The organism is Bacteroides gallinarum DSM 18171 = JCM 13658 (assembly GCF_000374365.1).
Classification (GTDB): Bacteria; Bacteroidota; Bacteroidia; order Bacteroidales; family Bacteroidaceae; genus Bacteroides; species Bacteroides gallinarum.
This window is the reverse complement of sequence record NZ_KB894130.1, coordinates 1-54,754: the sequence shown is the minus strand read 5'-3', so window position 1 is coordinate 54,754 and position 54,754 is coordinate 1. Positions and strand designations below refer to the sequence as shown.

The 54,754-nt window shown below is 43.2% G+C and carries 71 protein-coding genes, 2 tRNA genes and 1 pseudogene (1 of these 74 cut by a window edge); 41 read left to right on the top strand and 33 right to left on the bottom strand.

The genetic code is table 11. The annotated features are described in order from the left end of the window. The 5 genes from C233_RS0110655 to ribD form a co-directional block, all read right to left on the bottom strand. A protein-coding gene (locus C233_RS0110655) for an OmpH/Skp family outer membrane protein (protein WP_025069022.1) crosses the window boundary here: on the bottom strand, positions 1-296 show its 5' portion. It extends 220 nt beyond the left edge of the window; the window shows 296 of its 516 coding nt (coding positions 1-296); its start codon is at positions 294-296; its stop codon lies off the left edge, out of view. A gap of 25 nt (positions 297-321) precedes the next feature. Next, a complete protein-coding gene (bamA, locus tag C233_RS0110650; protein WP_018667580.1) occupies positions 322-2,961 on the bottom strand; it encodes an outer membrane protein assembly factor BamA in 2,640 nt (879 codons plus the stop codon). Positions 2,962-3,012: 51 nt separating this feature from the next. Then, positions 3,013-3,747, bottom strand: coding sequence for an isoprenyl transferase (locus C233_RS0110645; protein ID WP_025069023.1), 735 nt, complete (start codon positions 3,745-3,747; stop codon positions 3,013-3,015). A 75-nt stretch (positions 3,748-3,822) separates the two neighbouring features. Further along, positions 3,823-5,214, bottom strand: a complete 1,392-nt coding sequence (locus C233_RS0110640) for a DUF6242 domain-containing protein (RefSeq protein WP_018667578.1) — start codon at positions 5,212-5,214, stop codon at positions 3,823-3,825. A 137-nt stretch (positions 5,215-5,351) separates the two neighbouring features. After that, a complete protein-coding gene (gene ribD / locus C233_RS0110635) occupies positions 5,352-6,395 on the bottom strand; it encodes a bifunctional diaminohydroxyphosphoribosylaminopyrimidine deaminase/5-amino-6-(5-phosphoribosylamino)uracil reductase RibD (protein ID WP_018667577.1) in 1,044 nt (347 codons plus the stop codon). Between the two features lie 53 nt (positions 6,396-6,448). On the opposite strand from ribD, the gene prmC reads away from it, so the two are divergent. From prmC to C233_RS0110430, 40 genes are all read left to right on the top strand, one after another. Continuing rightward, on the top strand, positions 6,449-7,285 hold the full coding sequence (gene prmC / locus C233_RS0110630; protein WP_018667576.1) for a peptide chain release factor N(5)-glutamine methyltransferase: 837 nt from the start codon (positions 6,449-6,451) through the stop codon (positions 7,283-7,285). Continuing rightward, positions 7,282-7,761 carry a regulatory protein RecX gene (locus C233_RS0110625; RefSeq protein ID WP_018667575.1) on the top strand — a complete coding sequence of 160 codons (480 nt, stop codon included), beginning with the start codon at positions 7,282-7,284 and terminating at the stop codon, positions 7,759-7,761. The genes prmC and C233_RS0110625 overlap by 4 nt, the downstream gene beginning before the upstream one ends. Positions 7,762-7,839: 78 nt before the next feature. Continuing rightward, positions 7,840-8,478, top strand: coding sequence for an orotate phosphoribosyltransferase (pyrE, locus tag C233_RS0110620; RefSeq protein ID WP_025069024.1), 639 nt, complete (start codon positions 7,840-7,842; stop codon positions 8,476-8,478). A gap of 92 nt (positions 8,479-8,570) precedes the next feature. Next, positions 8,571-8,981 (top strand): SRPBCC family protein, encoded by a 411-nt coding sequence (locus C233_RS0110615; RefSeq protein WP_018667573.1) that lies wholly within the window; start codon positions 8,571-8,573, stop codon positions 8,979-8,981. A gap of 19 nt (positions 8,982-9,000) precedes the next feature. Next, positions 9,001-10,341, top strand: coding sequence for an argininosuccinate lyase (gene argH, locus C233_RS0110610; RefSeq protein ID WP_018667572.1), 1,341 nt, complete (start codon positions 9,001-9,003; stop codon positions 10,339-10,341). Between the two features lie 175 nt (positions 10,342-10,516). Then, positions 10,517-10,589, top strand: a tRNA-Gly gene (locus tag C233_RS0110605). A gap of 15 nt (positions 10,590-10,604) precedes the next feature. Beyond that, positions 10,605-10,689, top strand: a tRNA-Leu gene (locus C233_RS0110600). Between the two features lie 407 nt (positions 10,690-11,096). Further along, positions 11,097-11,537: a hypothetical protein gene (locus C233_RS0110595; protein ID WP_018667571.1), complete on the top strand. Its 441-nt coding sequence runs from the start codon at positions 11,097-11,099 to the stop codon at positions 11,535-11,537. A 123-nt stretch (positions 11,538-11,660) separates the two neighbouring features. Further along, entirely contained in the window at positions 11,661-12,206 is a 546-nt protein-coding gene (locus tag C233_RS0110590; RefSeq protein ID WP_018667570.1) for a terminase small subunit, read from the top strand. Continuing rightward, positions 12,187-13,368, top strand: a complete 1,182-nt coding sequence (locus tag C233_RS0110585) for a PBSX family phage terminase large subunit (protein WP_018667569.1) — start codon at positions 12,187-12,189, stop codon at positions 13,366-13,368. Before C233_RS0110590 ends, C233_RS0110585 begins: the two co-directional genes overlap by 20 nt. An 11-nt stretch (positions 13,369-13,379) precedes the next feature. Further along, positions 13,380-14,777, top strand: a complete 1,398-nt coding sequence (locus C233_RS0110580) for a phage portal protein (RefSeq protein ID WP_018667568.1) — start codon at positions 13,380-13,382, stop codon at positions 14,775-14,777. A 116-nt stretch (positions 14,778-14,893) separates the two neighbouring features. After that, positions 14,894-15,514 (top strand): hypothetical protein, encoded by a 621-nt coding sequence (locus C233_RS0110575; RefSeq protein WP_018667567.1) that lies wholly within the window; start codon positions 14,894-14,896, stop codon positions 15,512-15,514. A gap of 11 nt (positions 15,515-15,525) precedes the next feature. Next, positions 15,526-16,077, top strand: coding sequence for a hypothetical protein (locus tag C233_RS0110570; protein ID WP_018667566.1), 552 nt, complete (start codon positions 15,526-15,528; stop codon positions 16,075-16,077). Positions 16,078-16,088: 11 nt separating this feature from the next. Then, complete coding sequence (locus C233_RS0110565; RefSeq protein ID WP_018667565.1) at positions 16,089-17,195, top strand: major capsid protein; 1,107 nt, start codon at positions 16,089-16,091, stop codon at positions 17,193-17,195. Further along, positions 17,195-17,533, top strand: coding sequence for a DUF6706 family protein (locus tag C233_RS0110560; protein ID WP_018667564.1), 339 nt, complete (start codon positions 17,195-17,197; stop codon positions 17,531-17,533). The genes C233_RS0110565 and C233_RS0110560 overlap by 1 nt, the downstream gene beginning before the upstream one ends. After that, positions 17,527-17,853 (top strand): hypothetical protein, encoded by a 327-nt coding sequence (locus C233_RS0110555; RefSeq protein ID WP_018667563.1) that lies wholly within the window; start codon positions 17,527-17,529, stop codon positions 17,851-17,853. Before C233_RS0110560 ends, C233_RS0110555 begins: the two co-directional genes overlap by 7 nt. Continuing rightward, on the top strand, positions 17,850-18,239 hold the full coding sequence (locus C233_RS0110550) for a hypothetical protein (protein ID WP_018667562.1): 390 nt from the start codon (positions 17,850-17,852) through the stop codon (positions 18,237-18,239). The genes C233_RS0110555 and C233_RS0110550 overlap by 4 nt, the downstream gene beginning before the upstream one ends. Positions 18,240-18,246: 7 nt before the next feature. Beyond that, positions 18,247-18,825, top strand: a complete 579-nt coding sequence (locus C233_RS0110545) for a hypothetical protein (protein WP_018667561.1) — start codon at positions 18,247-18,249, stop codon at positions 18,823-18,825. Between the two features lie 69 nt (positions 18,826-18,894). Beyond that, positions 18,895-19,272: a hypothetical protein gene (locus tag C233_RS0110540; RefSeq protein ID WP_018667560.1), complete on the top strand. Its 378-nt coding sequence runs from the start codon at positions 18,895-18,897 to the stop codon at positions 19,270-19,272. Between the two features lie 237 nt (positions 19,273-19,509). Continuing rightward, positions 19,510-19,749: a DUF6965 family protein gene (locus tag C233_RS0110530; protein ID WP_018667558.1), complete on the top strand. Its 240-nt coding sequence runs from the start codon at positions 19,510-19,512 to the stop codon at positions 19,747-19,749. A 189-nt stretch (positions 19,750-19,938) separates the two neighbouring features. Then, positions 19,939-20,358 (top strand): hypothetical protein, encoded by a 420-nt coding sequence (locus C233_RS0110525; RefSeq protein ID WP_018667557.1) that lies wholly within the window; start codon positions 19,939-19,941, stop codon positions 20,356-20,358. Between the two features lie 2 nt (positions 20,359-20,360). Then, positions 20,361-24,542 (top strand): coiled-coil domain-containing protein, encoded by a 4,182-nt coding sequence (locus C233_RS0110520; RefSeq protein ID WP_018667556.1) that lies wholly within the window; start codon positions 20,361-20,363, stop codon positions 24,540-24,542. Continuing rightward, positions 24,539-25,495 (top strand): hypothetical protein, encoded by a 957-nt coding sequence (locus tag C233_RS0110515; protein WP_018667555.1) that lies wholly within the window; start codon positions 24,539-24,541, stop codon positions 25,493-25,495. Before C233_RS0110520 ends, C233_RS0110515 begins: the two co-directional genes overlap by 4 nt. A 2-nt stretch (positions 25,496-25,497) precedes the next feature. Continuing rightward, positions 25,498-28,506, top strand: coding sequence for a hypothetical protein (locus tag C233_RS22620; RefSeq protein WP_018667554.1), 3,009 nt, complete (start codon positions 25,498-25,500; stop codon positions 28,504-28,506). Positions 28,507-28,711: 205 nt separating this feature from the next. Continuing rightward, positions 28,712-30,865: a phage upper tail fiber protein gene (locus tag C233_RS23245; protein ID WP_018667553.1), complete on the top strand. Its 2,154-nt coding sequence runs from the start codon at positions 28,712-28,714 to the stop codon at positions 30,863-30,865. A 10-nt stretch (positions 30,866-30,875) separates the two neighbouring features. Next, positions 30,876-31,292, top strand: a complete 417-nt coding sequence (locus C233_RS0110500) for a hypothetical protein (protein WP_018667552.1) — start codon at positions 30,876-30,878, stop codon at positions 31,290-31,292. Further along, entirely contained in the window at positions 31,289-31,732 is a 444-nt protein-coding gene (locus C233_RS0110495; RefSeq protein WP_018667551.1) for a hypothetical protein, read from the top strand. Before C233_RS0110500 ends, C233_RS0110495 begins: the two co-directional genes overlap by 4 nt. 98 nt (positions 31,733-31,830) lie before the next feature. Next, a complete protein-coding gene (locus C233_RS0110490; protein ID WP_026314828.1) occupies positions 31,831-32,466 on the top strand; it encodes a hypothetical protein in 636 nt (211 codons plus the stop codon). Between the two features lie 11 nt (positions 32,467-32,477). After that, positions 32,478-32,657, top strand: coding sequence for a hypothetical protein (locus tag C233_RS0110485; protein ID WP_018667549.1), 180 nt, complete (start codon positions 32,478-32,480; stop codon positions 32,655-32,657). Position 32,658: 1 nt separating this feature from the next. Continuing rightward, positions 32,659-33,075, top strand: coding sequence for a D-Ala-D-Ala carboxypeptidase family metallohydrolase (locus C233_RS0110480; RefSeq protein ID WP_018667548.1), 417 nt, complete (start codon positions 32,659-32,661; stop codon positions 33,073-33,075). A 12-nt stretch (positions 33,076-33,087) separates the two neighbouring features. Then, on the top strand, positions 33,088-33,384 hold the full coding sequence (locus tag C233_RS0110475) for a hypothetical protein (RefSeq protein ID WP_018667547.1): 297 nt from the start codon (positions 33,088-33,090) through the stop codon (positions 33,382-33,384). Then, complete coding sequence (locus C233_RS0110470) at positions 33,384-34,763, top strand: hypothetical protein (RefSeq protein WP_018667546.1); 1,380 nt, start codon at positions 33,384-33,386, stop codon at positions 34,761-34,763. Before C233_RS0110475 ends, C233_RS0110470 begins: the two co-directional genes overlap by 1 nt. Continuing rightward, on the top strand, positions 34,760-35,224 hold the full coding sequence (locus C233_RS0110465) for a hypothetical protein (protein ID WP_018667545.1): 465 nt from the start codon (positions 34,760-34,762) through the stop codon (positions 35,222-35,224). The genes C233_RS0110470 and C233_RS0110465 overlap by 4 nt, the downstream gene beginning before the upstream one ends. Before the next feature lie 212 nt (positions 35,225-35,436). Further along, on the top strand, positions 35,437-35,730 hold the full coding sequence (locus C233_RS0110460) for a hypothetical protein (protein WP_018667544.1): 294 nt from the start codon (positions 35,437-35,439) through the stop codon (positions 35,728-35,730). A gap of 76 nt (positions 35,731-35,806) precedes the next feature. After that, the gene (locus tag C233_RS0110455) at positions 35,807-36,796 is read left to right on the top strand and encodes a hypothetical protein (RefSeq protein ID WP_018667543.1); all 990 of its coding nucleotides are present in this window, start codon (positions 35,807-35,809) and stop codon (positions 36,794-36,796) included. A 23-nt stretch (positions 36,797-36,819) separates the two neighbouring features. Further along, positions 36,820-37,236, top strand: a complete 417-nt coding sequence (locus C233_RS0110450) for a hypothetical protein (protein ID WP_018667542.1) — start codon at positions 36,820-36,822, stop codon at positions 37,234-37,236. Positions 37,237-37,420: 184 nt separating this feature from the next. Beyond that, entirely contained in the window at positions 37,421-37,825 is a 405-nt protein-coding gene (locus C233_RS0110445) for a hypothetical protein (protein WP_018667541.1), read from the top strand. A 1-nt stretch (position 37,826) separates the two neighbouring features. Further along, positions 37,827-38,156, top strand: coding sequence for a hypothetical protein (locus tag C233_RS0110440; protein WP_018667540.1), 330 nt, complete (start codon positions 37,827-37,829; stop codon positions 38,154-38,156). Between the two features lie 52 nt (positions 38,157-38,208). Next, positions 38,209-38,655, top strand: a complete 447-nt coding sequence (locus tag C233_RS0110435; RefSeq protein ID WP_018667539.1) for a DUF7841 family protein — start codon at positions 38,209-38,211, stop codon at positions 38,653-38,655. After that, positions 38,652-39,074, top strand: a complete 423-nt coding sequence (locus C233_RS0110430; protein WP_018667538.1) for a hypothetical protein — start codon at positions 38,652-38,654, stop codon at positions 39,072-39,074. The genes C233_RS0110435 and C233_RS0110430 overlap by 4 nt, the downstream gene beginning before the upstream one ends. 318 nt (positions 39,075-39,392) lie before the next feature. Here C233_RS0110430 and C233_RS0110420 read toward each other — a convergent pair whose 3' ends face one another. The 13 genes from C233_RS0110420 to C233_RS0110355 all read right to left on the bottom strand — a co-directional run bounded on the left by C233_RS0110420 (position 39,393) and on the right by C233_RS0110355 (position 44,978). Further along, a complete protein-coding gene (locus tag C233_RS0110420) occupies positions 39,393-39,794 on the bottom strand; it encodes a hypothetical protein (protein ID WP_018667536.1) in 402 nt (133 codons plus the stop codon). Next, positions 39,791-40,381 carry an HAD domain-containing protein gene (locus tag C233_RS22605; RefSeq protein ID WP_025069031.1) on the bottom strand — a complete coding sequence of 197 codons (591 nt, stop codon included), beginning with the start codon at positions 40,379-40,381 and terminating at the stop codon, positions 39,791-39,793. Before C233_RS22605 ends, C233_RS0110420 begins: the two co-directional genes overlap by 4 nt. Then, complete coding sequence (locus tag C233_RS0110410; RefSeq protein ID WP_018667534.1) at positions 40,374-40,634, bottom strand: hypothetical protein; 261 nt, start codon at positions 40,632-40,634, stop codon at positions 40,374-40,376. Before C233_RS0110410 ends, C233_RS22605 begins: the two co-directional genes overlap by 8 nt. Before the next feature lie 117 nt (positions 40,635-40,751). After that, the gene (locus tag C233_RS22600) at positions 40,752-41,186 is read right to left on the bottom strand and encodes a YopX family protein (protein ID WP_018667533.1); all 435 of its coding nucleotides are present in this window, start codon (positions 41,184-41,186) and stop codon (positions 40,752-40,754) included. A gap of 102 nt (positions 41,187-41,288) precedes the next feature. Beyond that, the gene (locus C233_RS0110395; RefSeq protein WP_025069279.1) at positions 41,289-41,678 is read right to left on the bottom strand and encodes a crAss001_48 related protein; all 390 of its coding nucleotides are present in this window, start codon (positions 41,676-41,678) and stop codon (positions 41,289-41,291) included. Between the two features lie 204 nt (positions 41,679-41,882). Continuing rightward, a complete protein-coding gene (locus C233_RS0110390) occupies positions 41,883-42,272 on the bottom strand; it encodes a hypothetical protein (protein ID WP_018667531.1) in 390 nt (129 codons plus the stop codon). 2 nt (positions 42,273-42,274) lie between these two features. After that, a complete protein-coding gene (locus C233_RS24120) occupies positions 42,275-42,469 on the bottom strand; it encodes a hypothetical protein (protein ID WP_026314827.1) in 195 nt (64 codons plus the stop codon). A gap of 169 nt (positions 42,470-42,638) precedes the next feature. Further along, entirely contained in the window at positions 42,639-42,962 is a 324-nt protein-coding gene (locus tag C233_RS0110380; RefSeq protein WP_018667529.1) for a hypothetical protein, read from the bottom strand. Positions 42,963-42,964: 2 nt separating this feature from the next. Beyond that, a complete protein-coding gene (locus C233_RS22585) occupies positions 42,965-43,246 on the bottom strand; it encodes a hypothetical protein (RefSeq protein ID WP_025069164.1) in 282 nt (93 codons plus the stop codon). A 4-nt stretch (positions 43,247-43,250) separates the two neighbouring features. After that, positions 43,251-43,664 (bottom strand): hypothetical protein, encoded by a 414-nt coding sequence (locus C233_RS0110370; RefSeq protein ID WP_018667527.1) that lies wholly within the window; start codon positions 43,662-43,664, stop codon positions 43,251-43,253. Between the two features lie 2 nt (positions 43,665-43,666). Beyond that, complete coding sequence (locus tag C233_RS0110365; protein ID WP_018667526.1) at positions 43,667-44,155, bottom strand: hypothetical protein; 489 nt, start codon at positions 44,153-44,155, stop codon at positions 43,667-43,669. 17 nt (positions 44,156-44,172) lie between these two features. Then, on the bottom strand, positions 44,173-44,592 hold the full coding sequence (locus C233_RS0110360) for a hypothetical protein (protein ID WP_018667525.1): 420 nt from the start codon (positions 44,590-44,592) through the stop codon (positions 44,173-44,175). Positions 44,593-44,594: 2 nt separating this feature from the next. Next, positions 44,595-44,978 carry a DUF551 domain-containing protein gene (locus tag C233_RS0110355; RefSeq protein WP_025069163.1) on the bottom strand — a complete coding sequence of 128 codons (384 nt, stop codon included), beginning with the start codon at positions 44,976-44,978 and terminating at the stop codon, positions 44,595-44,597. A 129-nt stretch (positions 44,979-45,107) separates the two neighbouring features. On the opposite strand from C233_RS0110355, the gene C233_RS0110350 reads away from it, so the two are divergent. Further along, a complete protein-coding gene (locus tag C233_RS0110350; RefSeq protein ID WP_025069162.1) occupies positions 45,108-45,311 on the top strand; it encodes a hypothetical protein in 204 nt (67 codons plus the stop codon). On the opposite strand, the gene C233_RS0110345 is transcribed toward C233_RS0110350, so the two are convergent. The 15 genes and pseudogenes from C233_RS0110345 to C233_RS24520 form a co-directional block, all read right to left on the bottom strand. Then, positions 45,308-45,493: a hypothetical protein gene (locus tag C233_RS0110345; RefSeq protein ID WP_018667522.1), complete on the bottom strand. Its 186-nt coding sequence runs from the start codon at positions 45,491-45,493 to the stop codon at positions 45,308-45,310. The two genes, C233_RS0110350 and C233_RS0110345, sit on opposite strands and share 4 nt — an antisense overlap. A gap of 137 nt (positions 45,494-45,630) precedes the next feature. Beyond that, positions 45,631-46,293 (bottom strand): DNA methyltransferase, encoded by a 663-nt coding sequence (locus C233_RS0110335; RefSeq protein ID WP_018667520.1) that lies wholly within the window; start codon positions 46,291-46,293, stop codon positions 45,631-45,633. 25 nt (positions 46,294-46,318) lie between these two features. Further along, positions 46,319-47,059 (bottom strand): DNA cytosine methyltransferase, encoded by a 741-nt coding sequence (locus tag C233_RS0110330; protein WP_025069161.1) that lies wholly within the window; start codon positions 47,057-47,059, stop codon positions 46,319-46,321. A 95-nt stretch (positions 47,060-47,154) separates the two neighbouring features. Beyond that, positions 47,155-47,784 (bottom strand): hypothetical protein, encoded by a 630-nt coding sequence (locus tag C233_RS0110325; protein WP_018667518.1) that lies wholly within the window; start codon positions 47,782-47,784, stop codon positions 47,155-47,157. Next, positions 47,774-47,947 carry a hypothetical protein gene (locus C233_RS24115; RefSeq protein ID WP_018667517.1) on the bottom strand — a complete coding sequence of 58 codons (174 nt, stop codon included), beginning with the start codon at positions 47,945-47,947 and terminating at the stop codon, positions 47,774-47,776. Before C233_RS24115 ends, C233_RS0110325 begins: the two co-directional genes overlap by 11 nt. Positions 47,948-48,118: 171 nt before the next feature. Next, entirely contained in the window at positions 48,119-49,474 is a 1,356-nt protein-coding gene (locus C233_RS0110315; protein WP_018667516.1) for a replicative DNA helicase, read from the bottom strand. After that, positions 49,464-49,988: a hypothetical protein gene (locus C233_RS24820; protein ID WP_244149066.1), complete on the bottom strand. Its 525-nt coding sequence runs from the start codon at positions 49,986-49,988 to the stop codon at positions 49,464-49,466. Before C233_RS24820 ends, C233_RS0110315 begins: the two co-directional genes overlap by 11 nt. A 419-nt stretch (positions 49,989-50,407) precedes the next feature. Beyond that, positions 50,408-50,761 (bottom strand): VRR-NUC domain-containing protein, encoded by a 354-nt coding sequence (locus C233_RS0110300; RefSeq protein WP_018667514.1) that lies wholly within the window; start codon positions 50,759-50,761, stop codon positions 50,408-50,410. A 178-nt stretch (positions 50,762-50,939) separates the two neighbouring features. Beyond that, the gene (locus C233_RS24110) at positions 50,940-51,104 is read right to left on the bottom strand and encodes a hypothetical protein (protein ID WP_018667512.1); all 165 of its coding nucleotides are present in this window, start codon (positions 51,102-51,104) and stop codon (positions 50,940-50,942) included. A gap of 313 nt (positions 51,105-51,417) precedes the next feature. Further along, a complete protein-coding gene (locus C233_RS0110285; RefSeq protein ID WP_018667511.1) occupies positions 51,418-51,816 on the bottom strand; it encodes a DUF4494 family protein in 399 nt (132 codons plus the stop codon). 26 nt (positions 51,817-51,842) lie between these two features. Beyond that, positions 51,843-52,277: a single-stranded DNA-binding protein gene (locus C233_RS0110280; protein WP_018667510.1), complete on the bottom strand. Its 435-nt coding sequence runs from the start codon at positions 52,275-52,277 to the stop codon at positions 51,843-51,845. Beyond that, positions 52,270-53,043 carry a hypothetical protein gene (locus C233_RS0110275; protein WP_018667509.1) on the bottom strand — a complete coding sequence of 258 codons (774 nt, stop codon included), beginning with the start codon at positions 53,041-53,043 and terminating at the stop codon, positions 52,270-52,272. Before C233_RS0110275 ends, C233_RS0110280 begins: the two co-directional genes overlap by 8 nt. Beyond that, entirely contained in the window at positions 53,030-53,965 is a 936-nt protein-coding gene (locus C233_RS0110270; protein WP_025069160.1) for an ATP-binding protein, read from the bottom strand. The genes C233_RS0110275 and C233_RS0110270 overlap by 14 nt, the downstream gene beginning before the upstream one ends. Positions 53,966-54,000: 35 nt before the next feature. After that, positions 54,001-54,237 carry a hypothetical protein gene (locus C233_RS0110265; RefSeq protein WP_018667507.1) on the bottom strand — a complete coding sequence of 79 codons (237 nt, stop codon included), beginning with the start codon at positions 54,235-54,237 and terminating at the stop codon, positions 54,001-54,003. A gap of 112 nt (positions 54,238-54,349) precedes the next feature. After that, positions 54,350-54,754 (bottom strand): annotated as a pseudogene (locus C233_RS24520) (hypothetical protein); the annotation flags it as partial.

Genomic DNA, 54,754 nt, shown 5'->3' with positions numbered 1-54,754 from the left:
AACTCGGCGGCGGCTTTCTCTTTGGCTACGATTTCTTCTTCCTTCTTGGACTTTTGTGCATCGGAAAGGGTTTTAGCAGATGCCTGGTAGCTGTCGTACAAGCTTTTGGCTTCCTTGCCCAGCTTCTCTATTTCGCCTTGCCATTGCTTGGAAGCCCGGTTCAGTTCGTCATTCGCACTTTGGTAAGCGGGGATATGCTTTAAGATATATTCCATGTCGATTAGGGCAAACTTCTGTGCGTTGGCTGTAATACCTGCGGCAAACAGCAGAAACATAATTAATAAACTCTTTTTCATAACGTTCTGGTTTTAGTTAAACAATTTAGAACTCTTGTCCTAAGATGAAGTGGAACTGGCTGCCGCCGTAGTCGCTTCTTCCGAACACTTTGTCGAAACCGTAAGCCCAGTCGATACCCATCATACCAATCATCGGAAGGAAGATACGGACACCGACGCCGGCAGAACGTTTCAAGTCGAACGGGTTGAACTTGTTCACATCGTGCCAGGCATTACCGGCTTCGACAAAAGTCAACGCATAAATACTGGTACTTGTTTCCAGCATCAGCGGATATCTTAATTCCAGGCCGAGGCGTGTGTATGCGTAGCCTTCGTATCCGTAAGGGGTAAGAGAGCTGTTTTCGTATCCGCGCAGGGCGATACTTTCGGTTGCATAGCTGGAATAGCCTGTCATACCGTCGCCACCTACGTCGAAGGTTTCGAACGGGGATTTCTTGTATTTATTGTAGTGTCCTAACAAACCGAACTCTACACGTCCCATTAATACCGGAGTACGTTTTACGGATATGGGGTCTAACAGCGGGATGTATATTTTGGATTTGAATTTCCATTTGTGGTATTCTATCCATTTGTGCATCTTGTTCATGTCGTCCTGGTTGCTGGTACTGTACTTGCTGTAGTCCGTACCGTCGAACAGGGAGTAGGGCGGCGTTAACTGTGCCGACAGCGAGAACTCGGAACCTTGGCGCGGGTAGATAGGGTTGTCGATAGAGCTACGCGACAAAGTAAGGTTGATGCTCAGGTTGTTGCACTTGCCGTTGGTTACGGGGAAGTACTGCCAGTCGCTCAGGATATAGCGCTGGTAGGCCAGCTCGGCTGTAAACTGGAAGTAGTCATCAGGCCATTTCAGACGCTTACCGAACATTACTGCAAGTCCCCACATCTGGATAGATTTGTCGGGGTCGTAGTAGTTTTCGTAGCTGTTGTAGTTGCCGTAGTTGTACATGCCGTAACCGTACAAGCCGCTGTAATAGCTGTTGTAATAGCTGTTCATGTATGCCGAGTTGTAGTAACGGCTGCTGATATCGGTCTGGCGGGAGTAGAAGGCGGATACGGAGAATGCGTTCGGACGCTTGCCACCGAACCACGGGTCGTAGAACGATACGCTGTACGACTGGTAGTATTTGGCATTGGTCTGTCCGCTGATTGTCAGTGTCTGCCCGTCGCCTTGCGGCAGGATTCCGCGGTAGTTTTCACCCGGATGCAGCAGGTTGGCTACGGAGAAGTTCGTAAATTTCAGGCTCAGCTTGCCGATGATACCCGTTTGTCCCCAACCGGCGGAGAATTCTACCTGGTCGTTGGCTTTGGAAACGAGGTCGTAACCGATGTCTACCGTTCCGTCTTCCGGTTTGGGCTGGATGTCCGGTGTGATTTGTTCGGGGTCGAAGTGTCCCATTTGCTGGATTTCACGCATGGAACGCATCAGGTCTTCACGGCTGAACAATTGTCCCGGGCGGGTACGCAGCTCGCGGCGGACTACATTTTCGTACAGGCGGTCGTTACCGTTGATGCTAATCTTGTTGATAGTGGCTTGGCGGCCTTCGAAGATACGCATCTCCAGGTCGATAGAGTCGCCTACGATGTTTACTTCTACGGGGTCGAGCGAGTAGAACAGGTAACCGTTGTTGTAGTAGAGGTTGCCGATTGCATCTTCGTCCGTGCTGGTACGTTCTTCCAGCAGTTTCTGGTTGTAGACGTCACCTTTCTTCATGCGCAGCAGGAAGTTCAATTGTTCGGAGGGATAGAGCGTATTACCTACCCAGGTTACGTTGCGCAGGTAGTATTTCTGCCCTTCTTCGATTTCAAGGGAGATATCTACGGTGCGTTCGTCATAGGGCTTGATGCTGTCTTTTACAATCATGGCATCGCGGTAACCCAGCTCGTTGTACTTGTCTATAATGAGTTGCTTGTCGGCCTCGAAGTTCTCCTCTACGAATTTCTTGGTACGGAAAAGGTTGATTAACTTGCCTTTTTCGTTCGTTTTCTTCATTACCCGTTTCAATTTCTTCGTGGTAATGGCTTGGTTGCCGGTAATCGTAATCTTATGTACTTTTACTTTCTCCTTCTTATCGATATTGATGTCTACCAGCACCTGGTTGTCGTTTTTTGGGTCGTCTTTCTGCGTGATGATAATATCTGCGTTCTTGAAGCCTTTGTCGTCAAAGTATCGTTTAATCAGCGTCTTGGCACGGTCTATCAGGTTGGGAGTAATCTGATTACCTTTTATCAGACCTACTCTGGCTTCCAGGTCTTCGCGCTCGGACTTCTTTACGCCGTGGTAGCGGATGTCGGATACGCGGGGACGCATTGTCAAGTGGATTGTAAGCCAGATTTTGTCGCCTTCGATTTTATCCGCGGTAACCTGTACGTCGGAGAACAGTCCGTGACGCCAGTAGCGTTTACAGGCTTGCGTTATTTCATCGCCGGGTACGGTGATTGTCTGGCCTTTCGATAATCCGGATAAGCCGATGATTACATAATCTTCATAATTCTTGGCTCCTACGACCTTTATATCTGCTATTTCATACTTCTTGGGCGTTCCCGAATAGAGGATAACGGGCTTTTCGCCTTCATCGGTATTGCTTGTGTCCTGTGCCATGCTGGACAGTGCACAGCTAAAGAGGCAGATAAACGTTACGAGTATGGAGAAAATACGATAGTGCATTATTTTATGAATTACAAATTATAAGTTATTTCTCAATTTTTATTTCTCAATTTAACTGATTTGTTCACTGGTTTTGCCGAATCTGCGTTCGCGTTTCTGGTAGTCGCGAATGGCTTTGTGAAGTTCCTCTTTATGGAAGTCCGGCCAGTAGGTGTCGCAGAAATAAAGTTCCGAATAGGCGCATTGCCAAAGCAGGTAGTTGCTCAGGCGGATTTCCCCGCCTGTACGTATCAGTAAATCCGGGTCGGGCATAAAGTCGGTGGTGAGATGCCGGGATAGCAGGTCGCTGTCTATTTGTTCGGGGCTCAATTCGCCTTTTTGCACTAAAGCGGCAATCTGGCGTGCGGCTTCCGTTATCTCCCAACGGGATGAGTAGCTGATAGCCAGCACCAAGGTCATCCCCGTATTGGTGGATGTGTGTGTTGCACAGGTTTCAAGACGTTCCCGTACGTTGGCGGGAAGCTTGATCAAGTCTCCGATAATCCGGAATCTGATGTTGTTCTTCATGAATGTCTCTTCTTCGATAGAGTCGAAAAGGAGTGCCATTAATGCGGCGACTTCATTGGAGGGACGGTTCCAGTTCTCGGTGGAGAACGTATATAGTGTCAGGTATTTGATGCCTAAAATAGACGCTTCTTCTGCAATGATATGTACCGTCTCAGCACCGGCCTGGTGTCCGTAGCTGCGTTCTTGCCCGCGCAGCTTTGCCCAGCGTCCGTTGCCGTCCATGATAATTGCCACGTGTTGTGGAATCCGGTTTAAATCGAGTTCTTCTGTATTTAGCATCTTTCTATACTTACATCTCTTGTCTTGGTTACTATTACCTTACTATATAATATTAAGTTAAGGGGAATAATAGGGCTATTGTACGGATTGCACAGGCGGCATCAGTTTGTTGAGATGTCCGCGCCAAACTTCATTCGTACTTCCGTCGCCGCCGAATATCACCCATATATAGGGGCTGTCGGCAACAATGGAATACGGGGCGGCGATATTCATGGCTTTGTCCAATAGGAATTTCTTTTCGGTTTTGCGCCAGGATATGCCATTGACGGAGGAATAGATAGCATCGAGCTTGTTGTTTTCCACACTGCCGAAGATGTAGAAGTTTTCGCCGTAGTACATTAGTGCCGGATAATTCATCTTGGGACAATATATTTCGTAGGAACTTGTATTTTTCAGGGAATACCATTTCCAACCGTCGGAAGAAGCCCACGGTACGGTCTGCTGACTGTCGCTATCGGTGTTTGCCCCTACTATCATTACCTGCGGCTGGTAGTTGTTTTCGAAATAGGTGGAGTATATGTTCGAAATAGGGAAACCGGCTTCCTCGATTACGGTTTCTGTACTTGTTGTCCATTCGCTACCGTTATAGTTGGCTGTGTAGACCTTATTGCCGTCGGCAACGATAGTCAGCGTATTGGTGAAACTTGCAATCAGCGTCTGGATGTTGCTTATACCATTCCACCTGGTTTCTTCATTCCATGCAAGACCGTCTTCGGAAGCGTATACCTTATGGTCTGTTGTTACGAGGTAAAGTGTTTGCTTGACATCATCTCCTTCGTTGTATTTGAAACATACGAGAGATTCCAGTTTGGCGTTGGAGGGAAGTGGTGATTGAAGGTCATAAGGTTCTTCTTCCCAACCGTACGTTTCTCCCGTATTCATCCAGTATGCTCCTCCTCTTGTAGGTGTCCGGTATGCTTTGGAGGAGGTGAATACCCATAAATCCCCATTGAAAAGTATGGCTTTTGCTTGTTTGCCGAGAGCAATCGGGGCGGGAAGCGCTGTTTCCATTTTGTCCCAGACCAAAGAGTCCGGGTCTTGCTTGTGCACGCGGATTGTGAGGGAGTATTCCCGGTATGTAGTCTGGTCGGGGGCGTGTACCTTGAATTTCATACCTTCCCCTTGCGCTTTGTTAATGGCTTCCCTGAGGTCTACGGAATCTGTCTGGACAAATATGGTATCACCGATTCCGGAAGTAATCCAGCCGCTTACGGTGAAGGTGTCGATTAATATACGGTCGAGAATCGTATCTGCTCCCATGGGCAGCGAGTCCTGATTGTAGATTTCCCTGTTTAGCTGGTCTATCGTGAATTTATAGGATTTGCCGTATATCGTGTCGATGCCGAAGGCGTGCACCGTAGCGTCAGAGCTCAATTCTATTGTGTTATCATCGGAGTCGAGGCACGAGCTTATTGCGATTGATACGAAAATGAAACCCGCGATTATTGCTAAAAACTTTATTCTCATTTTGAAAGTTAGTGTTTATTTACAAGTTGCAAAAATAGGAACATTTTTTTCTATAAACAGCTTTATCGGCAAGTTTTATATAAAATTATAGATAATATGGCTGTTTTTCTCGATTAAAATGCCCGTGAATAAGGCTATTAGCCTAATCTCGCGGCGATGTAATGCCGGAAACTTCTCCCGAAATATTGCTCGTGGGCATAAGGTATTTTATTGCTCATTTCAGGTGCTTTAACACCGGAAAGAAGTTTTAGAGGACTTTCTTCGACAAAAGCTTCATCCCACATCCCGGCGTCGATGAAAGATTGCAAAAGGATATTCCCTCCTTCTACCAACAAGGATTGCAGCCCTTGCGCATACAGGTACTCCATGATTTGCGGCAGTATATCCCGTTGGAAGTCGATAGGGATGTATTCCACATTGGCTTGTGCTGTCTTCGGCTTTTCCGTGAACACGAGCGTACGGACATCTCCGTCAAACAGATGCAGGGCGGGCGACAGTCGTTGCCGCCTGTCCAATACGATGCGTACGGGCGACGTTCCTTGCCAGTGACGCACGGTCAGGCTGGGATTGTCCAGCTCGGCTGTGCGTGTACCTACCATAATGGCACTGTGTTCTGCTCGCTTCTTGTGTACAAGCATGGAGGTCAACGGGGTCGACAAGATGACCGGGGTTCCGCTTTCGCGGCGGTAGTCTATGTATTTGTCCGCCGATTCCGCCCATTTCAGGGTGATGTACGGGCGGTGCAAGGTGTGGAAGGTGATAAAACGGCGGATTAGGTTTTTGCATTCTTCCTCCAATACGCCGGTGACGACTTCCCGCCCGGCATCTTTCAGCTTTTGAATTCCTCGCCCCGCCACTTTGGAGAAGGGGTCGCGGCAACCGATTACGATACGGGGGATTTGCTTTTCGATGATAAGGTCGGCGCACGGTGGGGTTTTCCCATAGTGGGAGCAGGGTTCCAGGCTGACGTAGATTGTGGAACATTTCAGCAAAGAGGGGTCTTTTACGGAACGGATTGCGTTGACTTCGGCATGTGCTTCGCCGCAACGTACATGATATCCTTCGCCGATAATTTTTCCGTCGCATACGATTACCGCGCCTACCATTGGGTTGGGAGCCGCATTGCACATTCCGTTCCGCGCCAGTTGGATGCAGCGGCGCATGTATTTTTCTTCTTCCATACTTTGTATTACTCTTAACTTACACTATTTTTGCAACCCGAATGCCGAATGTTATGAATGTTTCCGCCTCTCATATCCGCCGTGCTTTGCAGGAGAGCTATTCTGCACAGGAAGCTGCCAATCTGTCCCGTATCGTCTGTTGCGAGATGCTGGGGCAGAGTGCGATTGATTATTACCTGGGCAAAGATATAATTTTATCCCCAAAAGAGAGGCAGGATTTGGATAGCATTCTTGCCCGTTTGCGCAATTTCGAGCCGATACAGTATATTCAGGGCATTGCCCGTTTCCTGGAACGCTCTTTCCATGTGGCTCCGGGCGTATTGATTCCCAGACCGGAAACGGAGGAGCTGGTAGAGGCGATGTTGCGGGAGGTTCCTTCCGATGCCCGTATTCTCGACATCGGGACGGGAAGCGGCTGCATTGCCGTTTCTCTTTCCAAGGCACTCCCGGATGCGAGGGTTACGGCTTGGGATATTTCGAGCGATGCGCTCAGCATTGCCCGCCGCAATAATGACGAGTTGCAGGCGTCGGTCGGTTTCGTGCAGCGGGATGTGCTGACGTATGTTCCCGATACCGGTGAGTGTTACGAGGTTATTGTCAGTAATCCGCCGTATGTTACGGAGTCGGAGAAAGAGGCAATGGAACGCAATGTTTTGGATTGGGAACCTTTTTCGGCCTTATTTGTTCCGGATAACGACCCGCTCCTTTTTTATCGGCGCATTGCGGAGCTGGGCAGGACGATGCTCGTGCCCGGAGGCCGGCTGTATTTTGAGATAAACCGTGCTTACGGGGAAGCTACGGCTACGATGCTTTGCGGGCAGGGATATGCCAATCCACGGATTTTAAAAGATATTTCCGGAAACGACCGGATTGTAATCGCAGAACGATGATAGAAATTACAGAAACAGATGCTTTGAACCGCCTGGCGGCTTATTGTTCCGCTGCAGAGCATTGCCGGGCGGAAGTTACGGAGAAACTGCAACGCTGGGGTATCCCTTACGATGCCATAGAGCGTATTATCAATCGCTTGGAGCAGGAGAAATACATCGATGAGGAGCGCTTCTGCCGCGCTTTTATCCATGATAAGTACCGTTTTGCCAAATGGGGCAAGGTGAAAATCGGGCAGGCGCTTCAATTAAAGAAAATCCCCCGGCGGGTTTTCTCTTCGTACCTGAATGAAATCGACGAGGATGAATACCTTGCCGTGCTGAACGATTTGTTGGCGGCGAAGCGCAAGAGTGTCCGTGCCGAAAATGAATTCGAGCTGAACGGCAAATTGGTGCGTTTCGCCCTGAGCAGGGGGTTCGAGATGAAAGATATTCGTCATTGCATTACGCTTTCCGGTGAAAATGACTGTTGGGAGTAAAAATTATCCGTATTCTTTTTTTTATTCTCGTTAGCTTTCTGTATTTTTGCAGCATATTTAATAATAGTTAGTTTAGCTATGAAAACTTTAGAAAGATTGTTTGCAGAGAAGTTGTTGAAGATTAAAGCGATTAAACTACAACCCGCTAATCCCTTTACTTGGGCGTCAGGGTGGAAATCCCCGTTTTACTGTGATAACCGTAAGACCCTTTCATATCCTTCTCTCCGTAATTTCGTAAAATTGGAAATTACGCGTCTGATTCTGGAACGTTTCGGTCAGGTCGATGCGATTGCCGGTGTTGCCACAGGAGCTATTCCCCAGGGAGCATTGGTGGCCGATGCATTGAACCTGCCGTTTGTATATGTACGCTCTACTCCGAAAGACCACGGCTTGGAAAACCTGATTGAAGGCGAGCTTCGTCCGGGTATGAAGGTAGTAGTGGTGGAAGATTTGATTTCTACCGGCGGGAGCAGCCTGAAAGCCGTAGAGGCTATCCGTCGCGACGGATGCGAGGTTATCGGCATGGTTGCCGCTTACACCTATGGATTCCCCATTGCGGAAAAGGCTTTCAAAGACGCTAAGGTTCCTTTGGTGACGTTGACCAATTACGAGGCTGTAATGGAAGTTGCGCTTCGCACGGGATATATCGAGGAAGAGGATATAGCTACGCTGAATGAGTGGCGCAAAGACCCTGCACATTGGGAAGCCGGAAAATAAGACTTATTTTATAATGATAGATTATGACGAAAGAGCCATTCGGATAGATACTGTCCGGATAGTTCTTTTTGTCTTTTAAAGACCATTGGATTATGACTAAATTCGAAAGTGCGGTGAAGGTGATACCTGCTTCGCAAAATGCTGTTTATGAGAAGCTTTCAGACCTTACCAATTTGGATAAGGTGAAAGACCGTTTGCCGCAGGACAAGGTGAAGAATTTGAGTTTCGATGCGGAAACTCTGTCGATAGAAGTACCGCCGGTCGGGAAAATCGTGTTGCAGATTGTAGAGAAAGAACCTTGCAAGTGCATCAAGTTTGCAACGACTGCCTCGCCGCTCCCGTTCAACCTGTGGATACAGATAGCGCCCGTTACGGAAACGGAGTGTAAAATGAAGCTCACCATTGGAATGGAGCTGAATCCGTTTATGAAAACTATGGTGCAGAAACCTTTGCAGGAGGGGTTGGAGAAAATGGCGGAAGCTCTGTCGCTAATCAGTTACTAATCATTAATCGCTAAAAATCATGGCTCAGAAACTTTGGGAAAAATCCGTTCAGGTGAATAAGGATATAGAGCGTTTTACGGTAGGACGCGACCGCGAAATGGACCTTTATCTGGCAAAGCATGATGTGCTGGGGTCTATGGCGCATATCACGATGCTGGAAAGTATCGGCCTGCTGACGAAAGAAGAGCTGTCCCTGCTGCTTGCAGAGCTGAAAAACATCTATGCTGCTGCCGGGAAAGGGGAGTTCGTGATAGAGGAAGGGGTAGAAGATGTCCACTCTCAGGTAGAGCTTATGCTGACCCGTAAATTGGGCGATGTGGGGAAGAAAATCCATAGCGGCCGTTCACGTAACGACCAGGTGCTGCTGGATTTGAAGCTCTTTACCCGTACGCAGATAAAGGAGATAGCCGAGGCCGTGGAACAGCTTTTTCATGTGCTTATCATGCAGAGCGAGCGTTATAAAAACGTGCTGATGCCGGGTTATACCCATTTGCAGATAGCAATGCCGTCGTCTTTCGGGCTGTGGTTCGGGGCTTATGCCGAGAGCCTGGTGGATGATATGCTGTTCTTGCAGGCTGCTTTCAAGATGTGCAACCGTAATCCGCTGGGGTCTGCCGCCGGATACGGTTCTTCTTTCCCGTTGAACCGTACGATGACTACCCGGTTGCTGGGTTTCGATTCGCTGAATTATAATGTGGTGTATGCCCAAATGGGGCGTGGGAAAATGGAGCGTAACGTAGCTTTTGCCCTGGCAAGTATCGCAGGTACTATTTCCAAGCTTGCGTTCGATGCTTGTATGTTCAACAGCCAGAACTTCGGATTCGTGAAGTTACCCGATGAGTGCACTACCGGTTCCAGCATCATGCCGCATAAGAAAAATCCGGATGTGTTCGAGCTGACACGTGCCAAATGCAATAAGCTGCAATCGTTGCCTCAGCAAATAATGATGATAGCTAACAACCTGCCTTCCGGCTATTTCCGCGATTTGCAGATTATCAAGGAGGTGTTCCTGCCTGCTTTCCAGGAATTGAAGGATTGCCTGCAGATGACGACTTACATCATGAATGAAATCAAGGTGAACGAACATATTCTCGACGATGACAAATATCTGTTTATCTTTAGTGTGGAAGAGGTGAACCGCCTGGCACGCGAAGGCATGCCGTTCCGTGATGCTTATAAGAAGGTGGGTATGGACATCGAAGCCGGTAAGTTCTCTCATAGCAAGGAGGTGCATCATACGCACGAGGGTAGTATCGGTAACTTATGCAATGACGAAATTACCGCTTTGATGCAGAAAGTCGTAGAAGGTTTTAATTTCGAGACAATGGAGCAGGCCGAAAAAGCATTGCTCAACCGGTAATCGCAGTCGGTTAACTTCTTGCGATGTACGATGTTAACTTCTTGTATTGATGATGTTAACTTATCGATACCGCTCCGGTTAACATCGTACGTCCCATTTAGTTAACTTTTTTCCAGTGAAAAGTTTGGCTGTAACGGGGAAACTATTTATCTTTGCAACCGTTCTCCGAAAACCTGCGGAAATAGCTCAGTTGGTAGAGCATAACCTTGCCAAGGTTAGGGTCGCGAGTTCGAGTCTCGTTTTCCGCTCTCCTTCTTAAGGATGCTCGAATGGTGGAATGGTAGACACGAAGGACTTAAAATCCTTTGGCCAGTAATGGCTGTGCGGGTTCAAGTCCCGCTTCGAGTACTCAGATAAACGCTAATCTCTTTGTTATAAGATGATTAGCGTTTTTGTTTTTATGTTACTTGCACAACATTTGCACAACTTGTTTTGTGTTTTTCGTTTCTCTTTCAAAGATTAGACTTGCAGAAGGTAAATTTTGTCTATTATGAATATTTAACAATACATTGTTTATATATAGCTGTTGGCACTAATTTTGTATGGAACATTACCCTCTAATTATATTTAATCACTTTATATTCAGTCTTGTATGCAAGGCTAATTCTTCTTTGTCGAATTAATATATTAATCAGCTTGTTAATTAATATATTAACTAATGTGTTGATAATCAGTAAAATACTTCTTGTTTATATATATTTTTTCCTATTAATATGCTATTTTTGTTACGCTTCACTGCCTAACACCTTATTATTATGTATCTGACAAAGGAATTTTCTTCTATTGCTGAGATAAAGAATATACGCGAGCAGAAGTCAAGACTCTCGGAAAGAGAGGCTGAATTGGTAAAACCTCGATTGACGAATCTTGAGCTTATACCGGCTATATATGATATGTTTAAAGAGGTATTGTGCGTAATAGGTTTACCGTCTCGTGGAAGAATAATTCAAAGAAAAGAGTTCTTGTTTATTGTCCTCTTTTTGTTTGTTCCGAGTGTATTAGCAGGTGGGCGTATCCCCAATGGTGTACGAAAGGCTCTTGAAAATGTATTTCCAAAAGTAAGGCCTTGTACAATCTCAAACAATATAGCGGATGTGGCTTTCCTGTATCAGCAATACAAGTATTTCAGAAGCGATGTTGATATTATCTATAATGAGATACTGAACCGGCTAAAAGAGGGTGATGTTCTTGGATAATTCTGGGCATTTTCGGACAAATAACGAACCTTTCCTTAATTGTTTGTTATCGGTAACTTGATTATTCCTTGATTCCTTATACTATGATTTATCTTTGAAGCAAATGAATATAGGAATTATAGGATGAACCTCTCAATCAAGCAAGAAAAATTTTGCAATTATTACGTTGAAAGTGGAAATGCTTCTGACGCTTATCGTCGTGCTTATTCATGTAAGGGTAAATCTGATAATACGATTTGGGTAGAATCATCCAGGTTGGCTAATAACCCTAAGGTAGCCCTAAGGATAAGTGAATTGCGCTCTGAAATGCAACGCCGGTCAGATATTACAAAAGATGAAGCAGTAGGCATTCTGGCAGATATTGCGAGGGCGAATATTGTTGATGCTCTTGAAATCAAGTCTAATGAGATGTTTACTACCATAGTGGTAAGGGATGTAGCTACTTTGCCTATTAGTGTTCAAAGAGCCATCCTTTCTGTGAAAAGTACAGATAAGGGCTATGAACTAAAACTATATAACAAGATTGATGCAATAGAGAAGTTGTCGAAATTGTTGGGTTGGGATACATATGAACAGAAAGATATTGCAGAGAAAAGCAAACATGATTCTATAACAATTCAGATAATAGATAGAAGGGAGGATATTGTTGATGCTGATACAGACAACTAAGATATATGCAACAGTTGATAGCGCGATAAGGGCAGGATATAAAGTAGTTTCTGCACAAGGAAGTTCAAGAAGTTCCAAAACCTATAATATACTGATATATCTTTTAATATATATACTCCAACATCCTAAGACCTCTCTTTCCATTGTACGTAAAACGTTGCCCTCGCTAAAGGGGTCAGTATTCCGCGACTTTAAGGAGATAATGCAGGATAAATTCCAGATGTGGGATAATCGTTGTATGAACAAATCTGATATGGTATACACGTTTCCTAATGGTTCTTTTTGTGAATTCTTCTCAACTGATGATGAACAGAAGATACGGGGAAGAAAACGTAATATCTTGTATTGTAACGAAGGCAATGAAATCTCCTTTCTCGAATGGCAACAATTGGTGATGCGTACCACTGGCTTTTCAGTTATAGATTATAATCCTTCTTTCTCCGATGAACATTGGTTATGTGAATTGAATAAAGATTCACGGACTTTTCATTTCATCTCTACTTATAAAGACAATCCTTTTTTGGAGCAAACTATTATAGATGAGATAGAATCTCTCCAATATAAGAACAAGGTATTATGGACTGTGTACGGTTTGGGATTGCAAGCTATGGCGGAGGGGCTTGTGTTCCCAGACTTTGAAATTGTAGATGAATTTCCTACTTATGCCAAACATGTTGCGGCTGGGTTGGATTTTGGATACAGTTCCGACCCTACGGCAGTGGTAAGATGCGGTATAGTAGACAATTGTATGTATCTTGACGAATTGTGCTATCAAACCCATATGTTGACAAGCGAGATAATACGTGTGTTAAAACCGTTAGGGTTATTTGTATATGCAGATAGTGCAGACCCAAGGCTTATTCAGGAAATATCCAATGCCGGTATTGTGATTTATCCAGCAGACAAATATAAAGGTTCAGTTATGGGAGGTCTATTTAAGATGATGGAATATAAGCTTTGCGTGACTAAACGTTCTGTTAATCTCATTAAGGAACTGAAAAATTATGTATATGAACAAAATAAGGACGGTAAATTCATAAATGCACCTATTGATGCCTATAACCATTTGATTGACGCTGCCCGTTACTGGACGATTGGCAAGATAATGGGGAAAGTTCTGGTTCCCAAGCAGTATGATAAAGAAGATTTAGGACTATATTAAAAAATGATGGTATGAATTTCATAGAAGCAATATTTAACACCCTTCGCAATAAGGCTTTGAACGCCTTGGGCGTTGAACGTGACTTGATGCAACTTATTCAGGATAGAGATATTAGCCGGATACAATCTATGATGCAAAATCATGATTCATATGTGGCTGAGGCTATCAAGGAATATAATCCGGTAACCCATGATGTAATGAATCGTCCTGATAAACCGAGAAAAAACAAGGAACCTTATAAAGTTGAGAAACTTCCCCGGAGTAGACAGAGATATATTAATGAAGTGGAATTGTTTTTCCTTCTGGGAAATCCAATCAAATGGAAATCGGGTTCTGGTATAGAAAATAAAGATGAGGCCTTTGAAGCATATATACAATTTTTGAAAGACACCAGGTTTAATACAACAATGCGTCAGGCTAAGAGGCTGGCAGGAGCGGAAACAGAAAGCGCCAAATTGTATCATATCTATAATGATGGCGGAAAGCCGGCTGTAAAGGTGCTTGTTATATCCAAATCAAAAGGTTATACCTTGAGGCCGTTGTTCGACCAATATGAAAATATGGTGGCTTTTGGCTATGGATATTTCTTAAAAGAAGGGGATAGGACGATAGAACACTTTGATTTACAAACTCCAAACTTTATATTTCGCTGTAAACGAGCTAATATTGGTTGGGATGTAACCCCTGTTGAAAATCCTACAGGAAAAATCAATGTGATTTATTATTCCCAAGATAAAGCATGGGCAGGTACTGAAAGAAGGTGTAACCGGGAAGAAATGGTTGATTCTAAGGCCGCTGATACCAACAACTATTTTGCTGACCCTAAAATAAAGGCTACTACAGATGTTATTAGTTCTTTGGCCGACCCTGATACAGTAGGTCAGGTTATTCAGTTGACAAATAAAGAAACAAGCCAGATTGATTATATGGCTCCGCCTGAATATTCTTCCATGAAAGAAAGCGAAAAGCAGGATTTGAATTCTTCGATTCTCTTTGATTCGTTTACTCCCGATTTTTCTTTTGAGAACATGAAAGGGTTGGGTACTTTATCAGGAGAAGCGTTGAAACGTGCTATGATATTGGGATTTATCAAGAGGGATAATTTAAAGGAAATATATGACATATTGGTTGACAGAGAAAAAAATCTCATTCTCGCCATTATGATGAATGTCACCCATATTCAACTTAGGGAAAAATTAGCAAAACTACGTATAGAACACGAATTTGCAGAACCATTCAATGAAGATGTACAGGAAAAATGGGCGGCAATTGGGAAAGCCTATCAAGATGGAATTATATCGCTTGAACAGGCTGTTAGAATGCTTGCTCTTACTGATACTCCCCAGGAAGAAATTGAACGAATAATGTCTCAGGAGAAAGGACTTGAACAAGAAAAAAGGGAGAAATAAACTCCCTTTTGCAGGTAAAAAACAAACCTTTTGCCAATTGTTCGTTTTAGACTCTCTATAAATTTCCCCTATCATTTGCTAATCAATACTTTTATGCTGGATTTAAAAAACTAAGTATGAAAGAGAAAATATTTAATCAGCTTAAACAGGATTTTTCGAAACTGGGTCTGTCTGATGAAGTTCTTCAATCAGTAGCATCCTCGCTTGATGCTACGGGATTGATAACTGATGATAATCTTGTAACTGTTGTTAAGGGACAAGAAGGTATGCTGAAATCTTACCAGAGCAATTTTGATAGGCTGCGCACGGAAAGCGCTGCCTACAGAAAAGAACTGGAAGAATTGAAAGCAAAAGGCGGTGGGGGCGGTCAACAGCAACCAGCAAATGAAGAACCAGAGTGGTTTATAAGGTACAAGCAGGAGCAAGAGGAGAAAATTCAAAGTCTCATAACTGAAAACCAATCTGCAAAAGCAGAACAGGCTCGTACAATAAGAAACAATCTGATTCTTTCAAAAGCAAAAGAACTCAAAATCTCAAAGGAAAGAATAGATGAAGGATTTGCAATCTCTGATGATATGGATGAGGCGGCGATTGAAAACTATCTTTCCAAGGTTAGACAAAATGAGGTCGCAAAAGGCTTGGAGGATAAAGGTTCGGCATTCTCCTTGTCTACGCCTGAGAATCAGGGCATCGAACTGGCAAAACAATGGGCAGAAAATTTGCCGGACGCTAATTAAATTTTAAAATTATGGGTGTAGTATTTGGAAAAGTACAAATTGAGGGAAACTTTCCGGTTTTTTGGAGAGGAGAGTGTGGTGTTCTCCCTGGAGACTTCAAGCTAACTACTGATTTACCGGAGGGGACTATTGTCAAGAAAGGAACCCCTCTTAAGCTTGATTTTGCAAAAATGGAATGTAAAATCTGTAAAGCGGTTGAGGTTATTAGTGGAGGGACTACAACTAACCCCCGCATTAAGAAAGGAAGTTTTGCTGTAAAATCCGAAACGGTAGGTGGGCAAAGCATAAATTCTATTGATTCAAGTAACGCGGATTATGATGTGTTGACCTTAGCCGCTGCTGCTGATACGGCTGTCGCTGGGGCTATTCTTGGTATTGGTGAGGATTTGCCGGACGCTGTTGTTGAGACAGATTTTGTTTTCACTAAAAATATGTCCTTCCAAACTGTATCCGCAGGATATGAGGTATTAATCTTGAAAGATGTGGCTTATCCTATTCCAGGGGATTGGTTGGTAGGATATAGTATGAAAAATAACCCGTCTATCAAGTATATTAGACAATAAGGAGGTAAGTTATGGCAGGATTATTTTATAGTTCTATTTTTGGCGAACTTACGAAACAGGTACAAGTTCGTATAGACGCGGCATCGGAGTTGCGTAAAAGATTGTTCGACCAAAACATTTATGAGAAATATTTGGATTGGGACACGCCTACGATTGGGCTAAACTTTGAAGAGCTGATTGGGCAGTACAATTTAAGCGTGGCTGCCGCCACTTTAGACTCTAAGGGTAAAGAGCCTATTATGGGGACGGATGGTTTGGAAACATTGAAGCAAAAGGTGCTGACTCATCAGATGAGTTATTCTATGCCGATTGAGGAATATCGGAAAGTGCTCCAAATACTCGATTCCCGTATGCTTACTGATAATCAGAAAACACAACAGCTTATCAATCTGATGTGGGGTAATGTAAGTAAGGTTGTAGGGTCTGTGCAGGCCAAACTTGATATTATCTTCTTAGGGGCTTTATCCAATAAAGGTATTTTCACCTTTGATGGGAAGAATAACCCGGAAGGTGGTGTTCGTGGTAATATAGACCACAAAATGCCCGCAGAAAATATAGCATCGGTAACATTGGATTGGACTGATGGGAATCAAAACAATGTAGACTGTTTTGAGGACATTCAAATGGTACTGGATGCTTCTCAGGATAAGGTAACACTTGAGAAAATTCTTCTCTCGCCGAAACGTTTGTCGTATATTCTTAGAAATAAGAAGATGAAGCAGGTCGTTTTTGGTACGGATAAATCATCTACCCCGCTATTGTTGTCGAACATGAATGAATTTATGCGCCAAAATGGTTTTCCGGTGTTCGAAATTATTAGGCGAACGACCCGAATTCAAAACAATGGAAAACTGACTGATTATTCTCCTTGGAATGACAAGAATTTAGTGTTTGTTCCGGCTGGCAAGTTAGGGGTTATCAAAAATGCTTATGCTGACAATGAACTAAGACAAGAACCCGGTGTGACCTATTCCAATTATGGAAGAATTAGGATTTCTCAGTGGGGCAAAGGTGAAACAGACAATTCCAATGGGGTTGAGTTCACGAAGGCGCAGTCGTTGTCACTACCTATCATTACGGAAATTAATGGTATCTATTCATTGACAGTAGAGCAATAATGACAATTGCAGACTACATAAAGCAGAGATTTTCCTACATCGGCGAAATGTCCGATGTAGGGGCTTCTGACTTTGCATTAGACTTTGGGTTTAGCGCAGATAAGGAAGCTTCTACTGATGATAAAAGGTCTATCGGAGTATTGATTGATAGCTTTATTGAGAAAAACATTCTCCATCCCACGTCGGTAAACGAGAATGGATTTTCTGCATCGTGGAGTGCTGATTCAATTAAGTCTCATATTAAACTTCTGCTGAAAAAATATGGCATTGACTTGAATGAGGAAACTGCTTCAATTGTTGGTCTGAGTGTGGTTAAAGATGTATCTGATATATGGTAATGTACTTTTCTCCTCACATATTGCAAGTCTTAGTAGAACAAGAACCTGAGTATGATTCTGACGGACAGATTATTGTAAAACCGGAGGAGAATATGTGGAAAACCATAGGTGCTTGCCGGTGTGACGATGACGGTACTCAGGAATTAAAGTCAGATAATGGAGAAATGTATATGTCGCATTGCCATATAGTTTATGAGGGTGGAGGCATTAAAGACGGCATGCGTATCCGTTGTATGAACGATGAAGTGATAAAAGCTGAGGGTATAGCAAGAAATCCCAAAACATGTAATTACTTTAATTATTCGGAGATTTGGATATGATTACATCATCAGATGCCGGCACTATCGTTTACAATGATTGTAAAGTCTTTGGCCTTCCGCTATATCGTGACTGGTCTTTCCCTAAAAAGAAAGTAGATACGGAGCGGATTGTAGTTCTCGCCAAACGTCAGACACCGGACACCTATTGGAACAGAGGGTTTATTGAAGTTAATTTCTGCGTCCCAGATTATAAGCAGAATGCAAATTTGAAAAGGCTTGGCGAACTTGAAGAATTAGCTGTTGAAACGTTGAATGATGCAGTTGGGCATTATAAAGATTCATGGTATCAGTATTCTGTTGAAAGTCATGGGGTCGAGGAAGATGTAGAGTTGAATTGTCATTTTGTTAATGTGAAATTATTATTTGAAGTGTTAAACGTAAATTGAGAAGATTATGAAACCATTTATTGGAATTAAAAAAATATGGTACGGCGATGTGTTCACAGAAGCTGTAACTAAAACCTCATTGAAGACATGGCTTGGTACGGCCACAGAAGTGAAAAACTCACATCAGGATACTTGGCAGTACACAGAGGACGACCCTACCTACACCGATTATATCAATGAGCTTTCGGGTAATATCTATTACCGTGATGTAACCCAGAAGGGGGCAAAAACTATTGCGTTCACAATGGGAGAATATACATTTGATGACAAGATTGATTTGCAAGGTGGTGATAAGGTTGATACGGATGCGGGTTGGTCGGCATCAGACACTCCGGGAATTGTGAATAAGGGCATTGTAGGACAGACAAAAACAGGCAATTATGTAGTCTTTACAAATGCAGCGGTTATTGCCAAGGGAACAATGGCCGAAAAAAATATAGGCTTGGGTGTTACTGCTGTCGCTATGGAGAATCCGAGTGAGGGCGTTAAAAGCGATTATTTATTTGATGGCGAAAAGGTCGATGCTGCGCTTAAAATGTCTGCGGATGCTTCTGGCATTTCTTCCAAGAGTAAGCCTACTATTTAGCCAGGAATAGTTTTCAGGATAAGGGGGTGTAATCATTTTATACACCCCTATTTATTTAATTAATTGCGTATGAATGCTTCAAAAATTGTAAATGGCTCTATTATAGGAGCTGATTTTGAAACAATTATCATCAATAATAAGAGTTATGTTATATCTTCACCGACAATCTACAAGATAGCCGGTGCTGGGTATTATCTTTCTGACCTTCCGGAGTGTAAAACCGTTCACGATATACTTGTATCATTGAAAAATATAGAAGCTGCTGCGCATGCCTTATCTTGGTTTATTCAAGGAGATGATAAATTGTTCAAGGAATTGTCTTACGGAACATTTGATGAGGTTGTTCAAGGTTTGGAAACAGCTTTCTCTATGATTTCTGCTGAAAATTTTTGCAAGCTGTCAGCTTTGTCGAAGAACGTGCGAAGTCTGACAGCAAAACAGAAGTAGCAGGGAATGCTTGCTTTCTCGGACAGATTGCAACGTTCATGGAAAATCTGCATCTGTCTTATGATGATGTCTTATACCGTATCCCTTACCGTAATTTGGTAATAATGCAAAAAGATAAATTACATACTGTATTTGGTGAGGTTATGCAGGAGGTGTCGGATAAGGAAATGTTCAACAATCGAAAGTTTGATGAGTGATTAAGGGGAAATAGCTATCTTTGCCGAAAAATAATCTTATATGGCACAAGAAAGTAAGTACGCATACGACGAAGAAAGCGTTAAGGCAATCATGCACTGGGCAGAAACCGCACAATTACCCAAGGAAGCTACCCTGTCGGAGTCCGAACACATCTATGATACGTCTCTGTATGTTCGGGCGAATATCAACGATATTAAGCAGCACTATCCAGATGCTTTTTATAATCCGGCAATTGATAGGCTGTACAGATTAAAAGAGTTCGTGGAAATGGAAAAATGAATAAAGCCCCGGTCGAAAGATTCGGGGCTTTATTTTTTATTATAATGATACCTCATAACAAGCAGTTTCTATACGTTTAGGGACTGTTTTTCTATAAATAACAAACCTTCTCTCTATTGTTTGTTTTGCGTCCTTGATTTCTTAGGCAAAAGGCAGGTATGGTGATACCTTTACGAGAAAATGTAGGCTATGGAGTTCAAGGGTGATATTTCGGGATTAAATGAACTTGAAGAACAAATAGAAAATACTTATTTCAATAAATTGATTGAGATAGGACGGGATGCTATACGGGTAGCATATAATGCAAGTGGCTCACCCAAATATCCAAAAGTTTATAAAAACCACACATGGCGACTGCGTAAAGCTCCTGGGTTCTGTGTCGTGCGTGACGGAAAGATTGTAGCACTGGAGGTCTATGGGAAAGGGACAAACATGGAAGCCGTACAGAAGACCACCTATTATTTGCAGTATCACGAAAAGGAAGATGACGGGCTTTACCTGGCTGACGGCATGGAGTATGCAAGTTTTGTACAATCAAAGGGCTTTGATGTTATGGATTCCGCAATTCTTTATGCAGAAAGGATGATTAATAAAAAAATATTTAAGTAATTATGGCAGGGATATTTGCAAGCGTAGATAGTGATATAAAAAAACTGCACCTATTAAGGGAGGAGATTGAGAATATAAAGAAAGCTTTAAAGGGTATCAATGTTAAAGTAGATATTGATATTGCTAAAGGTCTTGAGGCGCGTTTAAAATCATTATCCGAGCAATATGATGCTTTGGTAACCAAAGTTAGTGAAGCAGAAGGTAAGATTCTGATTTCTACAAAAAGGATTAATGATGCCGCGGAAAAGATTGTCAAAGCACAGGAGCAGGTCTCTAAGAATATGGGGGTAAGCCCTTCAAATAGCAATACTGTAAATACGACTGCCAATAACACGGAAACGGCAAGTGTACAGGCACAGGCTAAAGCGTATGACGATTTGGCGAATGAGATAAATTCCATAATAGGTACGCGAGAACAGAATATAAAACGTATGCTTGAGGAGCAAAACGCCATTCGATTGATAAACGCAGAAATAAAACAGCTTACAAAACATCAATCAAATAATCAGGCTCTTTCTGTTAATCAACAAAAACGTTTAGAACAACTTAATAATTCATTGCTTACCCATAAAGCGGCATTGGCAGAGGTTAGGCAGGCTTTAAACAATAATGCTAAGTTGGATAATGCGGCTGCGACTTCCATGGACGCCCTTTCGCAGTCCCTTGGTAGGATGCGTACTACATACCGGCAGTTGACGGAAGAAGAACGTAATTCTCCTTTTGGGAGAGAATTATTGGCATCCATTAATCAGGCGGATGCAAAGATAAAATCGTTGGATTCGACTATTGGGGTACATGCAAGAAATGTTGGAAATTATGCAAGTGGTTGGAATGGGTTAAATATGTCTATTCAACAAGTAGGGCGCGAACTTCCTTCGTTGGCAGTTAGTTGGAATACTTTTTTCCTCGCTATTTCAAATAACCTGCCTATACTTGCAGATGAAATTAAAAGAGCCAAAATACAATATGAAGCCTTAAAAAATAGTGGGCAGAAGGCTGTCCCGGTATGGAAACAAGTTGTATCTTCTATATTTAGTTGGCAGAGTGCTTTGACGGTAGGCATTACATTGTTGACATTGTATGGGGGCAAAGTTGTGGATTGGATTGCTGGATTATTTAAAGCTAAGGATGCCTTGTCGGAAATGGCGACTTATCAGCAGAATCTTAGCAAGATTATGTCTGAAGGGGCTAAAGATTCAGCAAGAGAGCGTGTAGAATTGGATGCTTTGTATCAAGCTACGCAAAATCATGCAAAATCATTAAAGGAAAGAAATGCTGCCGCGGACGAATTACAAAAGAAGTATCCTTCTTACTTTAACAATTTGTCAAATGAAGCTATTCTTGCTGGAGATGCTGCTTCTGCGTATAGAAATCTAACCGATAATATATTGAAAGCTGCACAAGCAAGGGCAGCAATGAAAATTATAGAAGAAAACTATAATAAAATTTATCAATTACAAAAAGCGATAAATGCAGATACCAATTGGACAAATCGAAATAGGGAAAAAACTTTAAACGGTACAGCTACATCGGGTTATACTCCCATAGGCACTACTATAGTAACACAGGCATTGACTTCTGAGGCGGCTGAGTACAATAAGAGAATGAAGGCCTTACAAGAAAATAAAAAAGCAGTAGAGGCATTGAAGGATGCTAATAATGCGTTGATTGAGTCTATTGATGTCACTGCTTTTGTCTCTGGTAATGGTAACGGCTTAGGGATGAAAGATATTAATACTTACACAGAGCAACTGCAACATATTGCGGATTTACGCAATAAAAGTAGCCGTGAACGTGTTCGTCTTGAGATAGATTTGGGAAATCAAGAAGAGCAAGCCCGTATTGATGCAATGCAGGATGGCTTTGAAAAGGAACAAGCGCAACGCAGATTAAATAATAAAAAAGAACTACAAACCATAGAAAAACAGAAGCAGGATTACATCAGTAAGATTGTAGATGTTCAAAGGCAAATATTTGAGGCAGAGGAAAATGCCAAAGCGTCAAAAGATAAAAACTACAAAAAACGGATATTTGATGCTTCTTCCGTGTCAGTTGATACATCTATATTTGGTATTATAAATAAAGCTGTTATTCAGAAACAAGCTAATGAAATAGCCGCATATTATAATGAAATTCTCTCTAAATATCAGGATTATGCAACTAAGCGTTTGAATGCGGAAAAACAATATCAAAGGGATTTAGAGAAGCTGGAAAAGGCCGGTGCTACTGGTGCGCAAAAGGATGAGTTGGCATATCAACGTGATGAAACACTGAAATCCATAGACAAAGAGTTTGCCATGCGTGAAGACTCGTTCCAGTCGTGGGCTGATAGTATTGCAGATATGAGTTTGAGAGAGCTCCAACGGTTACTTACCGATGCAGAAAAAGAACTGGAACGGATGGAGTTTCTTTCTCCAAACAGTCCAGAACTGGCAGAACTTCGTGCAAAGATTAATACATTAAACGAGCAGATAGGTAAATCTAATAATGAGAATACAGCATCTCCGAATAAGAGAAGTATTAAAGAATGGCAAGACCTGTATAAAACATTACAGAAAGTAGAACACGGGTTTGAAGACTTGGGAGATGCTGTCGGTGGAGTTGCAGGAGAAATTCTTTCGACGGCAGGGGAAATCGCATCTTCTACATTGCAAATGGTGGATGGAATTATGACGTTGGTCGATAATTCATCATCTGCAATAAAAGGTGTTTCTGAGGCTGCATCCAAATCAATATCTACAATAGAAAAAGCCTCTGTAATACTTACTATAATATCATCGGCGATTCAATTACTCCAAGAAATTAGTGAGCTTGGGAGTAATAAGGCTTTCAAACAATACGAAGCGTATGCAGAAAAAGCCAAAGAAATAAATGCGCTTACCGATGCGGTCAATCAATATCGCATTGCCGCGCTTGAAGCACAGCAGGCGGAGGCTGGATGGTTCTCTACCGACAACTTGCGAAACCTCCGCGACTACAAAAAGGTACATGATGAAGTATATGAGGCTTATGTAGACAAGGCAATGGAATCACAAGCTGTTTACCAGAATCAGAGTGGGGGAGGCTGGCTTACAGGGGCGTTCAATTGGGTAATGGGTAATTTATCTCCTTTGTCATGGTGGGATGACTGGAAAAATATATGGGGACAGGGCGATTATGACGAAGGTATGACTGCTGCTATTAATAATCTTCGTATCGAAACAAGAAAAAAAAGCAGTGGATTTCTTGGTACTGGTATCGGTGGGCATTCTCAAAAAACGGAAGACCTTGCTACGTGGGCAAGGAATCAGGGCTTAGGTGAATTATTTGATGATGAAGGATTAATTAATAAAGAACTGGCGCAATCTCTTATTGACAATTATGGCGATAAGCTTGTCGGTCAGACTAAAGAAACCCTTGAAGCCTTGATAGAGCTTCGTGAGCAATACGACGAATACATAGAACAATTGCATGAGTATGTAAGCTCCTTGTATGAGCCATTGGTAGACAATGTCGTGGATAGCCTGTGGGATTGGCTGGATAATGGAAAAGATGCCTTAGATAGTTTTAAGGATTATGCTTCTGACACATTCAGGGATATTGTGTCTGACATGATGCGTACTATTGTCCTTGACAAAGTTATTGGAGATTTTGATGATGATATCGCAAAGCTTTACGAAAAATATGCAAGCGGAAAGTTAAGTGAAGAAGAATTAATGAAACAGGTGGCAAATCGTACTGGTTCATTGATTGATGATTATGAAAGAAATCTTCCGGCACTTGAAAACATACTAAGTACGGTTAATGGATATTTTAAGGATGCCGGAATTGATTTGGCACAGTCGGAAGATTCCACCCGTGAAGCCTCGCAAAAAGGTATTGCAACCGCTTCTCAAGACTCCGTAGACGAAAATAACGGACGATTGGCTGTTATTCAAAGCCATACATATACTCTTAATGAGAACGTTTCCCGTATGGCTAATGGAATTGAGAGCTTATTAAGTTACTCTTTCGCCAATCTTTCATCAACTACGAATATAGACAAAACGGCTAAGGCTATCGAAAGTCAAAGCAGGGATGCTCTTAACCACTTGGCAAACATAGATAATTATACTTCTAACCTTGTGGAAATCAAGGAATACATGTATGCCATGAAAAGCGGTATTGATACATTGAACACTAAAGGAATAGCACTTAAGCGATGAAAGACCAATTATATATAGACGGTAAGGATGTATACACTGAATACGGTGTGTCTACCGTACAAGGCAATTACGGCGAGCTGGTTACATTCCCGCCCTCCAAGACCCCGGACAGTAATGATTGGGCGGAATATGACGGCAAGGAGTTCGAACTTTCGTCCGTATTTCTCGATGCAAAAGATATTACCCTCGAATTCGGTTTTTTCGAAGAATGGCATTTTGCAAACTTTGTTGCCATGCTCTCGGATATGGGTTATCACGAGTTTAACTTCCCGCATCTTGGCCGTACATTCCGGCTGCGTCTTTCCTCACAGAACAGTTTCGAGATGTACAGCAGTACCGAACGTTCGAAGTTCACCTTCGCCAACGACTTTCCCTGGCTGACCGATTACGTCTACCAGGAACCGGTGAATGCAATCCCGCTGCCAAAAGGTTACGAGCTGGACGATGTGGACTTGTCTGCTTATGGTGTACTTATCCTCCAGGGAACCAATGCGGAAATTCTTAAAACCCCGACGGTAAAGAAAAACCTCTTGCAGAACTTCAAGTACCGGGACGGTGCGGTCTACGACGGTGAATACGTGAAATTCCAGACAAAGGATGTGAGCCTTAAATGCCTGATGCGTGCACCTGATTTTGAAACCTTCTGGCGTAACCGTGACGCCCTGCTGCATGACCTCACCAAGCTGTCCGCTAAGACTGATGATGAAGGGTACGAATATGAGGATGCTGAACGAACCTTCTATGTCGATGAATGGTCTGAAAGCTACCCTTGTTACTACAAGAGTTGCAAGACGGAGAATTTTAATCCTTTTGGCGGCGTATGGTGGGAATTTACGCTTACACTTGTGTTCACTTGCTTCCGCCTGGAAAATGCAGAGTACCTGCTTGCTTCGGAAGCGGGCGAGTTTATAGTTACCGAAGATGATGAATTCTTTATTGATTTAGGAGATTAGATATGATTACCTTGTATAACGGAAGTGAAACAATAGACCTCCTTACGAATGACAACAGTTATTCCTACGAGGCTGTAATGGGTGAAGATGCGCTTACGCTGTATTTCTCCCATCCGGGTTATCTTAATATTCCCGTAGGCTCATGGTGTGAGTTCTACGGCAAGCGTTATTCTCTCAAGAAGGACAGCAATTTCAAGAAGAATGCGGAGCGTAACTACGAATACACGCTTATTCTTGAAACCTCCAAAGCGGATACGGAGTTATGGCAGGTACGTAATACGGCGGACAACCGTATCAAGTTTCCCTATACCGCCAAGCCTAAAGAGCACCTCAAACTGATTGTCGATAATCTGAACCGCCGTTCTTCGGGGTGGGTAATCGGTGAATGTATCGAGGGTACGGAGAAGTTGATTAACTATAACCATACCTATTGTTTGGATGGTCTGAACCAGCTTGCGGACGCCTATGAAACCGAGTACCAGATTACGGAGACAATCATAGAGGGGGTGCATACAAAGACTGTACATCTAAGGAAGGTCGAGTACAACAAGGATAATCCCCTACTCCTATCCTACGGTAAGGGTCACGGCTTCAAGACGGGTGTCGGTCGGGAAAGCGGTGATATACCGCCCGAAATCATCCTTGTGGAAACGACTGATAGAAATATCGACTACTCCAAGTACGGTGCGAAAGAACTGCTGATGCCCAAGTCGCAGACCGTCCGCTATGACGGTACACACTTCGAGGGAGAGGAAGGTTTTGATGCCTCCCTTGCCCGTAGTTATAAGACAGACGAATACGGTACGGGTGTCATGCGTGCCGACCGTGAGTTAACCACTGCCAAAGAGGACAGCCTGGATTGCACCGAGATTTACCCGTCAAGGGTTGGGACGGTCAGTAAGGTTGATACGGTCGATGCGGAGAAACATTTCTACGACTTCTACGATAACGACATTCCGGGTAACCTAAACTTTGAGGATTGTCTTATCGAAGGCGAGAAGATGACCGTTATTTTCCAGTCGGGCATGCTTTCCGGCAAGGAGTTCGAGGTTGAATATACTCATGTTGGGCGTAAGTTCGAGCTTGTCCCGCAGGAGATAGACGGCATTACCATGCCGGACGGCGGTGTGTGGATGCCGAAGGTTGGCGACACGTATGCCGTGTTCAATATCCAGTTGCCCGAGGCTTATATCTGCGACAATGCAACGAGGACGGGCGCATCATGGGATGTGTTCCGGGAAGCGGTCAAGTACCTCTACGAACATGAGGACAAGATGTTCACCTTCACCGGCACGCTGGACGGCATCTGGGCGAAGAAGCGTTGGCTCACGGTAGGCGGTAAAATCGTGTTGGGCGGCTTCGTAAAGTTCACCGATACCCAGTTCCACCCGGAAGGCTCGTTAATCCGCATAACAGGTATCAAGAGATATGTAAACAACCCGTACAGTCCCGAAATAGAACTGTCAAACACTCCGGTAGGCACATCTATCAGCAACGAGCTGAACAAGATAGGAACGAACGAGGTGCAGGTTGAGGAGAACTATAAGAAAGCGCAACAGTTCACCAAGCGTTATTACCGTGATGCGAAAGAGACAATGGATATGCTTGCCGACAGCCTGCTGAACTTCTCCGGTGCAATCAACCCGATAACGGTCGCCACCATGCAGATGCTCGTGGGTGACGAAAGCCTGCAATACCGGTTCGTCAGTTCCAAGACAAGTCCGGTTGCGGTTAAGTATGAGATAACCTACAATCAGAGCACGAAGGTGCTGAACGCCCCGGCAGGCATCATCCAGCACATGACATTGGGCATAACTGAAATCAAGAACAATCATTCCGCAAGTGATTACAAGTATTGGGATATGGCGGAATACAGCTCCCCCTCACTTGTTGAACCGGAGAAGAAATTCTATCTGTATGCCAAGTGTAGCAAGGATAGCCAGTCGGGTACGTTCCTTTTGAGCGAGACGGCTATTGCATTGGAGCAGATAGACGGCTATTATCACCTGCTTGTCGGCATCCTGAACAGTGAGAATGGAGGAGAAAGGAGCTTTGCCACGTTGTACGGCTTTACGGAGATACTTCCGGGACGAATAACCACGGATAAGATAGTTTCTTCTGACGGTAAGACTTATTTTGACTTGTTGAACAGTGAGATTGGCGGATATATAAGGTTTTTAGATGGCTTGATAGGTGTTGTAGGTATCGGTAATGAAACGACTGTCAATGCCGGCATGAGTGGGGAGGGCAACTCTGATACAGATGTCCGCATTTGGGCTGGTTCTAATAAAGACGGTCGTTGGAGTGCTCCTTTCAGAGTTTTGCATAACGGTAAATTGATAGGTACGGACGTTGATTTAACAGGAAATATTAATGCTGAAAGTGGGAAAATCGGAGCGTTTGAGGTGACAAGTAGAGGATTATCCAACATTTCTGATAATCCTCAAGCCAATATCCTAATAGAAAAATCGGGAGGAAAATTTTTTAGGGTAAATAATGGTTCAGCAGATGCAATGTGTTCAATTCGAGGAGACGGGGCAACCGCTCTTAGTGTTTCAGCTTATGGTAATGGTTCTATCGGTATAAATGTAATAGCACAAGCCGGTAATGGAACTTATGCTATAAAAGCAACGGGAGACGTAGAATTAAATGCCAGAAGTGGCGAGGCTGTGAATGCGACAAGATTGAACACCTATGGGCTTGCGCTAAATGTAACCAATAAAGGATATAGTTCGGTGTCAGCTCCAACAAGCTATACTGCCCAGGAAACTGATGATATTATAATTTATGGTGGCCCGGATGTTAGCTTTGACCCTGTACTCTTTTTACCCAGTTCTGCTACAAAGGGAAAGATTATATATCTGAAAAACCAGCTAAACCGGAATATCAGCGTGAAGGGGAATTTGATGAATGCAAATAATAGAGGAACTTCGAGCGCCCATTCTATTAATCAGATTTCATGCTTTTATGTCTTTGACGGTTCTTACTGGATACATCATTTCTGTGGATAAGGAAATAACAAACCTTTTCCCTATTGTTTGTTATCCGCAGGTCAAAAATTCATTATTCTTTTTCGTCTAAGGTAATTTTGTAGAAACGGAGTAAAAATGAATGGCACTCGCGTAATGGATTTAAAAATAGTAACATAGAATATGCAAACCTTTGAGCTAATGTATCCATACGTTGGCTCAAGGGCTTTTTTACTTGTACAATATTATGCCAATCAAAAAGAAGAAAATCAGTGAACTAACTCTTGCCGACAGTCTGAAAGGGTTGTACACCATTGGCTACAAGGTGGTGGATGGGGTAAAGACCAGCGTCAAGGTCGGGTTGGAATATATTCAGGCAGCCTATGAGGACGTGGTGAAAGCCACCAACGACGCGAAACAGGCAACTACCGATGTACGTGAGCTGGAAGCCACCGTTGAAGAGAACGAGGAAAGCCGCAAAAGTGCGGAAAGCCAGCGTATGGCATCCGAGCAAAGTAGGCAGACTCAAGAAACGGAGAGGCAGAGCAAGGAGAATGAGCGTATAACCGCCGAAACCGGACGCGTCAATGCCGAGAAAGCCCGAGTGACTGAATTTGACGGGATTAAGAGCGCCGCCGAAACCGCCACCCAATCCGCCAACGAAGCCGCCTTCAACACCAACGAGGCTATCCAAAACGCCAAGACAGCCACCGATGCCGCCAACGCTTCCGCATCGTCCGCAAACCAGGCTACGGAGAATGCCAACACCGCTGCATCGAATGCGAACAGCAAGGCTACCCTTGCCGACACCGCCGCGGCAAACGCCAATGATACAGCCGAGCATCCTACGTATATCGGCGAAGACCACTATGTCTACAAATGGAACAAGACCGCCAAAGCGTATGACAAGACGGACATCTACACCAAGGGCGACGCTTTCTCTATCAAGAAAGTATATGCTTCCGTAGCCGAGCTGGAAGCCGACAAGGGCAACCCGGACATTGCGGAGGGTGATTTCGTATTGGTGAACACGGGTGATGTGGAAGACCCGGACAATGCAAAACTGTATGTCAAGGCGGACGGGAATTACGAGTTCCTTGTCGATATGTCCGGTGCTATCGGTTTCACGGGCAAGACGCCGCAGTTCTCAATGGGTACGGTCACCACGCTTGAAGCCGGGGCGTCCGCCACAGCCACGGTATCGAGTGACGGGACGGACGAAGGCGGCAACCCGAAATACAAGCTGAATTTCGCCATTCCGAGAGGTAATCCGGGCGCTCCGTTTAAACCGGTCGGGCAATACGACACATTGGAGCTGTTGAAACAAGCCATTCCCGACGGCTCGGCAGTTGACGGGTTCATGGCCGTAGGTACTGAAGCTCCTTACGATTACTACGCATGGGTAAACGGCGACTGGGTTAATCAAGGGAAGATAGCGGGTGGCGGTTCGGGGAATGTGGTAGTTATTCCTTCTGCTGCGATGAGCCTAAGCGATCAAGCAACATCCGATGATATATTTAATGCCTTTGGTGGGAAAGACGCTTTCATGGATATATGTCAGAGCATCGTCAATAAAGATACTGTATGTGTTGTGGCAAACATCCCCGAAGAATCAGGGATGAAACTTGTATATATTCCGATAATGGCGATGGCTACCTATACGGATGCTAATAATGCTAATTTTATGATGGCAATTATTACAGAAACGACTTTCCAATTAGTTGTAACAGTCACGGATGGAGTTGCTACCCAATCGTCTCAGGTTTTAAATCATATTTACGAAGCCCCCTCTAACGGTAACGTCTACGGTCGTAAAAATAAAGATTGGGTGGAAGTTCCAGAAAAGTCAGATGTGCTCACTAAAAACAATGAGACCGAATATACGCCTACGAAGCCTTATCATCCGGCGACGAAGAAGTATGTGGATGATAAAATTCTTGTTAGAAACGTAGACGGTACTATTCTCAATAAATGGATTAATAACACCGTTATAACAGGAGAAACCGTACAAGGATTGGTTAACGAATTATTTGGCAATTTTATATCATTTGCTGAGGATTACGCTGAAGGGAGATATAGAGGTCTTAGGTTTAGCGCAAGACATTACGATGAAGAAGCTGGAAATTATTTTGGATATATCATAAATGCAAATATTCAGTATTGTTTATCAGAACTGGGAAATGGATATTTTGAATTGCTATTTACTTTTGGTTACGGTTCAACATTAAAATCTTGCTATATATACTATTATGATGTATCGGAAACAAGCAGTGAGAATAAGATTGTAATCACAGATGTTGTTCGTAGTGACAACCTCACCACCCTCACCAAGAAAACCGCCGCTGAATACGAGGCTCTTGGCTCTAAGGATGCCAATACAGCATATTGTGTAACCGATTAAAACAACAATTATGAGTAACGAAAACAGTAATCTTAGAGTTGGCTCGGCTGGAGCTGGGCTGTTTGTGGGTAGTAGTCAAATCATGGCTGGGGGAGTAGCAAATTTACTAAAGGAGATTACCATTGCACCGGATTTTAATGCATACAATACAACAAGCGTATTAGTTGCTAACCTTAGCAGCAAAGAGTTGACTTTAACAAGGAATGATGATGTTACTATCATTCCCAAACAGCACATCCAGTGGTATTCATACAGCGTAAACACGCATGTAAAATTACAGTCCAATGAGGATATTTATATTTTAACAATACTTTATATGGGAGAGACAACAGGCTATGATAAAAAAATAGGAACTAATCTTATTGACATAACTACGCCTATGAATATAGGATTTTATCTAGCCTTTATAATATTTGACAAAATATGATGAAACTAATCTTTTTAAACAGCCGGCTCGCCAAACTGATACTCTTTGGCGGCTACACAACAATCATGCTCTTCGGCTTCATCCTTACGAAGCTGAAGGAGTTGTCCGAAACGACCATACGTCATGAACGGATACATCAGAAACAGTTCTTCGAGTGCATGGAGATAGCGGCTATCCCGTCTGTATTGCTGGCGTTCTATGTCAGTGCGTGGTGGTTGCTCCTTATCCCGCTATTCTACTACATTCTGTATTTGACAGAATGGTTTGTGAGCTTCGTGTACCACCTGTTTACAGACAACAAGATTGGGGACGGCAAGGTCAATAAAAACGCTTACCGTGCGAGCGCATTTGAGATGGAAGCCAAACTCAACCAAGACAACCCGAACTACTTGAAAGAACGTAAATGGGGTGCATGGTTCAGATACTACGGCAAGATATGAAAATCCCGTCCTACTCTCACGAGCAAAACGGAATGACAGTAGTTCGCTTATTTGATAAGAGACACAAAGATATGAATAATTGACAAATGAACGATAACATGGACACAGAAGTTGTAAATGCAGCCCTTCAAACAGGAAAGGGTATTAGTGATTTCGGAATGATGGCTATAACCGCAGGTTTTTTCCTTGTGTTATCAGCCTTGTTGATGGTGGCGTGTTTCCGTTGGTTTATGAATATGGTAAACCAGCTTATGACATCACAGAAAGAGATAAACCAAGACTATAAGGACACCATGAGGCAGCTATTGGAAGAAACCCGTGCGCAGAACGAGCGGTTGAACGTGCTATCGGAAAGTCTCATGCCCGAAACGCAGCTGCGTATAAAAACGCTAAGCAATGTATTCTTCGACCTTTCCGTTGAGAAGGTGTGCCGTATTATCAAGAAAGTGCGTGAAGAAAACCATATATCAGACAAGGAAGCTACTGCAAGAAAGATACGTACATTGCTTACAAACATACACGAGGACAGGAATTCAAAACTTGACTGCTTTTCGTATCGTGGGAACAGACTTTCCGAATACACGGAAAGGAAATGGATAGAACAGGTTGCCAAAGCCGTTGAAGCGGAGATTTACAATGAAAACGGAGCGAACAACGGGAGGGCATACACGAATGTAGAGTCGGTCTATGCGAATATAAGATTAGAATTTTATCACAATTTGAATGAAAGATAAGGAGTAACAAAATGAAAAAGAAACTGATTATCGCAGCGATTGTTATCGCTATCATCGTGGGAGTTATGCTTTACATGCACTACACACCGTTTTGGGTGAACCTGACTACTGTCGTATCATTCGGTGTCGGTGTTGTTGCCGGATGGGTGGCTCGTGTGGTTTATGACAAATATTTTAGAAAGGAGGAATAACATGAGATACTTTACAATTGCAGAACTGGTTAAAAGCGAAACGGCTGATAAGAAAGCTATAGACAACAGATTGCCGCAAGAACTGCTTCCCAATGCACAAGCGTTGGTTGACAATGTGCTTGACCCTTTAAGAAAGGCTTACGGTAAACCTATCGTTGTGTCAAGCGGCTACCGTTGTCCGGCTTTGAATAAGGCTGTAGGCGGTTCTAAAACAAGCGACCACATGAACGGAAGGGCTGCCGATATTGTCGGTACACCTAATACTCCGGCAGAGAACAGAAAACTGTTCAACCTCATTCAAGAATTGAAACTTCCCTTCGACCAATTGATTTGGGAGAAAGGAGATGCAGTTGGTCCCGATTGGGTACACGTCAGCTATCGAGGGGGAGGGAACAGAAACCAAGTATTGAAACTCTAAAAAGTAAACATCATGGCAGCAGAAGTTTTATCATTCGAAAAGAAAGAAGGCAATAGCTTATCATATCAAGCGAGCTTCGTAAGTGACGGCAATCCCGTAACCATACAGATAAAGAATAAGGGCGGAAGAATAAGCGCATATGCAAATATAGAAGACATGACGCCTATGGTATTATATCCGGACGTTCGTGGCGAAAACGGTGCGCCCGATGCAATATTCCGTCTTGTAGGCATAGCCAGCGGAATAACCGTAACGATTAAGAGCCAAACCGAGGTAGAGTCCGCCAAAATGATTAGGGAGGAGCAGTAATGAAAGGCATCACTATTCCCACTATCAGCATGCCGGTAATCAGCATGCCTTCCATTGGTGTACCGTGGATTGGTGTGCCCGATAGCGGTAAAAAGGGGCTTGCATGGCCTTCGGGGATGAAGGAGGCAATCAAGGCTGTCTACGACCCGAAGAAGCAGGGCATGGCTAACTATGATGTTATTGAGACGTATACAGAGGACTTTAGTAAACGTCCGTGGAATAATAAGAAAGAAAAATATACGGGTACTCTTACTCCTAATACCTTAACAGTTACCAATGTTGCTGTTACAAGTGCGCTTATATATACCAATAGCAAACCGGAGAATTTTAAAGTTTATATAACCGGAATAAAAGATAATCAACAAGTTATATTTGGAAATGATGTAAGTGCGTATAGGGCGCTTATAGTTGAAAAAGACGGTGTCTATGATGTTAATTGGGAGGATAATCAGAGTGCATATTGCATATGGTGTAATTTCTTAGGCGAATGCGACATCACTATCAAGCAGCTCCCCACCTCCATACTCCAAGACCTTAGCGGCAACGGTAACCACGCCTATCTGTACGGCGGTAAGGGGAAGCTGAACAGCGGAATGGGCGTTTATGGCATAGATGTAACAGAGAATATTATCCAACAGAATAGATTTGAATATCTATATGATAATATAACAAAAGAAGTAACATTTGTTAAAGCGTTAGCTGCTGGTACTTATCTATTCTTCATAAATAAGAATATTGTTAATTCTACTCAGCAAATAAAAATTGCAGGCATAGATAGACCTATTCATTTTGTTAACTCTACCACCAACGAGACTTATTATAGCATTACTGAGGATGGCATTTATGATATAGACTTTGTAACAGATGCGGATACGGTTATTAGGACAAGTTACACTACTAATCAGGAGTTGAATTTAAGAGTACAATTTTTACCTTATTATCCCAACCAGCTCTGCTACGACGGCAAGATGTACGCCGTCTGCTACGGTTTCCCGATATTGACGGATTACACGGTGATGGCGGATAGGACGTGGTTTGAACTTACTGCTAATAGTGCATTTATCAGTAAAGCAAAAACTCCTAATAATGGAGCATTTATTTTTGAACTATATCAAGAAAGAGAACATGTATTGTCATTCGGGCAGTATAATGATGTTTCTTTTGAGAATGGTGTTATTACTTATCAAACTAAGAATACATATAATGGCACTAACATTCAGAGCGGTAGTTCCAGCGATGAAAATGTTTTGTATATAGGGAAAATAAGAGATAATACTACTGCTGGATTTAATGGTTGTCACGGCAAAATCATCATCGCCGACCGCAGTTTTACCAAAGATGAAATCACTTGGCTAAAGGATAATTGGGAAAAGATATGAAAAGACTACTGTATGTAATATTGCTTGCCTTAGCGGTGTGTTCTTGCAGGACGAGGACGGTATATATGCCCGTTGAGACAAAAGTTATCGACAGCATAATCTACCATGACACCACATTCCAAGAGAGATTGGTTCCGTACAAGGATAGCGTGTCTGTAGCCGATACAACGTCATTCCTTCATAATCCGTATGCCTATAGCTACGCTTCATGGAGTAATGGTATATTAAACCACTCATTGGGCATCTACCCTCATGCAACGGTAACAGTCAAGATACCGTACTTCATCGAAAGGCTAAGAAGGGTTGAAGTTCCCAAGCCTTATCCGGTAGAACGGGAACTGTCTTGGTGGGAACGCTTTAAAGTTAATTACGGTGGCGCCAGCCTCTCGATAAATATAGCCTGTATTTTGTTCGTGATAGCTTGGCTCGCCATAAAGACAAGAAAGAAATTAACGATGTAGAAGTCGGCTTATAGCTGGCACTCTTTCGGGGGCTTAGAGTATAAAGAAAGCCCCCAACGTTTCACGTTAATATTGCCACATAAAAACATGATAAGCATAAGACAATGCACGTTGGAGGCTTTAATATCTTCAACGCATTGTCTTATGCTTTGTTCATTGAATCTCATGTTCTATGTGGCAGGGCAAAGATAAATATAAAATTCAGAAAAACTATGTGTAAGTCAGAAATCTTTGCCGAAACAATCAATCTCGTCTCGCAGGAAACGGAAATCCCGGCTGAACGCATCCTTTCATCGGACAAGGACACGGAGACCGTGGACGCCCGCTATCTGCTTGTCCGTCTGCTTGTCGAGAGAGGAATGTACCCTTCACAGATAGCGCCCCGTATCCGCAAGACCAAGCGTGCGATAAACTACATGATTTCCAATTTCCAGGAGCGCATGGAAGGCGGGAAAATGTTGAGAATATATTGGGAAAACATTAGGAAAGCGTTGGGAAACAACTGATTTCATGGCAGGTACGGTATCTATACCTTTGTAATGCGGTTGATTTTGACCGTAATCAGTATAAATACAAATCTCTATGGAAAGAACGTACGTTTTTAATCAGGACGGTAACGGCGGCAATGGTGGCGGAAGCAAATTCGACATCATGGCTATGTTGCCCAACCTGATGGGAGGAAAGGGCGTAGACCCCGGACTTCTTGCTTTATTGAACCAGGGACGCGGCAACCAAGACCAATGGGGCGGCTCGTGGTGGTTCATCTGGATTATCCTGCTATGGTTCTGTTGGGGCGGTAACGGCTTCGGCAACCGTTTCGGCAACGGTGGCGGTCTGCCTGCCGAACTGAACGGTGACGTAGGCCGTGAATACCTGATGTCCGCCATTCAAGGGAACGGCAACGCCATCAACCAGCTTGCATCTTCCCTGAACTGCTCTACCCAGCAACTGCAAAGCGCATTGTGCAACATCCAGGGGCTTATCGCCAATGTCGGCAACCAGGTCGGCATGTCCTCACAGCAAATCATCAACGCATTCCAGTCCGGCAACCAGGCTGTTCTCACACAATTGGCAGATTGCTGCTGCAAGACGCAGAATGCCATCACGACAATGGGCTATGAGAACCAGCTTGCCATGTGTAACCAAACCAACACTTTGGTTAACACAGCTAACCAAAACACCCTGTCACTCCGTGACGGCGCAACGGCTAACACACAGGCTATCATAGCCAAGTTGGACGCCATGCAGAACCAGGCATTGCAGGACAAGATTGCGGCTCTCACGGCAGAGAAAGCCACTCTGACTGCTGAAATCTCACAGCGTAACCAAAACGCCACTATCCTGAATGCGGTAGGGCAACAGATTGCTCCTTTGGCGGCAGGCTTGCAGGCATTGCAGGGCGACGTTGACGGTATCAAATGCAAGTTACCCAACACGGTTCCGGTACAATACCCGAACATTGTCGGCGTAAACCTCGACACATACCGGGCAGCCGCATACGGTGCTTATGCCGGTGATGTTGCATACGGCCGCGGCGGTTACGGATGCGGTTGCAACAACTACTGGGGTTAATTCCGGTAAGAAAGGAGGTAATTATGTGGCCTAACTTTTTTACAGGACTTCCCTTTCCGTTCCCCACGTTGGGCAGGGTGAACTACAATACTCTGCCTACCGTGCAGGTGACAGTCGGTACGGAGAACGTGACCCTGGAGCTTCCGAACCACGCCTTTTACGGGCGTAACTATGTCGGGGGCTTCTACGTCAATCTCCGCCAGGAAATACCGGCAGGAACGACCGCAACACTTCCTGTCCTGATAGGGACGAACGGCGACACACGTCCGCTTATGGCTTATGGCAACGAGCCGGTACGTGTCGAGAACCTTGCCGGGACGGGTATCTACGAAATCCACTACAACAAGTACACCAATGAGCTGTACCTTGTAAATGGCGGGTATCGTCCGACAACCACACCGGCGCCGACAGCAGAGACAACCGCTCAAAAGAGCAAGTAGTTAACCGGGCTCCAGACCGTGTCTCACAGCCTGGAGCCCATTTAAAAATCAAACCGATATGTTTCAAAACCTACGAGCTAATAGTACATTATATCTTCTTCACAGGGGCGCTAATCCAAATCTGGAATGCGGGCAAGTTGTTAATGTAAGTCCGATAAAGACTGTATATAGGACAGTTCCCAACATGCCTTATCCCCAACCCGTACAAGTGGTTGATATTGTTGTCAGCATAAATGGGAAAAATGTCAACTTGTATGAATTCCCTGCCAATGCGGATATTGCAGACGATGCTAAAACCGGTATGCTTGTTACCTGTTCAAGGGATGAAATGAATACCGAAGTCCTTGCCATGAAGAAGCAAAGCGAGGAGAGTGTGGAATACCACCGGAACTTCCTTATGGTATGCGACCAGATGCTTACAATTCTTAACCCGGAGCTTGCAGCCAAGCAACGCCAGGAGCAGGAGATTGCCTCATTGAAAGGGCAGGTGTCGGAAATGAACAAGAACATGGCGGACCTTATGGAGTTGAACAAACGGCTTATGGAACAGCTCGGGGTGACTGAAACATCCAATAAAACAAAGAAATAATATGGGAATGTGGACTATAATGGAAGAAGGGCGCGGCGAATATGACCGCGACTTCGGTATGAGAAGCGGCAACCCTATGGAGGAAGCCTACAAGGAAGGATGCCGCCACGGTTACGAGAAAGCCATGCGTGAGATGCAGGGCGGTGAAATGGGTTACCGCAATTATGGCGGAAGCCGCAGCGGGGGGTACAGCGGCTCCGAAATGGGTGAGCGCCGCATGCCGGGCTATTTCCCGGAATATCCTGTGTACGGCGAACGTCACATGATGCCGCCATACAGTGATGAAATGGGCGAGCGCAGACGCAGACGCGCCAACGGTGAGTTCATGTAATCGGGAGGGGGCAATCCCCTCCTTTACCGGTTTATTAAAACAGAAAAAGACTATGGGACAAAGATTGGATATATACGACAAGTTTCCCCCGGGGATGCAGCAGTATCTTGGCTGCTACGGGTGGCATTTCTCAAAGAGAATGGCACAGTTCGCCATTTCAAGGATGAAGGTGAAGGACGAGGCCACCGGCAAGGAGAAAAGCCTTGTGCCGTGGACGAAGAGCGAGGTGGACGAAATGCTGAAACGGAACGGGATAACCGTTGAGCATGACGAGCTGTACGACGTCTGCTATGTCGCCAACATGCTGAAAGCCGATTTCTACAAGAAATCCCTTGCGGATGAAGCGCACCTGTGCGTGCATGTGAAATTGTACCTCGACGATGTTGACGGCGACCCGTGCCGTGCGTTCGACGAGTTCTACGCCACCTGCATCGGCAAGGGGGTTCCTATCCCCTGGGAGGACATGCTGGAGGAGAGAAAAGAAGAAGAAAGGCCATGATAGTACAGGAGTTCTACATACCGGAATATGATTGGAACGTGAGGGTGTACTATGCTGTTGACTGCTATTATACCGACCGCATCATCGCAGACCTTCAACGTGTGGGGTGCAGGGGGCTGGATTTGATGAACGCCTATAAGAACATGCGTGCCTGTAATCTGAACACCGGCATCACCTATTCCAATATCCGGGACAGGGAAACTGTCATGGTTATTGCCCTCACTTCTTCCCCGGCGGAGTTTCAGAACTCTCTCGACCACGAGAAGGGGCATCTGTGCCGGCATATCTCACGGGCATTCGACATCGACCCGTACGGGGAGGAAGCGCAGTACCTTAGCGGATATGTGGGACAGAAGATGTTCCCGGTGGCGAGGAAATTCTTATGTGAACATTGCAGACGTAACTTATGTGGAAAATAGTACAAGCCATATTATCAGGCAAATCACGGGAAGAAGTATACAACATGCTTTCTCCCGAGGAGCGGGATAAGTTAAACAGCCTTGCCGCGGCAAACGGCATAAACCGTCAACAACGTAGAAAACTTGAACGTGATGCGAAAAAGGGATTACATAGACGAACTGCTTGAATTGGCGGACAACGTCCTTTACATGGACTATTGCCGCCTTTTCCGGGTTATCCAATGGAACGTTTAGAACGCCTTGAACGGTTCATCCATTGGATTATACCTCTTGCTGTTTTGGCGAGGGTCGTATCGGTGTGTCTGTAAGTTGTCCGAACTACCTGCATTTCACCTTCGTAAGCCCGTATTTAGCCAATTTCAGATATACCGTCCTTACACTTACATCCAGCATTTCAGCCATTTTCCGGGGCGGCATGTTTTCCTCCTTGTACATCCTGGTGATGTTCTCTTCTGAAAGCGGGTCAATGAACGGCTTGTTAGGCTCGCCCTTTATGCCCATGCGCTTGCGTGCCCTCTCTGCATACGCCTCGTTCTGTTTGTCTTTTGTGACGTAAATAACGGTATTCTTGTTTAGCCTTAGGGGAAACAGTTGTTTCTCCGCTTTCTTATGCTGCTCGACGAGGGCTTCCGCATCGCCGTTGACAGTTGTATCTATCTTCTTGCATTTGTCCGGGATGCGGGTATGCCTGTCCCTGATTGCTCTTTCTGCTTTTCTCATTTGTTCAGTATTTTAATCGCCCGTTCAACATCTTCTTCGCTTATACCGTTTAAAGTATCAGTCTTGATAAAGTGTTCAGCTTGCTCAAGAAGCATATCGCTATCATCGTCAAGTATTACGTAGTTAAAATCAGTCCCAATTTCTTTATAGTCCCAATTTTTACCGTTATCAGAGTGGATATGAGTGTCAATCCATTGTTTTATCTCAACTCCACGAGGGATACCAAGATGAATACCTTGCATAACGTAAGCATATGCTCTTATAGTTACTCCTATGATTCTGTCAGCGTATGGAAATGGGAATGGGACTAAATGCCTTACGGTTGTCAATTCTTCCTTTGTATCTTCTACCGTGTTTCTTCTCCAAGACGAAGAAATGACAATCTTGGCATCCGTAGCATCTATAATCTTGCCAAGTAAATCACACGCATCCTTATCAAGTGCATAATGCGATTTTTGCGTGGAAATCACTCCGTCTATATCAAGAAATATAACTTTCATGTTCAATGTATTATTCCAATTTTGTGATACCATTTGTCTGCGTGGGAAAACCAGCCGATTAGGGTTGCTTTGTATAAGTCTACTCATATGCCTGTTTACTTTTCAATTTATCAAGGAACTTACTATCGCCCGAATAATCCGCACCAATAACTTTCTTACTTTCAATAATTTGTTCAACAAGCATTATGCCTTCTTTTCTAATTTCTTCTACTTCATTATAATCGCAAGACTTATCAACTAACTGCTCCATAACTGATTTAGGCTTGGAAAGAGTTTCATTTAACTTTCCCAATCGCCAGTAGCAGTAATCAATTGTGGCGATGTGCTCTAACTTATTCATAGCTATTTACGTTTCAAATGCGACATTATTAAATCAAGTATTTCATAGAAGAAAACGGCAATAATAATAGTCGTCCATGGATATTGGTTTATTAATTCGTAAAAATCTCTCATAGATTTATTGCTTTATCAAGTCCGGGTTATCGTAAATATTACCTATCACCTCACTCCTATAAGCGGACAACGGTTTATACTTGATTTTGTCAAGCTCATTTTTTATACAAGGATTAAGACAGACACCTTTGTTCGCAGTTATCGTGGCAACTCCAACATATTTGCCTTCTTCTTCATAGCAGTCATCATCGGTACAAATTTCAGCAACATAACTCATACGGACAATATCGCCCTCATATATTCTCGTTTTATTCTTGTCGTGTAACCCAGTGAACTGCCCCAACGTCTCTATCTGAATTGGTATCTCATGCGCTCCGTCAGTAATTATGTCGACGAGATTGCCACTCCATAATGCTTTTGTATAATAACCATCCACCCATTCTCCTTGAAAAAACTCATCGTTTATCGCTTTCGCCCTGAATTTTATTTCACGTTTCATAATCAATATCTTTTTCCGTGTTTATTTTCTCTCAATTCATTGTATCCATATTTATTCTGTTTTGAGCCATACGGCAGACGTCCAACCGCCGTATGGCAATATTTATTTCTTCATTAACCCAATGCGCTCTTTCAAAGTAAGAAGGTAGTCGTGCATCTGTACTTTTTGAACCTCCATTAAAGTGACCTGATTTTCACCAGCTATTTCAACAGCATCTTTTCGGCCAAGAAACAGGACTAACTTATTATGTTTGTCCATCAACTCATTATATTCGATATACATACGGTCAAGAGGAGTATCAGCTACCTTGTATGCCTTTTCAAATACATCTTTAGGCGACCAGCTTTCATATCCATCTTCATAACGAACATGATAACCCTCATCGTCAAAATTTTCCGTTGACGGCTTTTCTCTGAGGAGATGTTTTCCCCACGCATCACCTCTTGTCATAGGTTCGGCTTCAATCTGTTTTGTTCCAATATACTTTTTCATATCAATATGGATTTTACAAAGCCCGTCCAAGGCTATTTAATTTATTTCTCTTGTCGTAATTACTCATACGGGGGCATTTCCCATCACATTGCATGTTTACATGCACATTGTTTGCTATCCCCGATATGAACGACTTCTTATAGCATTGTCCGCTGTATGGGCTGTAATGCTTGCACCGTTTCCGGTATTCGTTTCTATTCATGGCTATATAAGTTTTAATGCTCCCTGTATTCCAGCTTCCAATGCTTCCTCGTAATCATCCCATACTCCGCCATCGTTAGGCCCTTTACAATCATCATCATCTATCCATGTCCCATTATTCGCTTTCACAATAACGTAGCCATAACCACAAGCATTGCGGTATATTTCAATATGCAGGTTCTTGGTTTCCCGTAGCCACTTCTGGGCTATATATAATGTTGGACACAAAAATTCAACTAATTCGCCATTTCTTTCTGTACAGCATGACATGTTTTGCGGACGGTCGTATTTTCTAATAATCTTATCGCAATCTATCGTGCGTTCACACTTCCAATCAAAGCCTTTCTCTTTCAGCAGCTTCGCCGTTTCAAGCGTTACAAATTCTTCTTTCATGGTTATTTCTCCTCCTTCTCTATTTTTACTTTTCCACGGTTGATGAATACTTCACAGCCAAGTGCATCACATAGTCGTTCTTCTACGATAGGGCTGCATACATTTTTATAAAGTGAACATTCTTTGCAGGGAAATATCATTCTATCTAAACCTTCATGCAGCACTCCGTCTATTATTATTCCATTCTTTACTTCCATATCTAACAATTTTATTTTTCTTACAAAACCTTATTGAATATCTCACCGCCTTCCGTATGTCTTCGTACTCATTTATGCTATATACGTTATATGTACGGAGCTTTTTCATAATCATTTCTTCCATAAAAGGAAGTATCTCTTTCTCAAACCTGCTCATTTCCTATGTGTTTTACGGTTCTTGTTCGTTCAACATGATTTCATCTCCTTTTCTTTTAAGGCTTATATCAATTGACAACCTATCAGCAATTTCCTCCTTAATTATCTCCCTGCATAAATTCCTTATCATAGAGTAATCACCATGTCTTTGTATCTCGTTGGAAACCATACAACGAACCCACCTCTCTATATCAACGTCGTTTCCGTAGGTGTTATGAAAGATACGTTTGACTTCTTCTTTCACGATTGGAATCATAATTTCCTTTATATCCTCTTTAGTCAACTTTAGTTCGTTGTGGATATAGTTCTTTACTTCTCTGTATCTATATTTACCCATAATCAACCTCCATTATTCATAAATCTATTCATCCAGTCTATAGCCTCTTCTATTGATTCAACGTATCTGTATTCTCTTGTTACACAACGTTGCATATATTCAAAACATATTCTTCCGTAATCGTCAAAATAGATGTTATACGCTCCGTAGTCATTTGCTCCAGTACATGGAATCCCAATCTCCAAAGCTTTTTGAACGTCTTCTGCATTGCAAGACATATAAGCATGAACTACATCACTACAATATACTCCTTCTAATCCTCTTAATTCTACTATTCGTTCCATATCATTACTTGTTTGTTTCTAAATGTCCGTTTTCAATCACCCAACACAACATCTGATAGGCTGCATTCATAATATCCGGACTATACTTCGTGCTTAGAATAGTACGGGTGTAAGAATCCATGTACACGAAATACCACAAGTCAGCAGCAGGATATATATGCAGCATACATATATTGATAGAGGGCGGTAACCTCTGTATGATGTCCTGCAAGGTATAAGTAGGAAGTGTTTCATACGACATAAACCCGCAAGTTTGAAACTCCTTCTGTAAACTCAAAAACCATTTACCTTTCGATTTATCATCAATACGGCTTCCATGTGATACCCTTTTCCAGTACATACTTGCATCACCCGTATCTAATCCAAGCTCCTGCAAGTGCTTCATTTGTTCGATTGATAATACTTGTTTTGATTTCATAATTATTCCTCCCTTTCTTCTCCCACAATGTCTTTAATCAAATGATTTTTCCAACCCCGAATGAATCCCTTCTCATCAATATCCATAATGATGTAGTCGCCATATCCTCTATCTTTAGGGCACATTATTTCAGGAACATAACCGCCATATTCGTAAACGGTATTGCCGTTGGAATCTTTAATGTCACATGAGAATTCGTCACAGACTTTGTAATGCACGCTTGCGGTGGTTCCTTCCTCCCAATTGATGATTTTCCCTTTCTCAATGTCTATAATCGGTTGCCACCGGTAATGGTTCGAATATATGGAATCAGTAGGTTTCTCTTTTATCTTAACGGCACAGGGCATAAGTGGCACGCCCTCTCCTTTGCTTTCGTGAAAATCAATATCTCTTTCCCCGTTCACCTCCGAATCTTCCCAGTAGCGAACCGCAGTGTTGACATACATGTATGTAGCGTCAACCTCAACTTGTTTGTAAGTTTTCATTTTCATAATTTATCTCCTTTCCCCTAACGCATAAGAAACAACACGGCAGCTACAGCCCAACCGGACAAAGCCATCATGTAAAATATGAATTTTGTATAACTAATCCATTTAGCTTTCCGATTGAGGTTGTTTATCGCTTCTTTTAAGCCCCCGAACCGTTCTTCAATATTCCACATCACATTTTCTTTGATGATTTTCCTGAATCTCACCCGTACATTCTCTGGAATGTAGAACCTATCATCTTTATAAAAGAAAGATGTATCGCAATCAATACGACAGCAATCATTATAGTCTCTTCCAGCATTTATCTTGATTGTTATATCTGCCACGCCTTTTTCTTTCCATAGGTCAATGGCACGTTTTTCGATTTGTTTCTCATTGAGATTGGCAAGGTCTGCAAGCTTATTATACTCGTATTCTTCTAACTGTACAATCTTTCTCATATTTAATCTCCTTTCTCCTTAATCCGTTCCAGTACATCCTTGTTGGCTTCGAGTATCTCATCGAAAGAGGGGATAGGCATCCAAAAAAGAACTCCTCCATCGTATGTTGTTAAGTCTTCACCTGTATAAAACTTACCTCCACAGTAAAACAGGACACGATATTTATAGCACCCACCTGCCACAAATACCCAACCTGTATTTTCCGGCAACCGTTCTTCAACGCTTATCCACGGCGATTGCCTGGCATGCCATTCAGCACCACTTTTAAACCCAAGAGCAATCATTCCCTTAATTGCAGAAATACTATTCGGAACTCCATTTGTTCCGAATGAATCAATTACTGATTTTGTAAATCCTTTTGCTGCTTCCTCCAATGTCTGTTTCATAAATATTTCGATTAGGAGGGCACGCATCCGTAAGGATAAAATTGTCACATTTTAAACTTTGTCATAAGGAATGGATTACGTGCCCGATTTTTATTACTTTTGTTGTGTCACATTTTAAATTTTAATGCTATGCAACAAAGAATTTTAACTTTCTCCCGACGTTTTAACGTCATTGATTCCTATGGAATGAATTTGGATGATGTAACCGAGCAACTGAATGAAAAGGGATGGAATGTCAAACAGATTGTCTCTACGACATTTAATCATCAAATAGGGAAAGACGGGCAGCCTTATCCTGTATTTGTCATTTCGTTGCTTGTAGAGAAAGACTAAAGGTTGTATTCGACCTTTTGCTTCTCTTTATACATTTTCCATTGTCGGAACTCTTGAAGCTCCGACAATGCTTCATTAGAGCCTTTAACAAAAGCGTAAACTAATGGAATTTCATCCAATGTAAACCCAGCTTGCTTTACTAAGCACAGCCTTAATTTTTCATCTTTTCTTCTTTTAAACATAAGCTAATCTTTCTTTTTAGATTTAACCTTTATCGGATTGTTTTTTGTTCCAGTACCGAACCACTCCAGGCGATAGCCGTGTATCCGGAGCCAGTACTTAAATGCGCCAATACTTTGTATCATACTAATTTTGCTTTTCAAAATAAACTTGTCTGCACCAAAGTTCCTTTCCCGGTTTTTGTCTCACCGAAACATTCCCGGCGGAAACGTTCTTCCTGGGATTCAAAATATTCCTTGTCTATCTCTGTGGCATAGAAATCAAATCCCAGCTTATAGGCAGCTATCCTGCTGCTCCCGCTTCCCAAATGGGTATCGAGAATCCTATCGCCTTTCTTGGCATACCAACCCAGTATTTCAGCATACAACTTGACCGGCTTCTGGCATCTGTGGATATTGCCGCCATACTCGCCTATCGTACATCTGTTCAGGGTAATTATTCTCAGGGCTTTGTCGAAGCTCGTCCACGCCAGTTCACCGTCACTCATTGTCAACCCGTGCTGTCCCTTATCCCAGACTATCCAGCCCATCTTGGGAGATAAATGCCTGATGAAATAATTGCCGCCGAAAATCACCTGATTTTTGCTAACCCGGAACAGCTCCTTAAAATACCCGCTGCCGGGCGGTTTTCTGTCCCAGTCCTTGCGTTCGTACTGTTTGAACCCGAGATGCTTGGGCATTCCGCCCTTGTGCATGATGTCTATTCCGTATTGAGGGTCTACAATAGCCAAACCAAAGAACTTGTCCGGGATAGACTGCATATACGTCATGCAGTCAATGTTATATACTTCGCTTATCGGCATAGTTTAATATTTTTCCGTTTTTATACTACTTCAATTCACTGTCAAATATTTTAATACACTCGAACAGGTATTTTGCCACAGTTGGATTAACAGCATTCCCTATAGCGCCAACTCTGTGTGTCCAATTGGAAAACCCATCATCATTTCTAACAATGCTATGCGCTGGGATTTCAAGAATCCTTTTTGCGCAAGAATATCCGACACTCGTATCTGATGCCCACTGTTTAAATATCGAATCAAAGTTCCCATGTTTGCGTATGTTGCTTTGCAGTCCGATTTTGTCGGAGTAGGCAATAAGATAAAGTCTTTCCCTTTTGTGTGGGTATCCAAAAGCGTAGTTTGATATACATTGCCATTCCGCATCATACCCGATTTTGGAAAAGTCGCATAACACTTGTTCGAGACCGGAAATAACGAGAGCTGGCGAGTTTTCAACGATGACGTACTTAGGTCTAATTTCCCGTATAATTCTGTGCATTTCACTCCACAACCCTGAGCGTTTCCCTTTAATACCCTCACGTTTTCCGGCAACGCTGATGTCTTGACACGGAAATCCTCCACTAATGATGTCCACATATCGGAGTCCTGCCGTTTTTGTAATATCTGTAAATCTCTCTGCATGAGGAAATCTTGTTTTTAATATTTCACCTTGAAATTTTTCAATCTCACAATTCCACAAAGTCTCAATTCCCGCCATTTCAGCCCCTAACTCAAAGCCGCCGATACCGCTGAACAGAGAACCGTGCGTTAGTTCGTTTTTCTTCATTGTCATATATTCAAAACCACTCTTCATCCGCTCCGACCTCTACCGACAGCCAGTCCATGAGGAGAGTTATAAGGTTATAAATCAGTTTCATCTCACTAAACTTTTATCGCATTGGCAATATTATCCGCATCCGACAGCTTGCTTGTCAATACATTGAATGCCGCCCACCGCTCTGCGTTCATATTGACCGTTTTGCTGATTTTCAAACTGTCGGAAGCAAGGTTCATCATCCTTGCCAAATTAGCCAGTTTCAGGTAGTCCAGCGTAAAGCCCTTAAACCGTGTGTCCTTCTTCCGGAGCTCATCGACTCCTATGTCAAACTGGATGCAGGCGTAGTCGCACAACGTCCTTGCCAGTTCAAACCTTGCAAGCTCTGCGGAATGCGCTATGCCGTTGTTATCAAGCACCTGCTTGAACTGCCAGTACAGCATCTCCACATGCTTGTTCACTTCTTCCGTGTACTTGTCGTTGCATTCGGCGAAGAACCCGCTGCGGTCTGTGCCGATAACCCTGTTTACGGTACGCTCGTATTCCTTTCTTGCCTTGTCGGCGTCATTCAGGTACCGTTTGAACGCATGTCTGTAATAAGGCGTGCGTTTCATCGCATGCAGGCACTCGATAACCTGCCCGCAACAGATGTCATTAGTGAACAGTATGTTGTAAGTGCACAAGACTACAAGGCTCTCATACTTGCTGATTATCCTGGTTGCCGTATCAGTAGTCATTGCCTTTTGCTTCTGTTTTGTCCGTACTCCTGTTCCTGCTCTCTTTGGCAAGCCCGTCAATCATCCGCTGGTATTTCCTTGCCACTAACGGGCAGCGTATGCGCAGTGCATCGTCACGCTGCCGCTCCAATTGTTCGATTTTCTTTTCAAGTTCTGTATCCATAAATTATTTTTTCTTAAAATTCTCACATATCCTTCCGTACCTGTCACATGCGCATACCCTATGACCTTTAGCCTTACAGAGGCATGAGTTTCCGATAAAGTCTTTGGCGTATGAGCATTGGTGGCAGTGGACGGGGGAGAGGGGTTCTTTTTTCTTTGCCATTATACTCTGTTAGAAAGGCTGTTCCTCTTGGATGGATTCATTCATGTTACCGATTGGCACATAATCCAAATCATAGAATCTGGTTGTCAATGCGTCAAAACCGCATATAAATTTCAGTAATCCGATATTACGCCCTTTGGCAATATCAATCATAGCAGTACCTTTCGTGCTTACATTCTTAAACTCATCCGGATAAGGCTTATCTTTTACTTCCGGCCTATATATGAGAATAACCACATCGGCAGCTTCCGCTATCTGTCCACTATCTCTAAGTCGTGCAAGAGTGGGAACCGGATTAAGGTTATCCCTGTTTAATTGGGAAAGAGCGATAATCCATATATCCAAATCTTTTGCAAGGTTCTTCAACCGCCTTGCCACATCACCCATCTGCTGCTCCTTATTAGCTCCTTTCATATTGACATTCAATATTTGCAGATAGTCAATCACGGCACCGTCAATATCATGCTTTATCTTCATGTAACGGATAGAGGATATGATTGTGTCTATGTTTGATGTGCTCCGGTCGTCAAAATATATGCTTTTCCCCGCGATATTTCCAACCCCCTTGTCAATGGCTTGTATCTGTGAATCGGTGAGCCTCGAATACATGATTTGATTGGCTGGTACTCCACTTTCCATAGAGAGAATACGAGCCGCAATTTGCTCTTTTTTCATCTCCATTGAATACATGGCTATCCTTGCACCCGAAAGGCTCGCATTGCGCATCATAGACACTGCAAGGCTCGTTTTTCCTTGAGAGGTTTCACCTGCAACAATTATCAAGTCAGACTTCTGCAATCCTCCGGATTTGGCGTCTATCTTCTCAAATCCTGTCGGAGTTCCGGTAAGCGGCTTACTTCCGGATAGGTTATCATTAATCATTTTGTACACATTTTCAATTCCTTCATTTATTGAGGAAACGGTCGTGCTGCTTGATTTGAACAATGAAGCCATGTCGTCATTGACTTTTTTTGCAACATCTTCAATGTCTTCCGCTTCAGTATATGAGTTGGAAACAAGATATTGCCCTATAGAGTAAAACATTCTTCGGATATGTAGGTCTTGGAGCCTTGAAGCGTATTGATACAAATCGAAAGTATGGCATGATACAATCTTCATGTACTCAACTATATCGAATTTCACTCCGTTTTCTTCCAGCTTACCCTTTACGAAAACAAGGTCAGCTCTATTCCCCGATGATACAACCTGCAGTACCGCCTTGTATATTTCCGCATGGAAATGGTTATAGAAGCATTCTTCGGTTAGAATATCCCTTACTTGCTCTATTGCGTCACGTTCTGCGATAATAGTGCCGAGAACGATTTTCTCTGCTTCCTCGTCACGTAATTGTACATTAACTTCCATACTCTTTCTTTGCCCAATTTAATACCGTCCTGTATAGGTTGGTATATCGTTTACGTAAATCTTTCCGGTTCTCTATCTGCTCGATAATGTCGGCTATCTGTTTACCCGTATATTTTTCTTTGAGTTTTAGGAACTCGGTTTCCGTGATTTGAGTAGAAAAGTTTTTAGGGTTACTACAGAAAGGCGCTTTCCGTTTCAACCAATCATTGAATTTAATAAAATCCGGATTTAAAGAAGCGGATGAAGAAGCCTCGGCTTCTTTCTTATCTCCGTTAGGAGATTCTTTATTATTATCTTCTCCTTTCTTAGTATTTGTGTCACCCGTGTGTCGTTTTTTAGACGGCTGTGTCACTTGTTGTGTCAAAAGGTGTGTCACTTGCGACTGTAATTTATTGATTTGCATTAATATAGATGTGTCAAATGTTGTGTCGTTTGGTGTGTCACTGCTGTTATATTCATCATATTTGCAAAGGGTTATCATGGTAACGCCTTGTGTGTCGTCAGTAGTAATCATACCTTCGCTTTTAAGGTGTGCCAAAAATGTTCTTACCTTTCTTTCCGTCCATCTCCACCGTCTTGATAAAAAACGTATGGAAGCTGGATATTGCCCACGATTACAGACCACTTCTCGACCTCCGATACTCACCTTTCGGGACGTTGCCTCAAATCGTGCAGACTGTATCAAGTCCAACCACGCTTCGCAACCGCTAAAAGTCCGGGCTTCATTCCACAATTCATTCGAGAAGAACTTGCGGCTTAGTTTTATAAATCCATCCATCGTAAATCAATCTTTGTTAGAAAGGGATAAACGTTTTCTTTCCATATACAAATGCAAAATGTTTATCTCTCCGCTCCTGGGACATTTTGGTATATGTTCTATCTCTTTGACAACTTCTTTGATTGAGGGAACTTTAAAGCTATCCTTTGCCATTGTCATACATCTTTCAAATAATCGTTTACAACTTTTATAAACTCATCAAGTGACCGGACAACGACATATTTAGCGCCAATACTTTCAAACTCCTTCTGATATTCTTTCTGATGTTCAGATTGCCTGCCAGTCTTTATCTTCAATTCTATTCCACAAAATGGATAGAACTTGTTGGGGATAAGGAGAATTAAATCGGGGAATCCAGCCCGAACGCCCATTTGCTTGAATTTTGCGGCTTCAATGGCGTTGCGCTTTCCTCCGTTGGGAACACAAGCAAGCCGTTTCTTCCATTTAGGATATTTCAAGTCCCAATATTTAATTATAGATTTTTGGAGATTATCTTCTAAATGTCTCATATATACTTTATTTTAAGTTCCACATCCACCGGTTTGTCTCTCATCGTGGAGAAAGCATCAAGTATCCTTTCTTTAGTCAACTGGATAGGTCGGGTTATTATCTCACTTCTTATACGCTCTAACGGTATCTTCTTCCCATCATAGGTAACAAGAACCGCAGAGGTTATTACGTAAGGCTTCATGTCTTGTAGGATTTATTTACCTGCCTTGCAATCTTCTTGCCCAGCTTGCTAAGTACTTCACACTGTTTGCTGTCACCACCGATATTGTGGATGTCGTGTTTACGGTCTATCACAAGCTTATGAATGATTGCAAGTTCGGATTTGGTTATTGTAAGTTTCATGATAAGTTATATTTAGTGGGGAGCTCCGAATCGAACAGAGCACGTTGTTTTGCTGGATGGTAGATGATAATAAACTAATGAATAACTAATACTAATTGGCAATCAAAAAGAATAACCGTCCAATACGTTCAACGCTACCATATTCCCCGTTTGCCCGCCATATCTTCACAGACCGGGCAGGCAGGTTAACAAATTGCTTCCGGATAGGTGGTCAAACCACACCGGGAAGAGTAGTTAACAATTAGCTAAAGTATAAATCACTTAACCCGAACCTTTCACGGGGCTTCTGCGTGAGCAGAGGGCGTTTGGTTAATTATATCAAGTCTAATATCTTTGTCTTGGCTATGGCATCCAACTTCATGTCTTGAAGCCCTTGCTTCATGTATTCCGCTGCCTTTTTGTTGGCATCGTCCATGTCTTTTGCAGCTATTAGAACATAATACTTGTTCTCTTTTTCTTTGCCGTTGTCGTCTACGAAAATCTCAACGAGAGTAACCTTATAGAAGAACTCATCTTCCTGCTTTTCATTGACAATCTCACGTATCTTGCTTCGGCTGATTGCGAAAACATCACAATCGCCGTTATACAGTTCATTGCCTTTTAATTCTACATGCCCGAAAAGTTCATCATCGGTAATGTAATGTTCGGTGACTTCCTTTTCATCGCCTTTCTCGTTAACTTTGTTTACTTTAAGCTTAAATTCGTACAGCATGATATTATATGTTTATAGGTTACACATCAGAACGGAAGGTCGTCACCAACATTTTGCATTGGTGGAAAATCGCTTTGTTGTGGCGCGTCGCTCTCTGTTATGGCAGGTCTTGAGGACGAACTTTCAGACCGACCTCCCAAAACAATGTCATAAGCAAGTATGTCTGTTATATACCGCTTGATTCCGTCTTTCTCATATTCCCGGTAACTGATAGTGCCGAACACTGTTACCTTATCCCCTTTGTGGATATACTTTTCTGCAATATCGGCAATGCCACGCCATGCGACAATATTATGCCAGCTCGTTTTCTCTGGCACATCTGTTCCGTCCTGCTTTTTATAACCTCCCGTAGAAGTTGCAACGCTGAATGTGGAAACCTTTACGCCGTTATCAAGCGTCCTTGTTTCGGGGTCTTTGCCTACGTTACCTATAATAAGGCACTGATTGACACTTTTACTCATTATTTTCTCCTCCAAATATCTTTTTATCGGTTATAAGTTCTCTGTTTTCTTCCAAGAACCGGATAAACTCCTCACAATGATTAGTAAGAATAGGAATATCACGCTCCGGATTGAAAACGTATGTTTCCGTATAGGTATCTACCACATAACCGCCTTTGTTGAACTCTACAATGTTATACTCAAACGTCCGCACATCCGAACCGTTCTGCATCAAAGCGTAAGGGTAAACCAAATGTTGATGGTGGTCTTTGAACTTCCCTACGGTATAACTTCCGGTTGTTTTGATGTCGTGGACGCTGGTAGGCATCAGTTCGTCAATTACTCCATAAGCTAAAACATTACCGTATGCAGTAGGCAGGATTGCTTCTACTCTTTGCTGGGTTAACGCACCTTTGAAGTAGTTAGAGAACTCGGTACATAATGACACAGGGAACGTAAATATCCGATTGTTATAGGTGGCACGATACCACATTTTCCCACTATCATCTGTTATGCGTTCTACCTCTATATCGTTCGGTTTGCGGTTTTCAATCAAAGCGTCTACAAGTTCATTAAAACAAGTACCCTTGTCGGCTACTTCACTATCGAACGGCTTGCGGTTAATCCGGTCTATCAGTTCTTGAAACTGTTGTTCGTGAAACTCTTCGGGGCTATGGGGTGGCTGTTCTGACCACCCCCAATATTTATCCCAAATCACATCACTATTCAGATATCCCCAAAAGGAATCGAGAATAGTGGCGTAAAATTTGTACTTAGGCTGCTGCATCTGAATAAGTTTTGGTTTTCTTGTCAAATACCAACCCCAAAGCCTTTACCTTTGCTTCAAACAGGCTTCTCGCCATCATCAAGGAACTGCCGATGTGTTCAAACTCGTTGATGTGGGCGACAAACTCGTTGGCTGAGTTGGCATCGGTAATAAGCTCGATGTTCTCTTTGATTTCAGCAATGACCTTTTCATACTTCTCGGCTTCGGCCTTCTTGGCAGCCAGCATGGCAAGATATGGTTTGATTACCTTGGCTGTTATGAAATCATTTTTTGCCGTGGGGTTGCCATTTGCATCCAAAATGGTGGGCACTTCCATAATGGAGGGGAGATTACAGGTGTTCTTGCCGTCGTTGCGGTTGGTGGGGTCGAAAGTGATTGTGCATTTCACCCGCCCGTTCTCGTTTCTGGCCTCCATGTAGCCAAGCAAATCGAGCTCAGTGACAATGGAGTTGTAGGATTTCTCGCGTAAGGCTGGGATAAACACGGTGTCGTCGCCTTCCTTCCGTGTATCGCGGTGGGCGACGAAGATAATGTTTTTGTTGAGGTTGGAAAGGTTCCTCACCAGTCCGCTGAACTCCTGATTGATGCCACCCCAGTCTCTTATCTGTGGCTGACGTGTGCCGCACTTATAGGATATGATGAAATCCATCATCTTTCCTATGGTATCGACTACGATTGTTTGGTAAGCTGACAAATCTTCCTGCAACACCTGCTGGACTTCGCTCCATGAGGTTATCTGTACTATGTCTACGCCATCCAAGTGAGACATGTTTACACGCTTGACGCCATTGTCAAAATCCAGCAATAGCGGTTTGGGGGCACTCAATGCGGTGGTTGTCTTACGCATACCGGCTTGGCCGTACAACATCATCTTGATGGTCGTGGGTATGCTTAATTCGTTCGGTTTTTTAATAAGACTCATAATTGTAAATATTAAAGGTTGGTTTAACTTTATTTTTAGCAACGTCTTGAAATTCCCTGACTGATACAAAGTGCTGTCCTTTCGTCTTCGAGCTCATCGGGGGTATAATCATACTGATTATCGTTAAGCTCTGTGCGCAACTCCTCGATGTCTTCCTCTATGAGCTGTATAACTTCTTCCTTTGAGGAGTATCCATGCCTGGGAAGGTATTCCAGCTCGCAAGACCTTACATCATTCAACTCCTTATACAATTCTTCAAGTTCATTCTCCATTACATCATATTTTAAACCGCCCGTACCAGGTTAAAGCGAGACGGTGCGCACTTCGTTCCGCTCACGGCTTTTGGTACGGTAATAGCGCTACCTTTGCTGCGGTTGAGATGAATTATTGTTCTACTTCCACTGCTTCACCATTTATTAAAGCATAGAATGTGTCCTCTTTGATTGACTTCCCGTCTACCTTGAACGCTTTGACTGAGATGATAGGATAAGTGTTCCCGTTCCATTCCCCGCGTTCGGTAAGTACAATCCAGCATCCTAACGCCCCCTTTGCCTTACAATCCTTTCCGGCAGCAAGAGCGATACATTCTTTACCGGTAGCCGATGCAGCACCATAGTTGCCGGTAGCCGATGCAGCACCACGGTCGCCGGTAGCCGATGCAGCACCACAGTCGCCGGTAGCCGATGCAGCACCATAGTCGCCGGTAGCCGATGCAGCACCACAGTCGCCGGTAGCCGATGCAGCACCACGGTTGCCGGAAGCCGATGCAGCACCACGGTTGCCGGTAGC

Bases quoted from the DNA above. Each gene is read 5' to 3' on its own strand.
- C233_RS0110625 (WP_018667575.1), top strand. From the start codon at position 7,282: ATGATAGAAATTACAGAAACAGATGCTTTGAACCGCCTGGCGGCTTAT.
- bamA (WP_018667580.1), bottom strand. From the start codon at position 2,961: ATGCACTATCGTATTTTCTCCATACTCGTAACGTTTATCTGCCTCTTT.
- C233_RS0110390 (WP_018667531.1), bottom strand. From the start codon at position 42,272: ATGAAAGAAGAATTTGTAACGCTTGAAACGGCGAAGCTGCTGAAAGAG.
- C233_RS0110300 (WP_018667514.1), bottom strand. From the start codon at position 50,761: ATGAGACATTTAGAAGATAATCTCCAAAAATCTATAATTAAATATTGG.
- C233_RS0110525 (WP_018667557.1), top strand. From the start codon at position 19,939: ATGGAGTTCAAGGGTGATATTTCGGGATTAAATGAACTTGAAGAACAA.
- C233_RS0110355 (WP_025069163.1), bottom strand. From the start codon at position 44,978: ATGAAACAGACATTGGAGGAAGCAGCAAAAGGATTTACAAAATCAGTA.
- C233_RS0110645 (WP_025069023.1), bottom strand. From the start codon at position 3,747: ATGCTAAATACAGAAGAACTCGATTTAAACCGGATTCCACAACACGTG.
- prmC (WP_018667576.1), top strand. From the start codon at position 6,449: ATGAATGTTTCCGCCTCTCATATCCGCCGTGCTTTGCAGGAGAGCTAT.
- C233_RS0110595 (WP_018667571.1), top strand. From the start codon at position 11,097: ATGTATCTGACAAAGGAATTTTCTTCTATTGCTGAGATAAAGAATATA.
- C233_RS0110335 (WP_018667520.1), bottom strand. From the start codon at position 46,293: ATGCCGATAAGCGAAGTATATAACATTGACTGCATGACGTATATGCAG.
- C233_RS0110500 (WP_018667552.1), top strand. From the start codon at position 30,876: ATGAGTAACGAAAACAGTAATCTTAGAGTTGGCTCGGCTGGAGCTGGG.
- C233_RS24115 (WP_018667517.1), bottom strand. From the start codon at position 47,947: ATGGATACAGAACTTGAAAAGAAAATCGAACAATTGGAGCGGCAGCGT.
- C233_RS0110530 (WP_018667558.1), top strand. From the start codon at position 19,510: ATGGCACAAGAAAGTAAGTACGCATACGACGAAGAAAGCGTTAAGGCA.
- C233_RS0110580 (WP_018667568.1), top strand. From the start codon at position 13,380: ATGAATTTCATAGAAGCAATATTTAACACCCTTCGCAATAAGGCTTTG.
- C233_RS0110575 (WP_018667567.1), top strand. From the start codon at position 14,894: ATGAAAGAGAAAATATTTAATCAGCTTAAACAGGATTTTTCGAAACTG.
- C233_RS0110465 (WP_018667545.1), top strand. From the start codon at position 34,760: ATGAAAAGACTACTGTATGTAATATTGCTTGCCTTAGCGGTGTGTTCT.
- C233_RS0110440 (WP_018667540.1), top strand. From the start codon at position 37,827: ATGGGAATGTGGACTATAATGGAAGAAGGGCGCGGCGAATATGACCGC.
- C233_RS0110315 (WP_018667516.1), bottom strand. From the start codon at position 49,474: ATGGAAGTTAATGTACAATTACGTGACGAGGAAGCAGAGAAAATCGTT.
- C233_RS22585 (WP_025069164.1), bottom strand. From the start codon at position 43,246: ATGGAACGAATAGTAGAATTAAGAGGATTAGAAGGAGTATATTGTAGT.
- C233_RS0110280 (WP_018667510.1), bottom strand. From the start codon at position 52,277: ATGAGTAAAAGTGTCAATCAGTGCCTTATTATAGGTAACGTAGGCAAA.
- C233_RS0110570 (WP_018667566.1), top strand. From the start codon at position 15,526: ATGGGTGTAGTATTTGGAAAAGTACAAATTGAGGGAAACTTTCCGGTT.
- pyrE (WP_025069024.1), top strand. From the start codon at position 7,840: ATGAAAACTTTAGAAAGATTGTTTGCAGAGAAGTTGTTGAAGATTAAA.
- C233_RS0110475 (WP_018667547.1), top strand. From the start codon at position 33,088: ATGGCAGCAGAAGTTTTATCATTCGAAAAGAAAGAAGGCAATAGCTTA.
- C233_RS0110420 (WP_018667536.1), bottom strand. From the start codon at position 39,794: ATGAGAAAAGCAGAAAGAGCAATCAGGGACAGGCATACCCGCATCCCG.
- C233_RS0110480 (WP_018667548.1), top strand. From the start codon at position 32,659: ATGAGATACTTTACAATTGCAGAACTGGTTAAAAGCGAAACGGCTGAT.
- C233_RS0110470 (WP_018667546.1), top strand. From the start codon at position 33,384: ATGAAAGGCATCACTATTCCCACTATCAGCATGCCGGTAATCAGCATG.
- C233_RS0110265 (WP_018667507.1), bottom strand. From the start codon at position 54,237: ATGGAGAATGAACTTGAAGAATTGTATAAGGAGTTGAATGATGTAAGG.
- C233_RS0110380 (WP_018667529.1), bottom strand. From the start codon at position 42,962: ATGGGTAAATATAGATACAGAGAAGTAAAGAACTATATCCACAACGAA.
- C233_RS0110585 (WP_018667569.1), top strand. From the start codon at position 12,187: ATGCTGATACAGACAACTAAGATATATGCAACAGTTGATAGCGCGATA.
- C233_RS0110350 (WP_025069162.1), top strand. From the start codon at position 45,108: ATGCAACAAAGAATTTTAACTTTCTCCCGACGTTTTAACGTCATTGAT.
- C233_RS0110270 (WP_025069160.1), bottom strand. From the start codon at position 53,965: ATGAGTCTTATTAAAAAACCGAACGAATTAAGCATACCCACGACCATC.
- C233_RS0110640 (WP_018667578.1), bottom strand. From the start codon at position 5,214: ATGAGAATAAAGTTTTTAGCAATAATCGCGGGTTTCATTTTCGTATCA.
- C233_RS0110615 (WP_018667573.1), top strand. From the start codon at position 8,571: ATGACTAAATTCGAAAGTGCGGTGAAGGTGATACCTGCTTCGCAAAAT.
- C233_RS0110460 (WP_018667544.1), top strand. From the start codon at position 35,437: ATGTGTAAGTCAGAAATCTTTGCCGAAACAATCAATCTCGTCTCGCAG.
- C233_RS0110365 (WP_018667526.1), bottom strand. From the start codon at position 44,155: ATGAAAATGAAAACTTACAAACAAGTTGAGGTTGACGCTACATACATG.
- C233_RS24120 (WP_026314827.1), bottom strand. From the start codon at position 42,469: ATGGAAGTAAAGAATGGAATAATAATAGACGGAGTGCTGCATGAAGGT.
- C233_RS0110345 (WP_018667522.1), bottom strand. From the start codon at position 45,493: ATGTTTAAAAGAAGAAAAGATGAAAAATTAAGGCTGTGCTTAGTAAAG.
- C233_RS24110 (WP_018667512.1), bottom strand. From the start codon at position 51,104: ATGAAACTTACAATAACCAAATCCGAACTTGCAATCATTCATAAGCTT.
- C233_RS24820 (WP_244149066.1), bottom strand. From the start codon at position 49,988: ATGATTACTACTGACGACACACAAGGCGTTACCATGATAACCCTTTGC.
- C233_RS0110560 (WP_018667564.1), top strand. From the start codon at position 17,195: ATGACAATTGCAGACTACATAAAGCAGAGATTTTCCTACATCGGCGAA.
- C233_RS0110435 (WP_018667539.1), top strand. From the start codon at position 38,209: ATGGGACAAAGATTGGATATATACGACAAGTTTCCCCCGGGGATGCAG.
- C233_RS22600 (WP_018667533.1), bottom strand. From the start codon at position 41,186: ATGAAACGTGAAATAAAATTCAGGGCGAAAGCGATAAACGATGAGTTT.
- C233_RS0110410 (WP_018667534.1), bottom strand. From the start codon at position 40,634: ATGAATAAGTTAGAGCACATCGCCACAATTGATTACTGCTACTGGCGA.
- C233_RS0110520 (WP_018667556.1), top strand. From the start codon at position 20,361: ATGGCAGGGATATTTGCAAGCGTAGATAGTGATATAAAAAAACTGCAC.
- C233_RS0110485 (WP_018667549.1), top strand. From the start codon at position 32,478: ATGAAAAAGAAACTGATTATCGCAGCGATTGTTATCGCTATCATCGTG.
- C233_RS0110515 (WP_018667555.1), top strand. From the start codon at position 24,539: ATGAAAGACCAATTATATATAGACGGTAAGGATGTATACACTGAATAC.
- C233_RS0110445 (WP_018667541.1), top strand. From the start codon at position 37,421: ATGCCTTATCCCCAACCCGTACAAGTGGTTGATATTGTTGTCAGCATA.
- C233_RS0110450 (WP_018667542.1), top strand. From the start codon at position 36,820: ATGTGGCCTAACTTTTTTACAGGACTTCCCTTTCCGTTCCCCACGTTG.
- C233_RS0110330 (WP_025069161.1), bottom strand. From the start codon at position 47,059: ATGAAGAAAAACGAACTAACGCACGGTTCTCTGTTCAGCGGTATCGGC.
- C233_RS0110540 (WP_018667560.1), top strand. From the start codon at position 18,895: ATGAATGCTTCAAAAATTGTAAATGGCTCTATTATAGGAGCTGATTTT.
- C233_RS0110495 (WP_018667551.1), top strand. From the start codon at position 31,289: ATGATGAAACTAATCTTTTTAAACAGCCGGCTCGCCAAACTGATACTC.
- C233_RS22605 (WP_025069031.1), bottom strand. From the start codon at position 40,381: ATGAGTAGACTTATACAAAGCAACCCTAATCGGCTGGTTTTCCCACGC.
- ribD (WP_018667577.1), bottom strand. From the start codon at position 6,395: ATGGAAGAAGAAAAATACATGCGCCGCTGCATCCAACTGGCGCGGAAC.
- C233_RS0110325 (WP_018667518.1), bottom strand. From the start codon at position 47,784: ATGACTACTGATACGGCAACCAGGATAATCAGCAAGTATGAGAGCCTT.
- C233_RS0110555 (WP_018667563.1), top strand. From the start codon at position 17,527: ATGGTAATGTACTTTTCTCCTCACATATTGCAAGTCTTAGTAGAACAA.
- C233_RS0110370 (WP_018667527.1), bottom strand. From the start codon at position 43,664: ATGAAATCAAAACAAGTATTATCAATCGAACAAATGAAGCACTTGCAG.
- C233_RS0110590 (WP_018667570.1), top strand. From the start codon at position 11,661: ATGAACCTCTCAATCAAGCAAGAAAAATTTTGCAATTATTACGTTGAA.
- C233_RS0110565 (WP_018667565.1), top strand. From the start codon at position 16,089: ATGGCAGGATTATTTTATAGTTCTATTTTTGGCGAACTTACGAAACAG.
- C233_RS0110360 (WP_018667525.1), bottom strand. From the start codon at position 44,592: ATGAGAAAGATTGTACAGTTAGAAGAATACGAGTATAATAAGCTTGCA.
- C233_RS23245 (WP_018667553.1), top strand. From the start codon at position 28,712: ATGCCAATCAAAAAGAAGAAAATCAGTGAACTAACTCTTGCCGACAGT.
- C233_RS0110455 (WP_018667543.1), top strand. From the start codon at position 35,807: ATGGAAAGAACGTACGTTTTTAATCAGGACGGTAACGGCGGCAATGGT.
- C233_RS0110550 (WP_018667562.1), top strand. From the start codon at position 17,850: ATGATTACATCATCAGATGCCGGCACTATCGTTTACAATGATTGTAAA.
- C233_RS0110395 (WP_025069279.1), bottom strand. From the start codon at position 41,678: ATGAAAAAGTATATTGGAACAAAACAGATTGAAGCCGAACCTATGACA.
- C233_RS0110545 (WP_018667561.1), top strand. From the start codon at position 18,247: ATGAAACCATTTATTGGAATTAAAAAAATATGGTACGGCGATGTGTTC.
- C233_RS0110490 (WP_026314828.1), top strand. From the start codon at position 31,831: ATGGACACAGAAGTTGTAAATGCAGCCCTTCAAACAGGAAAGGGTATT.
- C233_RS0110285 (WP_018667511.1), bottom strand. From the start codon at position 51,816: ATGCTGTACGAATTTAAGCTTAAAGTAAACAAAGTTAACGAGAAAGGC.
- C233_RS22620 (WP_018667554.1), top strand. From the start codon at position 25,498: ATGATTACCTTGTATAACGGAAGTGAAACAATAGACCTCCTTACGAAT.
- argH (WP_018667572.1), top strand. From the start codon at position 9,001: ATGGCTCAGAAACTTTGGGAAAAATCCGTTCAGGTGAATAAGGATATA.
- C233_RS0110275 (WP_018667509.1), bottom strand. From the start codon at position 53,043: ATGCAGCAGCCTAAGTACAAATTTTACGCCACTATTCTCGATTCCTTT.
- C233_RS0110430 (WP_018667538.1), top strand. From the start codon at position 38,652: ATGATAGTACAGGAGTTCTACATACCGGAATATGATTGGAACGTGAGG.